At 57.9% G+C, this 57,671-nt stretch carries 55 protein-coding genes and 1 tRNA gene (1 of these 56 running past the window's edge); 44 read left to right on the forward strand and 12 right to left on the reverse strand.

Going from position 1 to position 57,671, the window contains the following annotated elements; all coding sequences use genetic code 11:
• Positions 1-304: hypothetical protein (locus tag HMPREF3164_RS11250; protein ID WP_210398361.1), on the forward strand; the 304-nt coding region annotated here is incomplete at its 5' end.
• 101 nt (positions 305-405) lie between these two features.
• On the opposite strand, the gene HMPREF3164_RS03055 is transcribed toward HMPREF3164_RS11250, so the two are convergent.
• Positions 406-477 (reverse strand) — tRNA-Thr (locus HMPREF3164_RS03055).
• 159 nt (positions 478-636) lie between these two features.
• Between HMPREF3164_RS03055 and HMPREF3164_RS03060 the strand changes: the two genes are divergently transcribed.
• Both HMPREF3164_RS03060 and HMPREF3164_RS03065 read left to right on the forward strand, forming a co-directional pair.
• Positions 637-1,452 carry a DsbA family protein gene (locus HMPREF3164_RS03060; protein WP_070448770.1) on the forward strand — a complete coding sequence of 272 codons (816 nt, stop codon included), beginning with the start codon at positions 637-639 and terminating at the stop codon, positions 1,450-1,452.
• A gap of 9 nt (positions 1,453-1,461) precedes the next feature.
• Positions 1,462-2,307, forward strand: a complete 846-nt coding sequence (locus tag HMPREF3164_RS03065; RefSeq protein WP_070448772.1) for a spermidine synthase — start codon at positions 1,462-1,464, stop codon at positions 2,305-2,307.
• Positions 2,308-2,363: 56 nt separating this feature from the next.
• Here HMPREF3164_RS03065 and HMPREF3164_RS03070 read toward each other — a convergent pair whose 3' ends face one another.
• Positions 2,364-3,401: an EamA family transporter gene (locus tag HMPREF3164_RS03070; protein ID WP_070448774.1), complete on the reverse strand. Its 1,038-nt coding sequence runs from the start codon at positions 3,399-3,401 to the stop codon at positions 2,364-2,366.
• 110 nt (positions 3,402-3,511) lie between these two features.
• Positions 3,512-4,582 (reverse strand): EamA family transporter, encoded by a 1,071-nt coding sequence (locus HMPREF3164_RS03075; protein WP_070448776.1) that lies wholly within the window; start codon positions 4,580-4,582, stop codon positions 3,512-3,514.
• A 439-nt stretch (positions 4,583-5,021) separates the two neighbouring features.
• Between HMPREF3164_RS03075 and HMPREF3164_RS03080 the strand changes: the two genes are divergently transcribed.
• Together HMPREF3164_RS03080 and HMPREF3164_RS03085 are read left to right on the forward strand one after the other, a co-directional pair.
• Entirely contained in the window at positions 5,022-5,909 is an 888-nt protein-coding gene (locus HMPREF3164_RS03080) for a di- and tripeptidase (protein ID WP_070448779.1), read from the forward strand.
• A gap of 260 nt (positions 5,910-6,169) precedes the next feature.
• A complete protein-coding gene (locus tag HMPREF3164_RS03085) occupies positions 6,170-7,912 on the forward strand; it encodes a DUF5635 domain-containing protein (protein ID WP_070448781.1) in 1,743 nt (580 codons plus the stop codon).
• 278 nt (positions 7,913-8,190) lie between these two features.
• Here HMPREF3164_RS03085 and purB read toward each other — a convergent pair whose 3' ends face one another.
• Positions 8,191-9,630 carry an adenylosuccinate lyase gene (gene purB / locus HMPREF3164_RS03090; RefSeq protein ID WP_004005639.1) on the reverse strand — a complete coding sequence of 480 codons (1,440 nt, stop codon included), beginning with the start codon at positions 9,628-9,630 and terminating at the stop codon, positions 8,191-8,193.
• A 424-nt stretch (positions 9,631-10,054) separates the two neighbouring features.
• Between purB and HMPREF3164_RS03095 the strand changes: the two genes are divergently transcribed.
• The 7 genes from HMPREF3164_RS03095 to HMPREF3164_RS11550 all read left to right on the forward strand — a co-directional run bounded on the left by HMPREF3164_RS03095 (position 10,055) and on the right by HMPREF3164_RS11550 (position 18,555).
• Positions 10,055-10,669 (forward strand): hypothetical protein, encoded by a 615-nt coding sequence (locus tag HMPREF3164_RS03095; RefSeq protein ID WP_070448783.1) that lies wholly within the window; start codon positions 10,055-10,057, stop codon positions 10,667-10,669.
• Positions 10,670-10,696: 27 nt separating this feature from the next.
• A complete protein-coding gene (locus HMPREF3164_RS03100; protein ID WP_070448785.1) occupies positions 10,697-12,874 on the forward strand; it encodes a hypothetical protein in 2,178 nt (725 codons plus the stop codon).
• Positions 12,875-12,960: 86 nt separating this feature from the next.
• Positions 12,961-14,094: a histidinol-phosphate transaminase gene (locus HMPREF3164_RS03105; protein WP_210391449.1), complete on the forward strand. Its 1,134-nt coding sequence runs from the start codon at positions 12,961-12,963 to the stop codon at positions 14,092-14,094.
• Positions 14,095-14,391: 297 nt separating this feature from the next.
• Entirely contained in the window at positions 14,392-15,558 is a 1,167-nt protein-coding gene (locus tag HMPREF3164_RS03110) for a thiamine pyrophosphate-dependent enzyme (RefSeq protein ID WP_070448789.1), read from the forward strand.
• Between the two features lie 2 nt (positions 15,559-15,560).
• On the forward strand, positions 15,561-16,556 hold the full coding sequence (locus tag HMPREF3164_RS03115) for an alpha-ketoacid dehydrogenase subunit beta (protein ID WP_070448791.1): 996 nt from the start codon (positions 15,561-15,563) through the stop codon (positions 16,554-16,556).
• A gap of 77 nt (positions 16,557-16,633) precedes the next feature.
• Positions 16,634-18,124, forward strand: a complete 1,491-nt coding sequence (locus tag HMPREF3164_RS03120; RefSeq protein WP_070448793.1) for a dihydrolipoamide acetyltransferase family protein — start codon at positions 16,634-16,636, stop codon at positions 18,122-18,124.
• Between the two features lie 320 nt (positions 18,125-18,444).
• Positions 18,445-18,555 (forward strand): hypothetical protein, encoded by a 111-nt coding sequence (locus HMPREF3164_RS11550; RefSeq protein ID WP_371440312.1) that lies wholly within the window; start codon positions 18,445-18,447, stop codon positions 18,553-18,555.
• A 1,042-nt stretch (positions 18,556-19,597) separates the two neighbouring features.
• Here the strand turns inward: HMPREF3164_RS11550 and HMPREF3164_RS03130 are convergent.
• Together HMPREF3164_RS03130 and HMPREF3164_RS11155 are read right to left on the reverse strand one after the other, a co-directional pair.
• Entirely contained in the window at positions 19,598-20,272 is a 675-nt protein-coding gene (locus HMPREF3164_RS03130) for a sugar O-acetyltransferase (RefSeq protein WP_070448797.1), read from the reverse strand.
• Complete coding sequence (locus tag HMPREF3164_RS11155; protein WP_004005629.1) at positions 20,269-20,421, reverse strand: hypothetical protein; 153 nt, start codon at positions 20,419-20,421, stop codon at positions 20,269-20,271. Before HMPREF3164_RS11155 ends, HMPREF3164_RS03130 begins: the two co-directional genes overlap by 4 nt.
• Before the next feature lie 232 nt (positions 20,422-20,653).
• Here HMPREF3164_RS11155 and HMPREF3164_RS03135 point away from each other — a divergent pair, with 232 nt between their 5' ends.
• Both HMPREF3164_RS03135 and HMPREF3164_RS03140 read left to right on the forward strand, forming a co-directional pair.
• A complete protein-coding gene (locus HMPREF3164_RS03135) occupies positions 20,654-21,442 on the forward strand; it encodes a hypothetical protein (protein WP_070448799.1) in 789 nt (262 codons plus the stop codon).
• A 24-nt stretch (positions 21,443-21,466) separates the two neighbouring features.
• Positions 21,467-22,591, forward strand: a complete 1,125-nt coding sequence (locus HMPREF3164_RS03140; protein WP_070448801.1) for a helix-turn-helix domain-containing protein — start codon at positions 21,467-21,469, stop codon at positions 22,589-22,591.
• A 344-nt stretch (positions 22,592-22,935) separates the two neighbouring features.
• On the opposite strand, the gene HMPREF3164_RS03145 is transcribed toward HMPREF3164_RS03140, so the two are convergent.
• The gene (locus HMPREF3164_RS03145; protein ID WP_070448803.1) at positions 22,936-23,475 is read right to left on the reverse strand and encodes a potassium channel protein; all 540 of its coding nucleotides are present in this window, start codon (positions 23,473-23,475) and stop codon (positions 22,936-22,938) included.
• A 797-nt stretch (positions 23,476-24,272) separates the two neighbouring features.
• Here HMPREF3164_RS03145 and HMPREF3164_RS03150 point away from each other — a divergent pair.
• The 21 genes from HMPREF3164_RS03150 (at position 24,273) to HMPREF3164_RS03250 (ending at position 45,651) form a co-directional block, all read left to right on the forward strand.
• A complete protein-coding gene (locus tag HMPREF3164_RS03150; RefSeq protein WP_070448805.1) occupies positions 24,273-25,400 on the forward strand; it encodes a hypothetical protein in 1,128 nt (375 codons plus the stop codon).
• 222 nt (positions 25,401-25,622) lie between these two features.
• Positions 25,623-27,419, forward strand: a complete 1,797-nt coding sequence (locus HMPREF3164_RS03155; protein ID WP_083297329.1) for a long-chain-fatty-acid--CoA ligase — start codon at positions 25,623-25,625, stop codon at positions 27,417-27,419.
• A gap of 146 nt (positions 27,420-27,565) precedes the next feature.
• Positions 27,566-28,033 carry a lysozyme gene (locus HMPREF3164_RS03160; protein WP_070448807.1) on the forward strand — a complete coding sequence of 156 codons (468 nt, stop codon included), beginning with the start codon at positions 27,566-27,568 and terminating at the stop codon, positions 28,031-28,033.
• 637 nt (positions 28,034-28,670) lie between these two features.
• The gene (locus HMPREF3164_RS03165) at positions 28,671-30,080 is read left to right on the forward strand and encodes an MFS transporter (RefSeq protein WP_070448809.1); all 1,410 of its coding nucleotides are present in this window, start codon (positions 28,671-28,673) and stop codon (positions 30,078-30,080) included.
• A gap of 542 nt (positions 30,081-30,622) precedes the next feature.
• The gene (locus HMPREF3164_RS03170; protein ID WP_070448812.1) at positions 30,623-31,597 is read left to right on the forward strand and encodes an AfsA-related hotdog domain-containing protein; all 975 of its coding nucleotides are present in this window, start codon (positions 30,623-30,625) and stop codon (positions 31,595-31,597) included.
• Between the two features lie 15 nt (positions 31,598-31,612).
• Complete coding sequence (locus tag HMPREF3164_RS03175) at positions 31,613-32,266, forward strand: HAD family hydrolase (protein WP_246822583.1); 654 nt, start codon at positions 31,613-31,615, stop codon at positions 32,264-32,266.
• 39 nt (positions 32,267-32,305) lie between these two features.
• Positions 32,306-32,806, forward strand: a complete 501-nt coding sequence (locus HMPREF3164_RS03180) for an ester cyclase (protein ID WP_070448817.1) — start codon at positions 32,306-32,308, stop codon at positions 32,804-32,806.
• A gap of 124 nt (positions 32,807-32,930) precedes the next feature.
• Positions 32,931-33,695 (forward strand): SDR family oxidoreductase, encoded by a 765-nt coding sequence (locus tag HMPREF3164_RS03185; protein ID WP_048754943.1) that lies wholly within the window; start codon positions 32,931-32,933, stop codon positions 33,693-33,695.
• 114 nt (positions 33,696-33,809) lie between these two features.
• Complete coding sequence (locus HMPREF3164_RS03190; protein WP_004005620.1) at positions 33,810-34,067, forward strand: acyl carrier protein; 258 nt, start codon at positions 33,810-33,812, stop codon at positions 34,065-34,067.
• Entirely contained in the window at positions 34,064-35,305 is a 1,242-nt protein-coding gene (locus HMPREF3164_RS03195) for a beta-ketoacyl-[acyl-carrier-protein] synthase family protein (RefSeq protein ID WP_070448819.1), read from the forward strand. The genes HMPREF3164_RS03190 and HMPREF3164_RS03195 overlap by 4 nt, the downstream gene beginning before the upstream one ends.
• Positions 35,302-36,483 carry an AfsA-related hotdog domain-containing protein gene (locus tag HMPREF3164_RS03200; protein WP_070448821.1) on the forward strand — a complete coding sequence of 394 codons (1,182 nt, stop codon included), beginning with the start codon at positions 35,302-35,304 and terminating at the stop codon, positions 36,481-36,483. Before HMPREF3164_RS03195 ends, HMPREF3164_RS03200 begins: the two co-directional genes overlap by 4 nt.
• 18 nt (positions 36,484-36,501) lie before the next feature.
• Positions 36,502-37,455 (forward strand): 3-oxoacyl-ACP synthase III family protein, encoded by a 954-nt coding sequence (locus HMPREF3164_RS03205; protein WP_070448822.1) that lies wholly within the window; start codon positions 36,502-36,504, stop codon positions 37,453-37,455.
• A gap of 123 nt (positions 37,456-37,578) precedes the next feature.
• Entirely contained in the window at positions 37,579-38,625 is a 1,047-nt protein-coding gene (locus tag HMPREF3164_RS03210) for a thiamine pyrophosphate-dependent enzyme (RefSeq protein WP_070448824.1), read from the forward strand.
• Entirely contained in the window at positions 38,622-39,716 is a 1,095-nt protein-coding gene (locus tag HMPREF3164_RS03215) for an alpha-ketoacid dehydrogenase subunit beta (protein WP_083297330.1), read from the forward strand. The genes HMPREF3164_RS03210 and HMPREF3164_RS03215 overlap by 4 nt, the downstream gene beginning before the upstream one ends.
• The gene (locus HMPREF3164_RS03220; protein ID WP_070448825.1) at positions 39,713-40,378 is read left to right on the forward strand and encodes a biotin/lipoyl-containing protein; all 666 of its coding nucleotides are present in this window, start codon (positions 39,713-39,715) and stop codon (positions 40,376-40,378) included. The genes HMPREF3164_RS03215 and HMPREF3164_RS03220 overlap by 4 nt, the downstream gene beginning before the upstream one ends.
• Positions 40,375-40,824 (forward strand): MaoC/PaaZ C-terminal domain-containing protein, encoded by a 450-nt coding sequence (locus tag HMPREF3164_RS03225; protein WP_070448826.1) that lies wholly within the window; start codon positions 40,375-40,377, stop codon positions 40,822-40,824. Before HMPREF3164_RS03220 ends, HMPREF3164_RS03225 begins: the two co-directional genes overlap by 4 nt.
• The gene (locus HMPREF3164_RS03230; RefSeq protein WP_070448827.1) at positions 40,817-41,626 is read left to right on the forward strand and encodes an enoyl-CoA hydratase/isomerase family protein; all 810 of its coding nucleotides are present in this window, start codon (positions 40,817-40,819) and stop codon (positions 41,624-41,626) included. The genes HMPREF3164_RS03225 and HMPREF3164_RS03230 overlap by 8 nt, the downstream gene beginning before the upstream one ends.
• Before the next feature lie 45 nt (positions 41,627-41,671).
• Positions 41,672-42,463 carry a 4'-phosphopantetheinyl transferase family protein gene (locus tag HMPREF3164_RS03235; RefSeq protein ID WP_141744098.1) on the forward strand — a complete coding sequence of 264 codons (792 nt, stop codon included), beginning with the start codon at positions 41,672-41,674 and terminating at the stop codon, positions 42,461-42,463.
• A gap of 303 nt (positions 42,464-42,766) precedes the next feature.
• Positions 42,767-43,630, forward strand: coding sequence for a MetQ/NlpA family ABC transporter substrate-binding protein (locus tag HMPREF3164_RS03240; protein WP_070448828.1), 864 nt, complete (start codon positions 42,767-42,769; stop codon positions 43,628-43,630).
• A gap of 189 nt (positions 43,631-43,819) precedes the next feature.
• Positions 43,820-44,944, forward strand: coding sequence for a methionine ABC transporter ATP-binding protein (locus tag HMPREF3164_RS03245; RefSeq protein WP_070448829.1), 1,125 nt, complete (start codon positions 43,820-43,822; stop codon positions 44,942-44,944).
• Complete coding sequence (locus HMPREF3164_RS03250) at positions 44,944-45,651, forward strand: methionine ABC transporter permease (RefSeq protein WP_013397874.1); 708 nt, start codon at positions 44,944-44,946, stop codon at positions 45,649-45,651. Before HMPREF3164_RS03245 ends, HMPREF3164_RS03250 begins: the two co-directional genes overlap by 1 nt.
• Positions 45,652-46,048: 397 nt before the next feature.
• Here the strand turns inward: HMPREF3164_RS03250 and HMPREF3164_RS03255 are convergent, their stop codons facing one another.
• The gene (locus HMPREF3164_RS03255) at positions 46,049-46,888 is read right to left on the reverse strand and encodes a DUF1109 domain-containing protein (RefSeq protein WP_070448830.1); all 840 of its coding nucleotides are present in this window, start codon (positions 46,886-46,888) and stop codon (positions 46,049-46,051) included.
• Between the two features lies 1 nt (position 46,889).
• A complete protein-coding gene (locus HMPREF3164_RS03260) occupies positions 46,890-47,648 on the reverse strand; it encodes an HAD family hydrolase (RefSeq protein ID WP_070448831.1) in 759 nt (252 codons plus the stop codon).
• 144 nt (positions 47,649-47,792) lie between these two features.
• On the opposite strand from HMPREF3164_RS03260, the gene HMPREF3164_RS03265 reads away from it, so the two are divergent.
• Positions 47,793-48,098, forward strand: a complete 306-nt coding sequence (locus tag HMPREF3164_RS03265; RefSeq protein WP_037231293.1) for a type II toxin-antitoxin system Phd/YefM family antitoxin — start codon at positions 47,793-47,795, stop codon at positions 48,096-48,098.
• A 3-nt stretch (positions 48,099-48,101) separates the two neighbouring features.
• A complete protein-coding gene (locus tag HMPREF3164_RS03270; RefSeq protein ID WP_070448832.1) occupies positions 48,102-48,521 on the forward strand; it encodes a type II toxin-antitoxin system VapC family toxin in 420 nt (139 codons plus the stop codon).
• A 66-nt stretch (positions 48,522-48,587) separates the two neighbouring features.
• Here HMPREF3164_RS03270 and HMPREF3164_RS11310 read toward each other — a convergent pair whose 3' ends face one another.
• The 3 genes from HMPREF3164_RS11310 to HMPREF3164_RS03280 are packed head-to-tail and all read right to left on the reverse strand — an operon-like array spanning position 48,588 to position 51,063.
• A complete protein-coding gene (locus HMPREF3164_RS11310) occupies positions 48,588-49,076 on the reverse strand; it encodes a hypothetical protein (protein WP_246822584.1) in 489 nt (162 codons plus the stop codon).
• The gene (locus HMPREF3164_RS03275) at positions 49,073-50,017 is read right to left on the reverse strand and encodes an FtsX-like permease family protein (protein ID WP_246822585.1); all 945 of its coding nucleotides are present in this window, start codon (positions 50,015-50,017) and stop codon (positions 49,073-49,075) included. The genes HMPREF3164_RS11310 and HMPREF3164_RS03275 overlap by 4 nt, the downstream gene beginning before the upstream one ends.
• Positions 50,018-50,019: 2 nt before the next feature.
• Entirely contained in the window at positions 50,020-51,063 is a 1,044-nt protein-coding gene (locus tag HMPREF3164_RS03280) for an ABC transporter ATP-binding protein (RefSeq protein WP_246822586.1), read from the reverse strand.
• A gap of 163 nt (positions 51,064-51,226) precedes the next feature.
• On the opposite strand from HMPREF3164_RS03280, the gene HMPREF3164_RS03285 reads away from it, so the two are divergent.
• From HMPREF3164_RS03285 to ptsP, 7 genes are all read left to right on the forward strand, one after another.
• A complete protein-coding gene (locus tag HMPREF3164_RS03285; RefSeq protein ID WP_070448976.1) occupies positions 51,227-52,492 on the forward strand; it encodes a histidine phosphatase family protein in 1,266 nt (421 codons plus the stop codon).
• Positions 52,482-52,943 (forward strand): VanZ family protein, encoded by a 462-nt coding sequence (locus tag HMPREF3164_RS03290; protein WP_246822587.1) that lies wholly within the window; start codon positions 52,482-52,484, stop codon positions 52,941-52,943. Before HMPREF3164_RS03285 ends, HMPREF3164_RS03290 begins: the two co-directional genes overlap by 11 nt.
• 70 nt (positions 52,944-53,013) lie before the next feature.
• Positions 53,014-53,151: a hypothetical protein gene (locus tag HMPREF3164_RS11160; protein WP_168160746.1), complete on the forward strand. Its 138-nt coding sequence runs from the start codon at positions 53,014-53,016 to the stop codon at positions 53,149-53,151.
• A 261-nt stretch (positions 53,152-53,412) separates the two neighbouring features.
• Positions 53,413-54,204, forward strand: coding sequence for a DeoR/GlpR family DNA-binding transcription regulator (locus HMPREF3164_RS03295; RefSeq protein WP_013397862.1), 792 nt, complete (start codon positions 53,413-53,415; stop codon positions 54,202-54,204).
• On the forward strand, positions 54,201-55,151 hold the full coding sequence (locus tag HMPREF3164_RS03300) for a 1-phosphofructokinase family hexose kinase (protein ID WP_070448839.1): 951 nt from the start codon (positions 54,201-54,203) through the stop codon (positions 55,149-55,151). The genes HMPREF3164_RS03295 and HMPREF3164_RS03300 overlap by 4 nt, the downstream gene beginning before the upstream one ends.
• 139 nt (positions 55,152-55,290) lie before the next feature.
• Positions 55,291-57,369 carry a PTS fructose transporter subunit IIABC gene (locus tag HMPREF3164_RS03305; RefSeq protein ID WP_070448841.1) on the forward strand — a complete coding sequence of 693 codons (2,079 nt, stop codon included), beginning with the start codon at positions 55,291-55,293 and terminating at the stop codon, positions 57,367-57,369.
• A gap of 41 nt (positions 57,370-57,410) precedes the next feature.
• Positions 57,411-57,671, forward strand: partial view of a phosphoenolpyruvate--protein phosphotransferase gene (ptsP, locus tag HMPREF3164_RS03310; RefSeq protein WP_070448843.1) — the start only. It continues 1,434 nt past the right edge of the window; the window shows 261 of its 1,695 coding nt (coding positions 1-261); it begins with the start codon at positions 57,411-57,413; its stop codon lies off the right edge, out of view.

Genomic DNA, 57,671 nt, shown 5'->3' on the forward strand with positions numbered 1-57,671 from the left:
TGAGCCGCGCATCCTGCTCAGAGGCAGGATGCGCGGCTCACGTGTTCTCTATACGGTACGGCTTCGTCGTGAGCAGCTAGTTGTACGGAGTCCTGCCGCCGGTAAAGGCATAGGCGCAAATATAGGAGGTCACAACCCCCAACACGATGGGGACGGCAATAATGGTGTCTTCACCGAAGATCCATCGATAAAAGAACCACAGCGCACAGCACGGTATCAGCAGAAGCACGAATACCAACCCAAAACGCTGGGTCTGTTTTTTATGACGCATGATGCCCCTCTCGAAGTGCAAACAAAACGGTAAAACTCTTTCCTTATTGTACGGGTTTTCAAGGGTAATCCGTAGATGGGAAACACAAAACCCGCCGCACTCTGCCCGCTGGCAGAAGACGACGGGTTACGCTGAGCCCCCTGTGGGATTCGAACCCACGACCTTTTCTTTACGAGGGAAATGCTCTACCCCTGAGCTAAGGAGGCACACGATATACGAGCTATATGGCGCGTATACCATCGCCAATATTAGCAGAGATTACAGGGCAGGGCGAATATGACCCATAACTCGAAAGGGGTGCGTTCCCCCGCAAGATATGGGAGGATAAAACGAAGATCTATTATCTTTACGGTAAAGGAACCCTCATGACATCTATGCTCAATCGCCGTACCGCGCTTTCACTCGGGGTACCCGCTCTCGCAGTCGTATTCTCCGCATGCGCGAACGCCACCTCAAATTCCGGGGCAAGCGCATCCGCAAGCGGCAGTTCAAGCTCTAACGCCAGCTCAAGCGGCTCAGCAAACAGCGCTCCCTCGGGCGATGCTTCCGGCAGCGCTAGCGCCGGGGGAGAGACAAGCGCATCCGGTTCGGCTTCGGCCTCGGGTGACTCCGCCAAAATGACCGCCACCAAAGTTGGCGAGCGTGACGAGGTTGGATACCACCTCAACACCCCCAAGCAGGGTGCGCCCACCGTGACCCTGTACACCGACTACCAGTGCCCCTACTGCGCCAAGGCCGAACCCACCTATGAGAAGGTTGCCAAGGACCTTGAGGGCACCATGAATGTGACCGTGCGCAATATGCCGCTGTCCGCCCATAAGAATGCCGTACCCGCCGCGCAGGCCGTGCAGGCGGCAGAACTTCAGGATAAGCACCTGGAGATGGCGAATAAGCTTTTTGAAACTCAGGATTCCTGGAAAGATGTGAGCCGGACTGATCTGGCGGGAGTTCTCCTCAGCTATGCTCAGGAACTCGGGTTGGATGAGGAGAAATTCAAGACTGACCTGGTCGATCCAAAAACCATCGACTTGATCAAGGGCGATTTTGAGTACGGCCAAAAGATCGGCGTGAAGGGCACCCCCCAATTTGTGGTGAACGATAAGCCTCTTGAGAATGTGGATTCTTCGACCTCCGCTGAGGATATGGTCAAAAAATTCAAGAAAGCCGCAGGACTGAACTAGTCTTTCGTGATGGATGAAAGACAGCGAGAGCGTGCCGCGCTGGGCGTTCACCTGAGTGTGAGCGGTCAGCGCGGTCGCATTCTTGAGGACGGATTCAGCGAGCACGGCTATGTGCTTGACATCGGTGGTGCCGAACAATCCCATGTTGATGCTGCTGATGCGACCGTCGTGTTTTACGAGTATCTGCGACGCATCGCCAATGTGCTGGATGTACTCGCACCGCCGCGCGAACCCGTGACGGCTCTTCACCTGGGGGCCGGGGCGCTCACGCTCGCCCGCTATGTGCAGGCCACGCGCCCGGGGTCTTCGCAAGTGGCCGTCGATTATGAGCCACAGCTGATGGGGTTTGTGACCGAGGTGCTGCCGTTGCCCGCAGGTACCCGGTGCGAGTTCGTGGTTGCGGATGCGCGCGCCGTGCTCCCCGAGATTCCCGCGCTTTTCGGCGCTCATGCCGCATCCGACGACGGCGTTTTTCGCGGGATCGACGCTATTATTCTTGATATTTTTACGGGCATGGATGCGCCCGTCCACCTTGCCAACGCCGACTACTACGCCGAGCTGCGTGAGCTTCTGAGCGCTCGCGGGGTACTCGCCGTGAACGTGGGCGATGATGCCGGGCTGCCCTTCTTTCAGGGGCAGGCGCGCGCCCTATTGGACACGTTCGAGCATGTGTGGTGCCTGTGTGATTCTTCCATGCTGAGCGGTGAACACGAGGGGAACCTGGTGCTGATCGCAACCGCACGCGAACTCGACGAAGACACCGCCGATGCGCTGTTCGCGCGGGGACCGCATCCGGCGGAGGCGCTGGGTACCGAAGAACTGCGGGATTTTCTGGGGTACCTGGCCGAGCAATAGCTGCCCACGCTGCCCGTCGCAGAACCGGCCCGGCACGCAGCGTAGTATCCTGTGGCTTACTCCGGCAACGGCAGGGGAGAGGTATGCTCGGGAGGTTCGTTCCTCCGGTAAAAATCCGAAGTTTCGTCCGCAGGCGCCGAACCCCCGGTTGTCTGGGTAATTCCGATACTTGCCGTGATCAGCAGGATAATCGCAACCCAGCGCATCAGACCGGTTTCCTGACCTAACAGCGCCCACCCCGCGAGCGCCGCAATCGCCGGTTCCAGGCTGAGAAGCACGCTGAAGACCTGTTCGGGAAGGTGCCGCAGGGCTGCCAACTCGCTGCTGTACGGTACGACCGATGCCAGCAGGGAGGTTCCGATGATGAAGAGCACCAGTTGGGTATCGTGCGTAACGCTCCAGAGCGCTACGGGGCCGGGGAAAAGCAGGGCCCCGGGGACCACACAGATGGCTCCCACGGACATTGCTACGGCGAGTCCGCTTGCACCGGGCACGAGTTCGCCGACTGAGGCGCTTGAGCGAATGTAGAGTGCCCAGAATGCGCCCGCGATCAGGGCGTATAGTACGCCCAGCAGGTCCGTTTCCTGCCCGTGTACCGCCTCGAAACCGAGTACCGCCATGCCTGCTGCCGCGCAGAATACCCACACCAGGTCGCGTTTACGCCGCGTGAGGATAGAGGCCAGCACGAGCGGACCGGTAAACTCGACCGCCACCGCCAGCCCGAGCGGGATGCGAGCCAGCGCATTGTAGAAGAAGCCATTCATGAGCCCGAGCGTGACACCAAAAATGAGCATGGCACGCCACTGGCGGGAAGACCAGCCTAAGAATCCGTCGGATGTTTTTGCGGGTACTGCCATATATGCGGTTTGTGTACCTGCCCGATGCGCCCGCCAGCGCCCGGCAATCCAGACCGCCGCTCCTACCGTGATCGCGGCGAGAAGCAGGCGCAGCATCGTGACGAGCCACGGACCAAAAAGCGGAAAAAGGTGCACCGCGAAAGCCGCGCCGAATTGCAGAGAAAGGCATGAGATGATCACAAAGATGATGCCGACGCTGGGGCGCTTGCGGCGACTATGAGGGGTGAGGCTGGTCAAGAAACCTCCTAGATCACAACGACAACAGGCGGCGGTACCACGTGAGAATAATGGTACCGCTACCTGCATATTGTTGTAACCTAGGGCATACCCCAAATGTGAAGTATATTCTACGTTTGGGAGGAGCCTTCTGGCCGGGTTTCTTTAGCTTGCCGATCGAGCTTGATCTGCTCGGTGGTGGGCAGGGTAATCACCCCGGTCTTCTGCACAAGGTCGGCACCGATGCTGTCAACCGCGCCAGGCAGGAAATGCGTAATTGTCTCCGCTGTACCTTCCTCAAGGGCCCGGCGTTCCACCCGAGCGTGCGATATCGTAATCCCGATACTTGCCGTAATCAGCATCGCAATTGCAATCCAGCGCACCGCATCGGTGGGTTCTTGCAGAATAATAACGCCCACCAGCGCCGCCGCGGCAGGTTCCAGCGAAAGCACCACGCTGTATACATTCGAGGGGAGCATGCGAAGCGCCGAAATCTCGCCCAGTGCGGGAAGCGCGGATGCCAGAAGTCCCATCGCAAAACCAAGCGCCAGTAAGGCGGGGTCGGTGATAACTTTCCCTAAATGATTGCCTGTGATGAAGAAGGGGAACGGGATAACTAAGAGTGTGGAGACAAGATTGCCCATCACCATACCGCCCATCCCCGGAATTGTGGCACCCACACGCTCCGTCGCCAGAATATAGGCGGCACGAGAAGCGGCGGTTAGAATAGCGAAAAATATACCTATCAGTGCGAAATCTTCGGGCTTTGACTGCGACTCTGCCGTCAAAATAGCCATACCGGTAAAGGAAAGGAGAATCCAGATCAGGTCGAGTTTTCTTCGCGAAAGAACCGTTGCCAACACGAGCGGACCCATAAACTCGATAGCCACCGCGATCGCCAATGGAACCTGCTGAATTGCCACATAGAAGAAGGCGTTTGCACCGAAAAGGGCAACCCCCAAGACGATCACAGCAAGCCACTGCGGGCGCGTCCATTGACGAACTTGTGGGCGGAAAAAGAGATACAGCAGAAGCGATGAGGTGATCATGCGCAGCGCCACCACACCCCACGCGCCCAGATCGCCCATCATCGTCTTAGCGAGCGCAGAACCGAACTGTGCCGAAATGATGGCGCCGATAGCATACGCCATACCGAGGCCCTGAGTCGCCAGTGGCGAGCGCGCCGAAGCAGGAGCAGACATATAGGTTCCTTACTATGTGAAGGCCGGTGTTAGTGCCATTGCTGAACACCGCAGAAGACGCGTCGGAGCGCCTGAGTGAACGAGTGTGTTGTGTAACCTAGCTCAATTCTAAGCCCTCGGGGCGAAAAGCCGAACTAAAACGTCATACCGTGAAATTTACTCCATCATAAAATCTGCCGAAGGTAAACAACAGAAAGAACTGTGCCGCATTGAGATACCAGCTCTGGGCTTGGGCTTATATACCGTACCGAAGGGTTGGTGGGCAATATCGATGTCATGCATAGTGTGCACAGGTAGAGCAGGGGAAAGTAGTGCTTGACGCACTAAAATCCAGGTCAGGATGTGTTATGAATGCGGCGGAATACTCGCTGGGCGGAATAAGCGCCGTTTCTGCAGGATGCGGTACCTACTTTGAGTCAAAACGTGCTTTACTGGCATTATGCTAAACCCGAAAAAGTCCCTTTTTGACGATAACGGCAATCCCCGCCCGGCACTTACCAAAACGCTTGATACCGTTCTGCGCGTTCAGCGCCCCTTGGCGCTGTCGATGGTGAAAAGTTTGCGGTCGGGGCATCCGGATGAAACCCCCGAAAAGATTCTGCGGCGCCTTGAACGCAACTATCTGCGTGACGTGACCGCAATCGGTGGGGTAACGGGCGCATCCGCCTTCGTGCCCGGAATCGGAACTGTGACCTCGATGAGCCTTTCGGCGCTCGCGGTCGGCGGGTACCTGGAGAGGACCGCGCTATTCGCGCAGGCGGTGGCTGAGCTACACGGCGTGCACGTGGAAAACCCCGAGGTTGCACGTTCGATGGTGATGGCGATTATGCTTGGTGAGGAAGGCTCACAGCTGATGAACACCGTGCTGCTGCAGACCGGGAAGGCGAGCGGCGTTTCCAATCGGTGGGGCATGCTGCTGGGCGGTAAGTCGGCGGGCAAGACTTTTAGTGTGGAACGCACGATTCGCAATATGTTTATCAAGCGTTTCTTGACCCGCCAGAGCGGAGCCCTGCTGGGGCGTGCCCTGCCGTTCGGCGTGGGTGCGGTGGTCGGCGGTGGCGCAAACTTGGCGCTGGGGCGTGACGTGGTTAAGAGCGCCCGTAATGCGTTTGGTGATGCTCCCGCGTTTTTCCCAGCTGAGCTGATGCTTACTCCGCGCGCCCCCAAGTTTACGTCTGACGAGCAGAAAAACTCTCACGGACCCAAGGTTACGCGAGCACTGACCAGTAAGTTCAAGCGCACCAAGGCCGATACGAAGAACCACGATGCGCACGCTCACGGGCTGCAAAATCCTGGCGCGCAGCATCGCAAGACGATGGAGAACTAGAAGAAACTAGCCCCTTGCCCCTGCCTGCCGGTATTTCGCGGGTAAGAGCGCCCGTTTTGCCGCGGTTTCCACGAGACGTACACGGGATGTTGTTAGATTAGCAGCATGCTAATCTAACAGTTTTCCGTCAAAGTGCGAAAAGTTGTTAGATTAAAGCATCCTTAATCTAACAACTTTTTGTGTTTTTAGGTAGACTTGGTGGTGACGTTGGTCAAGAAGAACACTTCAACCGCCCTGAAACCTACTGTTGTGGAGACGGCATGATACTTTCAGAACGCAGGCGAGACCTTGAAAAACAGGTCGCCGAAATCCTTGCTTCGTATCGAGACGGGCAGCTTCACGCGAATCGAGAGAGCGCATCCATAGATTTCAAAGAGGAAGCAGGACGCCGAGGCGCTGGTGGTATTCTTCTGCCTGGCGAAACACGTAACGCTGAAGCAGCATCAAAACTTGCAGATGAAGTCGCGTGCTTTGCCAATACACCCGGCGGAGGCGCCCTGATCCTAGGCGTTGAAGACAGTCATGGAACGGTACTGGGCACCGAGCTTGATACTGAATGGCTGCGCCAGCGTATTGATGAGGCGGTACAGGTCGCCCCCGATATTGTGGAACACCACCTTGGCGGAGCCCAGGGTCTGCGCGTGCTGGTTCTCTACGTACCCCAGGCCAAAGAGCCTGTGTATGATACCGGTAATAAGCTGCGGTGGCGCGTTGGGGATCACTGCAAGCCTATTGACCGCTCCCTTTGGTGGGAACACCGTGAAAATATGCGGGAATACGACGAAATGGCTCAAAGCACCCGCTACACGGTTGAAGATATTCCACGCTCCACCATGAACTATGTGCGCGCCCTGCTCGGAGCCGATACAGCCCTCACGGACCGCGAGGTCTTGCAGCGTTTGGGCGCGCTGCGTTCCGATGGAAAGCTCTCGCAAGCCGCCGCGCTCACCCTGTGCCCCGCATCCCGAACCCTACTTGAACTCACTATCTTCGACGTTCCCGCCGGGTCAATCCTCAATACTGTGCGACCCGACGCTGACCTGCCGCTGCTGGAACAAATACGGCAGATCGAGCAGGCTCTGCAAAACGTAAATACACAAATTACGCTTCCCACCGGGTTTGCGCACCGCGCAGTCCGGCAGGTTCCCGAAAACGCTGTGCGCGAGGCTATTCTCAACGGCATTATTCACCGCGACTGGAACAGCTCTGAACCTACCGATATCCGCTGGATTACACTCGATAATACCCTCGTGGTGCGAAGCCCAGGCGGATTTTACGGTGGAGTTACTGCGGATAATGTGCTCAGCAATCGTTCTGCACGATACCCCGCGCTCGCCGACCTATTCCGTGCCCTGACCCTTGTGGAGAAACAGGGAGTGGGGGTTGATCGGATGTACCAGTCCATGATGGTTCTTGGGCATCTGCCCCCTATCTTCGCGGAAGTGGCGGGTCCGCATATTGAATGCACGCTCGTGGGAGGAACACCAGTACTGCCTGTACTAGAGGTCGTATCAGCGATTGTTCCTACCGCACGTCAGAAAGACGTGGGAATCGCTATTATTCTCAGCTATTTGATACAGCACCCTTTTATCACATTGAAAACTTTGGCCGAACGGCTGCAATCTTCTGAAGAATCAGCGGCGCTCACGCTGCGGGCTGCCGAACAGACCGTTATTGAGGGTGTTCCGCTGGTAGCCCGTCTTAAAGAGCAACAGGTGTGGGTTCTGGGTGAAGGTGCGCTTAATCTTGCTCAGAATGCTCGGGGCGAGAACGACCACTATGTGCTGCCCTATCTGTCACGATCCGCGCAGGCTATGCACGATGTGATTCGGGCGTGGTGCGACCTCACCGGTGCAATCACAACGGGAGATTTGATGGAGCTGACGCATATAGCCCGCGGTACCGCCAAAAGGGCTTTAGACGCTCTAGTCGATGAAGGTACTCTAAGGCAGGAAGGACAGGGTCGTTCCACAAGGTACGTTATGGTTCATCAGGGGCGGTAATCTGCTGAATTTCTGTAGGTGGAGTAGTTGATGTTAGATTAGCGGGGTGCTAATCTAACAGTTTTCCGTCAAAGTGCGAAAAGTTGTTAGATTAGAGCATCCTTAATCTAACAACTTTTTGTGTTGAGGTGGAAAACTGGCGAATAATGGGTGTTCTATAGCCCCTGTCAGAACCATAAAAAGGCTCTTTATTCACATAAAGCATTGGAAAAACCGCTTTATGTGAATAAAGAGCCTTTTTTAGGACGTAGAGAGTGGGCGATAAGGATTGAAGGAGTTTAGCCCTGCGCATCCTTCGCGTGATCCACCAGCTGCGCGGCGATGCCGTTGTACGTATGCGGGGTCAAGTTCGACAGCCGCTCCTGCGCCTCGGCCGACAGGCCCAAAGTGCCCACAAATTCTTTGAGGCGCACCGCATCCACCCGATGACCGCGCGTCAGCTCCTTCAGACGCTCATAGGGGTTCTCCATGCCGGGGGTGCCCGCGATTGCCTCCGCGCGCATAACCATTTGAATGGCCTCCGCCAGAACCTCCCAATTGGACTCCAGATCGGCGGCAATAACGTCGGCGGCAATATCGAGGCGCTGCAGACCCTTAATCACATTGGAAATCGCCAGCACCGAATGCCCAAATGCCACGCCAATATTGCGCTGCGCCGAAGAATCGGTCAAATCACGCTGCCAACGCGAAGTCACCAGCGTGGATGCCAGCGAATCGAAGATCGCATTGGAGAGTTCAAGATTAGCTTCCGCATTCTCGAAGCGGATCGGGTTCACCTTATGCGGCATCGTCGACGAGCCCGTAGCACCAGCCACCGGAATCTGGCGGAAGAAGCCAATCGAAATATAGCTCCACACATCGGTGCACAGATTATGCAGCACACGGTTGAAATGCGCCACATCAGAGTACAGCTCCGCCTGCCAGTCATGCGATTCGATCTGTGTGGTCAGCGGGTTCCAGCTAAGCCCCAGATGCTCCACGAAACCCCGCGAAATAGCCTGCCAGTCAGCCCCCGGAACCGAGGCGTAATGCGCCGCATAGGTGCCCGTCGCGCCGTTAATCTTGCCCAAAAATTCGGTGGCGGCAACATGGGAAATCTGGCGTTTCAAACGGTACGCCAGCACAGCCATTTCCTTGCCCAGCGTGGTGGGTGTTGCGGGTTGGCCGTGCGTGCGAGAGAGCATCGGAACATCCCTGCCGGTCTCTGCGAGATCCAGCAAAACCTGCACCAGATCGCGGGCGGCGGGAAGCCATACATTCTCGACCGCGTCCTTAATACCCAGGGCATAGGAGAGGTTATTGATGTCTTCGGAGGTGCACCCAAAATGCACGAGCGGCACCAGATGCCCCAGCCCCAGCGCTTCAAGGCGGCGACCGATATAGTACTCGACGGCCTTCACATCGTGAACAGTGACCGCCTCAATCTCGGCGAGTTCGGTGACGGAATCGGCGTTGAACTCGGTCACGATAGCGCGTAAACCGGACTTCTGCTCATCGGTGAGCGGCGTGAGCCCGGGAAGAACGGCATGCTCGCACAGGTATATGAACCATTCGACTTCTACGTGAATGCGGTCGCGGTTCAGCGCGGCTTCGGAGAGGTAGTTCGTTAACGGCGCGGTCACAGGGGCGTAACGCCCATCGAGAGGACCGAGCGCAAGATTACTGGTGCCCAGGTCGATTCTTCCCGAGGGCAGGAGCGTGTTTTCAGGGTGAGACATACCTCTATCTTCGCACGTTTTGGCGTAAAAGGTCAGATTGGGTGTCTTCTATGGCGGCTGGGGCGCCGTGTCTGTCTTGAGCACAGCGTCTCGGGAATTTTGGGTGTCTTCCTGTGATTCGACTAAGGCGTTATTTATGGGATGCGCGCTCTGCCACGCTTGTGCGGGCCCATGTCATATTCGGTCATGCGAGTGCGCGCATCCAACGAAATCGAAAGAAATAGCCTGTGGATAATCAGCGAAAGTGTCCCACTACGGCAGGTTATCCACAGGGCAACGAGAGAGCGGGTATTAACCTGTGCCGAGCCTTCTAGGGTGAAGGTAAACAGGTACAGCATCGGTCACGCGCACGGGTACTCAGGCGTACCCGTGCGGCCGCACACCGGGAGCCGCCCGCCGTACACAAAGAGCTAACGAGGAAGACATGACAGCCATCGCACCCGCACCAACGCCCCAGCCGCATACCGGCGATATTCCCCCGGGCGCGCATCCGCCCACGTCCGCAGATATTCTGCGTGCCGCCGGTGACATGGGGATCGGTACCAGCGCCGCAACCAGTTTTGCGGCGTCTTTGCAAGGACTAGCGGGGCAGGCGCGCAGTAAGGGTCAGGAACTCGCCGCCAGCTTAGAACAGCATGCTGCGAGTATTCAGACGATGCTTCACAAAGCCCACGGTATGCGTGCCGAACACTGGAAATCCTCGGCCGGGAGAGCCTATCGAAACGCATTAGAACAGCACGAAAAAAGCCTGACCGAAACTCACCAGCAGGTACAGCACGCAGCCGAGGATGCCCGCCGCGCTGGCGAAGAAGTTGCCGCAGCCTTGGAATCCCAAGCAAACACTATTTTGGGTGCCGCCGCCGGATTAGACGGAATGCTCAAAGGCCTGCTGAACACCACCGCCGATACCCTCGACAACCTGAACCCCTCAGACATCATCAAATCCTCCGGTGCGCTAAACGCTCAGCATGCTTTGGATCAGTTACTCAATTATTCGCAGGTTCCCACCGGGCTCTTGCAGAGCTCGGGCATTCACTAATCGCTAGATAACAGGGAAGGACTCACGATGAACACTCCGGGACAACAAATAGCAGCCGGTGGGGACGATAAAACCATTAGCGTTCTGCTGGAAGAGCTACCGCAGCTCGCACAGAATGTACACCAGCTAGGCGGCGACTGCGGGTCATTACCCCTGCCGCTGGGCGGTATCGCGGCGCAGCTTATGCTTTTTCTCGGCACCAACGAGCACGGGCGGCAAGCCTCGGTCATGACCACCTCTGCCGCGGCGACGTTGGGGGAACGAGCCGTTAAGCTAGAGGCAACCGCCAGCGCAATAGACACCTGCTCGAAGGGCTACCATCAGGCAGAAGAAGCCGCGAAGGGACTGTTCAACCGCATCGGGCTCACTCAGGACGGGAAGATGCCTAACGGCATGTCGCAGGAAGAGTGGATGCGCAACGCGATCATGCATCCGCAAGGCGCCTTCAACGACATGTGGTCCTGGGAAAAGTACGAGCTTGGATATAGCGCCGCAGAGAGCATTTTCGGGTGGGGTATGCGCAGCGGCAACCCCTATATTATGGGCTTTTCCGCACTGACGGCGATTACCCTCTTCGGGGCGACCGCCTACCAGGATATGCGCGCCAACCCGGAGATGGCGCGCAGACGTATAGCTCGAAAACTCGAAAAAATGGGTATTCCCCGTGAGATAGCCGAACGAATTGCGAATGGGAAAATGCCGTGGCTCGGGAAGAAAGAACAGGACAACAAGAACCGCGGTGAACTCAAGAACTGGCATCGTGATAAGGCAGAACCGACGGATAAAATGCCCCGCACCCGCGCCGAGATCGCCCAGAATATGGAGCGCGTGAGCAAGGGAGACCTCTCGAAAAAATACGAAGGCGAAGATAAAGACGGACACGGTTATTCGGGGATTGAGGTACAGGTATACCGAGACCCCCAAACCGGGCGCAAAATTGTATACGCCTATATCCCGGGGACGGACTTTTCCAATAAACCTGGCGAACCCGACGGTATCCAAGGCACCCTGCAAATAGGCGCCGATACTCCGAACGCTTCTATACAAGACAGCCATATCATGATGCGTGCCCTAGACCGTGCGCTAAGAGACCAAGGCGTAACCTCAGCCGATGATGTGATTCTCGTAGGACATTCCCAAGGTGCGGCTATCGCCTATAACGCCGCCAATAACAACGAATTTGCCTCACGCTACCACGTGAGCGATGTATACACTTTCGGCGGCCCCGTACAAGCTTTACCAGACCGAGGAAATAAGACCTTCCGCGTGCATCAAACCAAAGACAAAGGCGATCCTATCCCCGCAATCATCAGCGGTCAGACGTGGAAGGAACGCCCAGGTGACTCGACCGTGATTACTGATCGCAGAAGTTTTCGCCAGGGCGGAGATCCTAAACCACATGAAATGACTCACGATATGAGGTTTTATCGTGAATCATTAGAACGGAATACTAATGCGCAGAAACCTATGGCGGCTATCCCTCAAGGTAACTACACCTACGAAGGCGGAAATGTCTATAACGCTACCTCTGAGGGAGGACCTTCGTTATGGGAGAGCGGAGCCGCAACATTATCAAATGAGCGTGGTGTAAATCCTCAAGTAGCTGGAAATATGGGGATTGACTTGGCTCAAGATAAGGCACGGTCATGGACACCCGATTTTTTGAAACCCAGTATGGATGCGCTTGATCCACGAAAGCCCGTCGATTACACGGACCCGAAGATTTCGGGACTGCCCGCACCGGTGCAGAACCCCGGTACCGCAGATACCCAACACTCACCTGCAGCATGGCATGCTCCCGAGTCGCTGGAGAACATATCGGGGCCGAAACCCATGCCGTACAGCCATCAAGGGGAAGGGATCATACCTTCCGGGGCGGGCTCCCACGCCGAACCGTATTATGCGCCGCGCCTGCTGGATGACCTGCACCTGCCCAAGCTTGACATACCTCACGGCACGGGCGGAGGTGAAAACCTGTTGCCGAACCTTGACCTGAAAACACAGGAAGGATACCTGCCGCCGCTGGGGGAGCACCTGCTGGGCAACCCCACCGAGGCACCGCACCTGCACATACCGCAGAATCAGCTGCAGCCCGATGGTGAGACCGTAACCCCTGCCGATACCGGCAGCCGTATGCCGACCAACACCCCAGATCCTAAGATGCGCACCTCACACGACCCCAGGCTCCTGGGCGCACCGGCATAAACGCAACCGCGCCCGATCGGCAGAAACCCGCGTGACCTAGCGCAAAAATCCGGGGCGGGGAGGAGAGCGAGCACTATACTGTGGATATGAGTGAATCACACCAACCGCAGACATCACCGATTCCCCCGCGCCATATTTTTGCGAACCTTCCGGCCTATGTAGCAGGAAAACCCGCGCCGCAGGTTGCCGGGCTAACCCAGTACAAACTATCTTCCAACGAGAACCCTCTCGGACCCGTACCCAAGGTCGCCGAAATTCTCAGTACCTTCGATGCGGTACACCGCTACCCAGACCCGCTCTCAACGAAGCTGCGTGAAGCGCTCGCCAAGCGGTTCGACCTGGATGCTGAGAACATCGTGACCGGCGCCGGAAGCCTGGGTGCACTCAACCAGATTCTCAAAGCGTTTGCCGGAGTCGATGCCGACGGCGTGCAGGACGAAGTCATATACGCCTGGCGTTCCTTTGAGGCATACCCCATTCTGGTGGGGCTGCTGGGCGCAAAAAGCGTGCAGATTCCAAACCTGCCCAACGGTGCCCACGATCTGCAGGGAATGCTCGATGCGATCACCGACCGCACCCGCGTGATCTTGGTGTGCACCCCTAACAACCCCACCGGGCCCGCCGTCACCGAAAAACAAATCCGCGAGTTCCTAGCGCAGGTGCCGCCTCATATTGTGGTGGTGCTCGACGAAGCATATTTCGAGTTCTGCACGGTATCACCCGTACCCGACGGGGAAGATGCACCGCTGGACGGTCTGCGCCTGTACCGTGAATACCCGAACGTGATCGTGCTCAGAACCTTCTCAAAAGCACAGGGACTTGCGGGGCTTCGCGTGGGGTACTCGGTATCGCATCCGCAGCTGACCCAGTATTTGCGGGTGAGCGCCACAACCTTCGCCGTCACCGCCGTGGCAGAGGCCGCCGCCGTCGCCTCCATAGAACATGAAGATCAGGTGATGGAACGTGTACAACACCTGGTGACTGAGCGTGAGCGCGTGGCCGCCCGGCTGCACGAGCTGGGGTACAACATTCCGCAAACCTACGCCAACTTCGTGTGGCTTCCTCTGGGAGAACACACCGCAGAATTTACCGAACTGGCGCGCGCTAACGCCCTAGCGGTGCGCGCTTTCGACTCCGAGGGCGTGCGGGTGAGCATCGGCGAAGATGAGGCAAATGACCGCTTCATCAGCATCTGCGAGCAGTTCCCGCACAGAGTCTAAACTCCCTCAACTCGCGGGGTTGAGCTATGTCGCCGAGGGCTCGGGAAGAGACCGTGTGGACTCTCGGCGACAACACTTAGAATGCTCCTCGCTCACGTAAGTATTCCGCGAACCAACATGCACACAGAAACGGTGCATTACGCCAGAAGGAAAGCATAGAAAACCGCACAATAAACCTTCACTTCGTTCTTAAGCGAGTAAAATAAGAGGAAATATGCCCAAGCCTTCCGCCCCGCGTGCCGAAACTCTCTGCGTGCGCTCGGCGTGAAGGACAGCTCGTATCTGCGTGGAGGATTGATGCACGAGAACGAAAAATATCCGGGAGTACCCGAACGCATCCAGCTGATGGATGAGAACGGCAAGGTACACGAGAACCCCACCTTCAGCTCTTATGTGCAGGACGTAGACGCAGAACAGCTTCGCGAGGCCTACCGCCTGATGTACATCACCCGCCGCATCGACGACGAAGGAACGGCACTTCAGAGGCAAGGGCAAATGGCTCTGTGGGTGCCCAGCCGCGGGCAAGAAGCGGCACAGGTCGGCTCCGCACTGGCATTCGCCCCCAACGACTATATTTTTCCCTCCTACCGTGAACACGCGGTCGCCTTTGCCCGCGGCGTAGATTTCCGCGAACTCATCACGGTTTTCCGCGGTTCACACACCCACGGGTGGGACCCTAAAAAACATAACTTCCACGTCTACACCAAAGTGCTTGCCGCACAGATTCCGCACGCAGTCGGCTACGCCATGGGACTGAACTTTGATGCCGATATTGCGGCGGAAACCGGGCAGCTGCAGACAGGCCAAGGGCAGGCTACCAACCCCGATAACGACACCGTGAAACCCGCCGTCGGCGTCTACTTTGGCGACGGTTCCTCCACCGAAGGCGAAGCTCACGAGGCCATGGCCTTTGCCGCATCCTACGATGCCCCCGTACTCTTCTTCGTGCAAAACAACCGCTGGGCTATTTCGGTACCCTTCGACGTGCAGTCGCGTGTGCCCATCTCAACCCGCGCCCAAGGCTACGGCTTTGAAGGACTGCGCGTTGACGGCAACGATGCGCTCGGCACCCTCGCCGTCACCCGCTACGCGCTTGATAAAATCCGCCGCGGCGAAGGCCCCGTGCTGATCGAGGCGGAAACATACCGCCTGGGCCCGCATACCACCGCCGATGACCCCACCAAATACCGTGACGACGAAGAACTCCAGCAGCGTCTGAACGCAGACCCGCTGATTCGCCTGGAAAAATATCTGCGCGAGAACGGGCACGCAGATGATGCCTTCTTCGAAAAACTCGCCGAAGAAGCACAAGAACTTGCCAACGGGGTGCGCGAGGCGGCGATTGCCTCCGAACCCTATGAATTCGACCGGTTCTTCGACCGCGCCTACGCCGAAGAACACCTTCAGGTAGAAGAAGAACGCGAGTTCTACCGCAACTACGTCGCAGGTTTCGAGGAGGACTAAGAATGAGCGAGCAGAATGCACAGGTTGAGCGCCTGACCCTGGCGAAAGCGATCACTCGCGGCCTCGACGACGCAATGGCAGATAACCGCAAAGTCGTGCTGATCGGCGAAGATATCGGCAAACTCGGCGGCGTATACCGCGTAACCGAAGGGCTTCTGGCGAAGCACGGGCAGAAGCGCGTGATGGATTCTCCCCTCGGAGAGGCCGGTATTGTGGGCACTTCTATCGGCATGGCGATGCGCGGCTATCGGCCCGTAGCCGAGATTCAGTTCGACGGGTTCGTCTTCCCCGCCTACAACCAGATCACCACACAACTCGCCAAAATCCACAACCGCAGCGACAAAAAATATATTGTTCCTGTTACGATACGTATTCCCTACGGCGGCGTGATCGGGGCGGTCGAGCATCACTCGGAATCGCCCGAGGCGCTGTTCGCGCACACCGCCGGGCTGCGCATCGTAACACCGTCCTCACCGCATGACGCCTACTGGATGACCCGCAAATCCATTGAATGCGACGACCCGGTGATTATTTTCGAACCCAAACGCCGCTACTGGCTCAAGGGCGAGGTGAACTTTGCAGACACCGACTTTGACCCGTTCCAGGCGCAGGTGGTGCGCGAAGGCACAGACGCGACCATCGTGGCATACGGCCCGCTGGTGCCGGTAGCGCTTGCCGCCGCAGAGGCCGCCGTCGAAGACGGACGCTCGATCGAAGTCATTGACCTGCGGTCGATCTCCCCGATGGATGTACCCACCGTCGCCGCATCCGTGGTGAAGACCGGGCGCCTGATTGTTGCCCACGAAGCGCCGACCTTCGGGGGCATGGGCGGCGAACTCGCCGCCGCGATCACTGAGCGCTGCTTCTACAGCCTGCAGGCCCCGGTGCTGCGCGTGGGCGGCTACTATATGCCGTACCCGGTACCACGCACGGAGGACGAATACGTGCCCGATATTGACCGTATTCTTGAAGCCGTCGATCGCTCATTTGAATACTAAACCGTATATTCCATATTCCTTATATAACCCGCGAAGAATATTCCCGATAGGCTATATTCCCTAGCGAAAGGCATAAAATGTCCCAGATTTTTAATCTCCCAGATGTGGGTGAGGGTCTTACCGAGGCTGAGATCCTCACCTGGAAAGTCAGTGTTGGCAGCGAGGTCAGCATCAACGATGTTCTCGTCGAAATCGAGACCGCCAAATCCGTTGTGGAACTGCCCTCGCCCTACACCGGCACCGTGGAGAAGATTCTGGTGAGCGAGGGCGAGACGATCGAAGTTGGGACACCCATTATCGCGATCTCCGGCAGTGCCGCATCCACCGCAGACGAACCGCAGGATGCGCCCACCGCATCTGCCGATGAGGGCGAGAGCGGTAACCAGGCACTCGTGGGTTCGGGACCCAAGGCCGATTCGGTGAAGCGCCGTGCCCGCAAGCGCCCCGCATCCGCAAGGGCCCAGAACGCCGCGCCGCAGGCCCAGGTTTCGCCCGCTCAGGAGATGCCGGTGGCGCATACCCCCTCGTCACCCGAGCCGCGCAATCAGGGTCTTTTCAGCGAGCTTGCCGAGCGCGCCTCCAAATTCGTAGAGAACAGCCCGTTCAATACGGTGGTGCAGCGTTTCCAGGGCGGGGCTGAGGTATCCGTCGTAACCGCACAGCCGACGCAGGAGCCGGTGCCGCATCGTCCGTCGCTGGCGGCGCCGCCCGTGCGTTTGGCAGCAAAAGAGCTGGGCGTCGATCTGGCAAACGTGACCGCCACCGGCTCGCGCGGGCAGGTGACGAAACAAGACCTGTTGAACTATGTGGCGCATCTTAACGATGTGCAGGAGTCCACGAGCCAGCGTTTCTGGCAGTCCCCGTCCGCACAGGGCGACCGCATGCAGCACATTCCGGTGCGCGGGGTGCGCAAGGCAACCGCGAAGGCTATGGTTTCTTCGGCGTTTAGCGCCCCGCACGTGTCGATTTTCGTGGACGTCGATGCCTCGCGCACCATGGAATTTATCAAGCGTTTGAAGAAGTCCCGCCACTTCGAGGGTGTGAAGGTAACTCCGCTGCTGGTGCTTGCCGCCGCCGTGATATGGGCGGCCGAACGGAACCCCCAGGTGAACGCTACGTGGACGGACAGCGAGATTCAGATCAAGCGCTTTATGAACTTGGGCATTGCGGCGGCGACCCCGCGCGGGCTGATGGTGCCGAATATCAAGGATGCGCAAGAGCTCTCTCTGCGCGAGCTCGCGATCGCCTTGAATAACCTGACGACTCGCGCCCGTGAGGGGAAGACCCAGCCCGCCGAGATGGCAAACGGAACCCTGACGATTACGAATATCGGTTCGCTTGGCATCGATACGGGCACCCCGATTATCAACCCCGGCGAGGTGGCGATCGTTGCCTTCGGCACGATTAAGCAAAAGCCCTGGGTGGTTGATGGTGAGGTTATTCCGCGCTGGGTCACCACACTGGGCGGTTCTTTCGATCATCGCGTGGTAGACGGCGACCTCTCGGCGCGTTTCATGGCGGATGTTGCCGCAATTCTCGAAGAACCCGCCATGCTTCTGGATATGTAGCGCTTACAAGTGCAGTAACGCTCAAGGGCGCCGAAGGAGACACGAATCCTTCGGCGCCCTGGTGTATTTTTTGGGTCTTGAAACCACACATATTCTGTTTCTGGAATATTCCCGAGTTGGCATATAGCCATATCGTGCACACAAAAATGGGGGCAGGGTTCTCATGTCGTCACGAAACCCTGCCCCAATCACTATATTCCCTATGGGTTATATGCCTGAAACGTTATAACTCCTGGTCCACATAGTTTTGTGCGTAGCGCTCCACACGACGGTGATAGATGCCGCCCATCAGGCCGCCCAGAACTGAGGCGATGAAGGTGATGCAGAGAACCAACGCAACCGAAAGAATAGCGCTTGCCGTACCGTGCTGCATATACCACTGCACGGAAAGGTTTGCGGAGCCTCCCTGGAAAACCTGGGGCGTGAAATAGGTGAGCAGACTTGCCGCAAACATGATCATGACCTGCCACAGCCACACCGAAATGCCCTGCTTTGCGCTGGAGAACCGCGCCATGCGACCAGCCACATACCCGCCGATGCAGTACGCCACCAGGTACGCGGCACCGGTTCCGATACCCTGCCAGAGAGCGAGCGCATCGTTCCCCGAGAATAACCCGCGCACAATAGGAGCCATGGAATCGTAGGGGGCTCCGTGATTAGCCTCGACCACGGTTGCCGTAACCCAGAGCAAAAACTGCAAAACACCCATTGCGGCGAACCAACCCATCAGCCCGGGAATAACCTGAAGTCGCCCATAGCGTGCTTTCTGAAGCTCGAACGCAGTTGCCGCCGTGAGAATGGGGGCGTGCTCGTCGGTATCCTCACCGTCTTCTATGAAGTAATTTTGCGCGGGGGAAGGAGCAGACACAGCCACAATGGCATCACTATCGCCGCCTTCCCTAGGCGTCGTTGGATGCTCGGGGAGCGGGGGAAGCGCCTCCGTACTGTAAGTAACCATGCTGCTAGGCACGGCGGGGCGTAACTGATCCACGGAGTCGCTACTACTGGTAGACTCGTCGGAATCCTCTAGCCAGCCGAAGGAAGAATCGCCGTCGCGTGAACGATCCTTGGCGGTACCCGCATCAGTCTTCATCTGCGCATTGGCGGATGAAGAGCTTTCCTCAAGATATTTCTGCTGGTCGGCGGCAGAGAGAGGACGGGTTTTCTCTTCGGCTATATCATCGACCGGTACATCCTTGGGGGAGAGCACAACGGTCGGGTCGTCGCTTTCAAAAGCGGCGTCCCATGCGTCATGAGAGCTCTCCCGAAGCTCACTCTGGTTCGTTTTATCCTTCGCGTGCGCGGTATTTTCTTCAGCAGGGGTATTGCGATGGGGACCTGAGGTATTCTTTGGGGTAGATGTCATGGTCTCCTCCATATCGGTGGTTGGCATCTGAGAATTTTTATCTATATATGCTCATAAAAACCGTAGCGCTTGTGGCGCTCAGTTTAAGGGTCGGAAGTTGAGCGATATTAAAAGTTATCAGCTTTAAGGCGCGCATAAAATTCCTGCGCCTGCGTTATTTCCTGTTCACTGTATTGGTGCGGATGTGCCGGTCGCTGCTGCGGGTCAATCGTGCGGATAATGCGCGCCGGATTACCGGCGACGATCGTGTTCTCGGGAACGTCTTTCGTGACCACAGACCCCGCCCCGATCACCGCGTTTTCGCCGATCGTGACGCCTCCAAGAATAATGGCTCCGCCGCCTATCCACACGTTATTGCCTACCGTGATCGGCAGGGCGCCCTCCCAAAAATTGATGCGATCCTGAACATTAATCGGGTGGGTGGGGGTGAGGAACTGGCAGCCGGGACCGACGAACACATAGTCGCCGATGGTAATGGGGGCTACGTCTAGGAACGTGGTGTTGAAATTGAAGAAACAATACTTGCCGATATGGGTATTGACCCCAAAATCGAAAGCAACCGGCGGGCGCATCTGGGTATGCTCACCCAGGCTGCCCAAGTAGTCGCGGAGCACATGCATGCCGTGGGCGTGCTCGCCGCGCGCATAGTACTGCTCGAAAAACTTGACCGCTTGGTAGATGGAATCGCCGACTTGCTTATTCTCTTCGGTAAAGCGGTAGGCTTTGCCCGCCGTCATACGTTCAAAAGCCTCGCTGAGGTTCTGGCGGTTGGGCTTGCTCATGAGTGAGTCCCTCCCATCCAGAAGTACATGATGAGGATAATTGCTAAGCCGATGAGAATCACGATGCCGCCCAGGATAGCGAAGCGTTTCGAGATTTCTCGGAGCAGCTTTTTAAACTGCTCATCGGTAATGTCATGCCTGTTGCTCATACACCTAGTATCTCAGAAAGGTCCCACCGGATGCAGGCTGCAGGCTTACTGCATAGTTCTCGCAAGAGGGGCGTTATTCCGGGTTAGATACTACTTCCGGACTTCTATCTATAGGATGTGGGCATTGTATTAAGGATTCAGTACGAACGAACCTTCATGTAAATTATATGCTAGAGTTTAGGTATTATGTAAATTTTTGCGCATAAAAATAATGAAAGGGTAAATCATATCTATGAAAGACCTCGATTTTTCGAATCAAGGTGCCACCATTGAGAAGCTTCAAGAACTTGGAGTTCTAGATCGCCTTGAAGCTATGTTTCGTATCCTGAGGGTAGCTGCCGATCGTAACGAGTTCATCCCCTACACTAGGAACACGACTAAAGGCTCTTTTCACTATGACCTTGTTCGTTCCGTCATGTCGCGTGTGACGCTCACCGGAGAATACCAGCTTGATGACGGTGTAGAGCCTCATACCGAGATAGATACACTCATGGAGGGTCTTCCGCCTGAAGCTCGTAATTTTCTCCCGCTTGAACCGACTCACGGCATCTACACGTGGAATACGTTTAAAAATGTTCCATATTGGGAAGTAGATGATTTCTGCTCTCTCATCGTTCAGAGTGCGAACCGATTTGAAGGTGGTGTTCAAGGTGTCCGCTGGGAGCGAAGCACCAAGCAGACCATAGTCGCAGAGACGCAACATTATGTAGGGGAAGATGCCCTATTCTCCCCTGAAGACTTTGACCTGGATGGTTTCGAAGCCTCTGTACCTATGCACCTGCCAGCGCTCGTGGTCGCATATAATATCTCTCCAGAGGGAGAGTTGCTAGAGGGTGTGATTGGGGTACCTACTCCGGCTCGCAACACGTCTGACACTCCGTGGCTCTGGACATACGACATCCTGGCTCGCCTCGACCGCAAAGTACAGGTTGCACCTACGGCTACTCAAACCAGCCCCGTGCCTCAAGAGCAGATTCCAGATATCGAGCTTCAGCTCAAGCGCGAGGCCACTCATGAGTAATACAATAACCACGCAGAAAGAACTATGTCTTCCTTCAATGCCATCTTTGACAAGAACCGGCTGGTCCTAGCACGTCAGCTTGCAGGAATCCGGAAGAACGAAATCGCAGCAAAGGCGGGCGTGAGCGCTTCTGCTATCACCACCTGGGAATCCGGTGCTCGGAAACCCACGACGGAGAATATTGAAGCGCTCGCAGATGCTTTTTCGCTTCCGCCTTCTTTTTTTGAGGTGAACGCAGAGTATCAGCACACAAAATCCCAAGACGTTGAAACTATTAATGGTCTTGTTGCCAGTAGCGCACCGCATTTTCGGTCGCTTCGGGCAACTACGCAGCTTCAGCGCGACCAGGCAGAAGCCTATACGCACCTTGTGCATGATGTGGCAGGGGCACTTTCACGGCATATAGATTTCCCCGAACGGCAGATACCGGATTTGCCTGCTGATCCTGAGGTGAAGAACAGCCCTATCCCTGAGCTTGCCGCGCAGCAGGTTCGTGCTGATTGGGGTCTTGGAACCGGTCCGATTCGCCATGTTATCCGTGAGCTTGAGAAACACGGTGCGGCGGTTGTATTCGCCCCTCAGCAGAGCGACGCCGTTGATGCTTATTCTGTGGATACCGGCTTCCTACCTATCGTTGTACTTCATCCCTTGAAGAACGACTATTACCGTCAGCGCTTTGATGCCGCGCATGAGTTGGGGCATCTGATTATGCATGCAGATGCGGAGCCCGGCAATAAAACTATTGAAGCGCAGGCGCACGAGTTTGCGGCTGAGTTCCTGATGCCCGCTGATTCTCTTCGGGAGGAGCTGCCTACTCGGATGACTGGTGCCGGTTGGATGAAGCTCAAGGAACTGAAAGAATATTGGGGCGTTAGCATGCAGGCCTTGCTCTACCGTGCCAAGTCGCTGGGGCGCCTGTCTGATACGTCGTACCGTAACGCAATGATCACGGTATCTAAGAATAAGTGGAGGGTGAAAGAACCTGGTGCTATTTCAACGCTGGAACAGCCTTCACTCTTTCCGCGGGCCCTTGAAATGGTTACTGAGAACGGAATTATCCCTGAGCTTTTGCGCGAGAGTTCACAGGTGCCGCCGGAGTATTTCGAGGTGATTACGTCCCGAGTGCCTTATACTCAGAGGATTCTATAGCCACATAAAACGAAAAGGGCTGGGTGCACACTGTCAGATGTGCATCCAGTCCTTTTGCTGTCTAGTAAGTCCTTATGTCGTGTGCGAGATGCCGCAAGCGGGAGCGTTTTCTTCAGTCGGGAGCATTTAAAATGCTCCCGACTGAAGAAAACGCTCCCGGATTGTGTAGGTAACTGGGGTGAGAGGCGGCGTGGAATTCAGAACGTTAGTCGAAGAGGGCATATCTTGAAAACAGGGATTATCGTTCAGGTAAATAAATACCTTAAGAACTTTTTGGATACTTTCAAGCAACCTTGGGGGTTACCTACTAAATAGCGGCTTTACCGCAGGGAACTGGCTAGGCGCTAGAACTGAACTGTGCTCTGACGGCGGCGAGAAAACACACGCACGAGCACGATGATAAAGACAATGCAGAGCGTAAAGTCGATGAGGGTGACAGCCTGTCCGAGCCAGTAAGCAACTATATATACAGCGTTTGCCCCTTCGAGATAATGACCGATAGCGTCCGACCGATACAGAAGCCTCAAGAAGATAAGCATGAAGAGGTCAAGCCCATGATGCAGCGCACCCACGATATTGGCTCCGAGGATAAACCCTAAATGCCGTGACCGCAGATAAAATACTGCCGCGGTGATCTGCAGAGCCCAGTAGAGGACGGTAACGAGGATAGGTGAGGATGTATATACCGGGAAATAATTGAGAGAACTCGGATAAAAGATGGCAAGAAAAGTCTGAGCCATGAGCGCAAGCGTTATACCTGCTAATCCCAAACGCATACCGTAGAGTTTCCGGAGAGGAAGAGCCGGGCGTGCGGTGCCCGCTGCTGAGCTCTGCGAGCTCGAATTCTGGTGCGTGGGATTATTGCCGAAAGACTTCTCACTCATATTTTCCACCGTAACATTGCGATGTGTGCTGATGCATGTGGTGTACGTCGTTGTATATCGAGACGCTTCTGGAATACGTGGTGGTAGGAGAGGGGGGGGAGTTAGACCGGAATGTCATTCGATAGAGGGCAGAGGAGAAATATGAGAAAGTTCGTGCGCAGCGAGGGGACGGTGCAGGGAGTTTCTTTACTATTCGTATGCGAACCTGGTAACGGCCCATTATGCTGTGAAGTGTAGAGATGGAAAGTATAAGAAAACAGCGTATATGATTCGTACAAAAAGGGACTGTTGGATGGAACTATGACGATGGAGTCATGCTCTGAGGACGAAAAGGTAAAATTCCATCGGGGACATATATGCTCATATTGCGGAAGCTCGGAAAGAATAACTTTTGATTATGTGATTCCACGAGCTCGCAGCGGGTAGGACTCTGGCAACAATATAGTAGCGGCATACCGTACATGTAATAGCTCAAAAAGGGATAAAGACCTGCTGGTTTGGTGCATTCAGCGGCATGAATTCCCGCATTTAATGGTGCTTCGGAGGTATCTCAAAATTGCTGTGCGGATATGCGGCGATGCTGAAGTTATGGACTGTTTCTTGGTGACCCCAGATTTGGAGGCATTCCGGTATCTTTTGACGATATCCTGACTATATTCCCTGTCCCACCGGATTTGAGACTGTAAAATGTTTTGATTTAAATATGGTGTTTATGGATCTGTTAGGTTATGGTTGCAACTATATGGCGTTTAAGCTATTCTCAATACATGGTTTAAATTTACAGATAAGGAGAATTTATGAAATGGTGGGACTGGAGTGATCCCGCATTTACCTTTGCTTTTATTACCATCGTTATGGCTTTTCTCTCCTTCCTCGCTACTGTAGCTATCCCTATTGGTTTATGGAAACTTGGTAAGAAAGGGAGTGAAGACACTCAGAAATTTCTTAGTAATCTTGAAGAGCTTGTACGGAGTCAACGCTTAAGTTACATCATAGATCGCCTTAAAAAATCCCGAGACTCTCAAGAAGTTACTCAATTGGATGAGGAAGTTGAAGATTGGCCAAAAGAGGCTGACAAGGAAGTTCTCGTCCGTTTATATTGGAGTAATCCCGTTGCTCCTTTACCTAAGGATTTAAGTGATCTCTCGGAGGGGCACGTAGATTGCATTATGGATAGCTTGCTGGAACGGTGCAGGATTCGGGGAAACTGTAGTGAACATGAATTAGAGTCCTTTATTAAAAGACTGCAGCAGACAGATCTTGATGTGTCTTATGATAGATTTGCTAAAGTGTATACAGACCCTGAGTCTGCACTTCGTCTCGATAATAGAGAAGGACTTCAATTCTATCGCGAGCTTGTGAGGAGTATTCCTGAGCTGTCTAGTTATCTAATAGGTTATGCTGGTCCGTTGGTTCTAAAGGATTTCCAATACGGTGGCTTTAATGCCAATATCTTGACGGGTGTTCTTTTGGGAAGCGTGGAGAATATTGCAAATAACAATATGAAGAGTGACTCTCCGAAAGGATATAAATACACTCTCTTGAGTTCTTTGGCTAATGGAATGTATGGTGGTGGCCTATTCTATGGTTTAGGAAATTGGGATAACTTTCGATATCCAGATACTATTATAAAACTTGCTGCATTGATAGTAGAGACTCTGGGGAGTGTTTCGAAAACTTCTTCACAGGATGAGCAACATCTTATAATGCGTTCTATTCAGAGATTACCCTCTATAGTAGGTAAAATTCCTCAGCAAGCATTAAAGAATGGCCTTTCCTCAACACCTGAATGGGGGCTATATAATGAGCGTGTTCATCGTGGCGTTGAAGCACTAAAGAATAATCAACCTGCCCTGTGGAAACAATATGGTCAAGCTATAGAGACAGAACTGGATAAAATAGGGACTTCTTGGCGTAATCCTTAAATCCCTTTCTATGCTTAAGGCTTGTATGACACGTGTAACTGAGTGGTCTTCGGGAGCTTATAAGATTTCCTTGCCGAGCCCCTGATACCGCGAGCAGATAGGATTTCGACGAGCAGATAGCGGATTGTTATCTGCTCGTCGAAATCCTATCTGCTCGCGAAATGGATGCGTGAAGCGCGTCGCGGGTTGAGCGAAACAGGTCTCAACAGGCACAATCGAAGCATGACTGACCCGCAATATCACGACTCGCATCCGCACGATGCCCAAGCCCCCGCGCAGGAATCTCAAAGACCCGCACCCGCTCAAACTACGCCTGATACCGCCTCCGGGCAGAACCCGCTGGCGCATCGCCCCTGGCTCAAAAATTATTCACCCGGCGTCGCCGTAGACGTTCACCTGCCCGAAACCTCGCTGAGCCACCTGATTGACGATGCTGTCCGCGAGGTTCCCCACAAGGTCGCCCTCGAATTCTTCGGCGCAACCACCACCTATGCTGAACTCGGCAGTCAGATCGACCGCGCCGCCGAAGGGCTGCGCCTGGCCGGGGTGCAGGCGGGGGATCGGGTCGCCCTGATTCTGCCCAACTGCCCGCAGCATATTATTGCCTTCTACGCGATTCTGCGCTTGGGCGCGATCGTCGTGGAACACAACCCCCTCTACACCGGCGCCGAACTGCGGCACATGTTCGAGGACCACGGCGCGAAGGCCGCCATCGTGTGGGATAAAATTTCCGGGCATATTACGGGCCTGCCCGCAGACATCAGGCCGACACATATTTACGCCGTGAACCTTATTAAAGCGATGCCAGCCCTCACCCGCGCGGCACTCAAACTGCCGGTCAAAAAGGCACGCAGTTCACGAGAAAAACTTGAAGGAGCCGCCCCCGGAACCACAAGCTGGACGCAGCTGCTCAAGAGTCCGCCGATCGACCCCGACTTTAAACGGCCCACCGCTCACGACGTAGCGCTCTTGCAGTACACCTCCGGCACCACCGGACTGCCCAAGGGCGTGATGCTCACCCACCGCAACCTCGAATCGAACGGGCGCATGGGCGAAGCCTGGATTCAGCCCGGCGACGACGAAAGTATTTACTCGGTGCTGCCGCTCTTCCACGCCTACGGCATGACCCTGGGCGTAACGATCGCGGCACTGTGCCGCGCCCGGCTGGTGCTCTTCCCAACCGTCGATATGGGCCTGATTACTAAGGCGATGAAGAAGACCCGCCCCACGATTCTGCCCGCAGTACCGCCGGTATATCGCCGCCTGATGGACGTCGCCAAAGAGCAGGGCATCTCGCTGCAGGGTGTTCGCTATGCGGTTTCGGGCGCCATGAACCTGCCGCCCGAGCTGGTGGCAGAGTGGGAGGACGCATCCGGCGGGTACATGGTTGAGGGGTACGGGCTGACCGAGTGCGCGCCGCTCGTCTCATGCAATCCGCTCAACGATACGCGCCGTGCCGGGTCAATCGGTATCCCCTTCCCCTCGACCGATATTCGTGTGGTAGACCCCGAAACTCTTCAGGATGTGCCGCTCGGCGAAGAGGGCGAGCTGTGGGTTCACGGCCCACAGTGTTTCGCCGGGTACTGGAAACGCGAAGAAGACACGCAGAAAACCATTACGGCTGACGGCTGGCTGCGCACCGGCGATATTGTGTGCCTGGACGAAGACTACTTCATCCAGATCGTGGATCGTATTAAGGAAGTTATCATTACCGGCGGGTTCAACGTCTCGCCCACCGAAGTGGAAACGGCTCTGAAACAGCACGATTCCGTGGCGGACGCGGCGGTTGTGGGCATCCCGCAGGACAGTGGGGGAGAGATGGTGGTCGCCGCCGTGATTCCCGCCGAAGGGCACGCGGTTGATGAACATGCGCTGCGCGAGCACTGCTATGCGCGCGTGACCCGCTATAAGGTGCCGCGCAAGATTGTGGCGGTGGACGATCTGCCCCGGTCGATGCTCGGCAAGATTCTGCGCCGTAAGGTACGTGAACAGTTAATCGCCAGCGGGGAGCTTGACTAAAAACACACTCTGGCACAACTGCGAGTTCGAGCGTCAAGGCAGAAGACTGTCTGTCATACCTCTTGTATGACTCTGAATCCTTAGTTACGGTGGGGACCGGAACCTCTTAATGAAATCGTAATTATTCTTCAGAGGAGTTGATACCAATGCATCAGATATCACCTGAAGGAATCGCCTTCGTGAAAGAGAAGGAAGGGTTCAGGAGCGATGCCTACTATGACGTGGCGGGTGTTCTCACGATTGGTTACGGGCATTCGACCCGTGCGCCCAGTATTGAGCAATACCCCATCCATGAGGGGCAGCATATCACCGAAGAAGAAGGGGAGGAGATCCTTCGCGCAGATTTGAAGCCTACCGAAGCCGTTGTGAATTCTGCTGTTACTCGTGAAATTACTCAGGGCCAATACGATGCGCTCGTGTCATTCACCTTCAACCTGGGCGCGGGTACCTTTAAGTCGAGTGACGTTCTCGAACTCACGAACCAGGGAAATTATCAGGCTGCCGCAGATGCTCTGCTGCAATATTCGCACGCTGGCGGAAATTTCATCCCGGGGCTGTATAAGCGCAGGGAGCAGGAGCGGGCTATGTATGTTTCTTCGCTTCCCCAAGGATAAGAATCAGTGCGGCGCGACGTCAGGGTTGGTTACCATGACGGGTTCTTGGGGGAGAAGCTCTAAAGCTTCCGAATCGGTGAAGGCTCTGAATAGCTACTCAGTGACTGGGGGTGCGTGAGCTGGTCTGACAGATACGCTCTATGAGACTACGAGGTTCCAGAAACACTCACTATGGGTCCATAGATTCTAGCGAGGGAGGAACAGACTTCGGTCTGTTTCTCCCTCGCTTCGTGGTGCATAGCAGACGGACACACCGAAAATTTTGGGGCGTAACGCATCCCACACAATGGGCTCTCATCGTGTGCTCGCCTTCGCTGCAGACAGCGATCGGACCGTGATGACCGGGACGGGATTATGCTATACGCTCAACACAACGTGATAGGTTTATGCGATAATTGCCGGGGAATTTTGATGAAAGTATTTACAAGGAAAATATAAAAACTAAACCTTCATTCTCTCAATTCTTTTAATAATTTACAGCGACACTAAATTTATTTCTCGGGCGGCAATAAATATATGTGAATAATTGATGCGTAAATAGAGAAAATAAACAATTGACAGACCAAACTTGAACTGTATACTTGAAACATCACTGTTACATATATCTATGTCTTCCAACCACTTCAAGGACTAAAAAATGAGTGTGACCACACCCCACCCCAAGCGCTGGGCTATCCTCGGGTTTATGTGCCTAGCGCTGGTTGTGACCGGGCTGGACTCGCTCATTGTCGCGGTCGCTATACCGTCTATGGAGACTGGACTACAGGCAACGGGCGAACAATTGCAATGGGTTGTTGCAGCCTATTCACTTGCATTTGCCGCACCACTACTTTTCTTTGGCGGTCTTGCCGACAGAATCGGACATAAACTAAGTTTTCTAGCCGGTATGTTTATTTTGCTGCTTGGTTCAATACTTGCGGCTTTCTCTATTAATGCAGAAGTACTTATTTTTTCACGAGTAATTATGGGTCTCGGATCAGCATTTATTATGCCTTCGACCCTAGCACTTATTCGTGATATTTTTCCAGACCATGAACGTGCTAAAGCTCTCGGAATTTGGGTGGGAATGTCCTCGCTGGGTATTCCGCTCGGTCCCATTGTGGGCGGATTGCTGCTCAAAAGTTTTTCGTGGGGATCCATTTTCCTGATCAACGTGCCTATTATTGCCGTGGCATTCTTAGCATGCCTGATGCTCGCCCCGGAATCCTCAAAAAAACACTCTTCCCGCCTGGACTTCTTCGGGCTGATCCTCTCGATTTTCGGGCCCGCCCTGCTGGTGTACGGCATTATCGCCGCCCCGGAAGCAGGCTGGACCTCAAGCATGACGCTGACCCTGCTGATTGCGGGTGTGGTGCTGAGCCTCATCTTCATCGTGTGGGAGCGCCGCAGCGCATCGCCCATGCTCAGCCATGAGGTCTTCCGTAACCGCCGGTTCGGCGGGCCGCTGCTGACGATCTCTTCGGTATTTTTTGGGGTCTTCGGCGGGCTGTTCATCATGACTCAGCATTTGCAGTTCGTTCTAGGGCTTGACCCTTTTACATCCGGTCTGCATATGCTCGCCATGTGTTCGGCGGTTCTCGTGGCACCGATCTCGCCCAAACTCGTCGAAAAGTTTGGGCTGGGTCCCGTCTCAGCTACCGGCCCTCTCATGGTCGCCCTCGGCATGGTGCTTCTGGCTATCAGCCCCTCGCCCAAGAGCGGGCAGGTTGTGGTAGCGCTCTTCACGTTCGGTCTGGGTGTGGGTTTTGGCGCCCCGGCCTCCGTGAACTCGATCATGGAATCGACCCCCAAGAAACAAACCGGCGCGGGCTCGGCGGTTGCCGATGTTGCTATGCAGCTCGGCGGCGCCCTGGGTATCGCGCTGATGGGAAGTATCGGAATCGCCACCGCAACGGCACAATCGCCCCGAGGCGTAGCCGCTGCGTGCTGGGTAGGTGCGGCAGTCGGGCTTTTGGGTGCTGTTACCGTCTTCACCGTGCTTCCCAAAACTGGCGCACCCGCCGTTGAACGAGCGGTCGCGCCAGAACCCGCAGCTAAGTTGCCCTAGGCCAGCTGCACATATTTTTCAACCAACCACAGACAACCATCAGAACCTAACTCAAACTTCCGAAACGTTCCGATGGTATCTCCTACCCACACGGTAGGGATGAAAAAGGAATGAACGCTATGAACACCGACGAAATCAGCAGAATTCATAACAGACGCCAGATAACGCACGATACGGTGCGCTGCCTGAGCACTCGAAGCCTTCCGACATTCAGATCCTCGCTGACCCAACCTCACGGGCAGCGGCGTACTCCCAGGTATACGCCGGGATAGACAAGCCGCTGCGCTTTCGGTCTTTCGCAACCCGCATCCATCGTGAATCCGCAGGAATATCAAGGGATCATCACACCTTCACACCAGAGTGACCATACTTATGTCTTTTTGATATTGAGAATCTTCACCATATTGCCCGTATCCAGCGGCAGGGCATAACAACACCGATAACGCACACCCAAGGAGCTTACTTACCCGCACGCAGTAAGCCCCGCGGGACCCCATAACCACGTGCAACATACACCAACCACAGCCAAAGGAGGAGGGCATATGACCCTCATATACGAGTCGGCACCAGAGCTCGACGAAACTATCACGATAGACCCGGATATAGAAGATCTGCACTATGACCGTACCGTCGATCGCCATAAGGTACACCGTGCGGCGGTTTCCGAAGTTTTCCTCACAGATATTCGCCAGCAAACCGCGCAGCATGTGCTCGTGGCGGCGCAGCTGCCCTCATCGCACAGCTTCTTCCACGACAGCATCTACAACGATGCCAAAGGAACCCCCGATGCGCTCCTGCTGCTCGAAATTGCGCGGCAGGCGACGATTGCCAGCGCCCACGAAGTCGGTGTAGACGCCGGAAACACCCTGATTTCCAATGAGTTTGGGCTCACGATTTATCCGCATGAAATCGCCGCGCTAAACCCCGAAGACACCAACCTGCTGATTCGTAACTACTTCGACTGGACCTCCATTCGGCGCGGCGCCCCGCGCTCCGGTCGGTGCTACCAGCAGCTCATCATGGGCAACCGGATGATCGCCGAGCACTTCAGCGGCGGGCGCATTCTCACCAAAAACCAATTGCAGGCGCTGCGCAGCGAATACCGCGGCACCCCGCCGCCCACGACCGCGAACCTGCACGAGCTGACCTTCACAGACGTGCAGGATCCCATCGCCCCCGAGCGTGTGGGCAGGCGCAACCCCCTCAACGTGGTGATCTCGCAGCTGAACACCACCGAAACCCTGACGGCGCAGGTGACCCCGAACGTGGCGAATAAGGCGCTTTTCGACCATGCCTACGACCATATCACCATGCAAATTTTGACCGAGGCGGCACGGCAGCTCTACCTGGCAACCCGCCCGGATAGCGAGCAGGCCCCCGAAATTTCCTCAATACGCGGGAACTTCCTGGCATTCGCAGAACTCGATTCACCCGTGCAGATCCGTGCAACGGCACCCGGGGAATTCGTGGTTGAACAAGATAACCGGCAGATCGCGGATTTCGCGCTCAAAAGCTAGATGACAAGGACCTTTATGTCGCCCGAATACAACACCACGAAATATGTGTGGACGGATTTCGGCGGAGTACTCACCCCGCCGGTTAGCCACACGATGCGCGTCTTCTGCCAGAAATACGGGCTCACCGAGTCCCAGCTGCGCGCGGGATTTGAGGCGGTCGCCCGCAACCACAACCTCACCGACCCGTTGGAACTCGTCGATACGCCCCTGATGAGCGAAAAAGAGTGGCTGAGCGAAATTTCCGAGCAGGTCGGCGGGGCATTTCAGCTCGACACCCTCGCCGACGACTGGTTCCGCGACCGCGAGCCCAACGCATCCTGGGTGGCGTACCTGCACGAGATCAAGGCGCACGGTGTGAAGGTAGGGCTGATCTCAAATATGGTGCCCACCTGGGATAACCACTGGCGCGCCATGCTCAACGAACCCGGTCTTTTCGACGATATTGTGCTGTCCTTCGAGGTTGGATACCGCAAACCGCAGCGCGGTATCTACGACTACGCCGCAGAACTTGCCGGGGTGAACCCGGCGCAGTGCATCCTCATTGACGACCTTGCGCGTAACTGCGAAGGCGCCCGTGCAGCCGGGTGGGATGCCATCGAATTCACCACAACCGAAGAGTGCGTGAAACAGCTGCACCCCCTGCTCTCACCGGCAGAGGAAACAGTTTAAACCCCGTGACCGGAAGGTCACCCAACGAAAGGAAAACCCATGGGCAAGTGGGGAAATATTATCGAAGACATGATGGCGCAGATGCCCGAAGACCTGCGCACCGTCGCCCTCGGCGTGGCTGAGATTTTCACGAACATGGATATCGAAACCGCCCGCAAGTACATTCACCCCGACTTCGTCGATCATGAGGCGAGCGAAGGCGTTGGCGGCGGCCCCGAAGGGTACCTGGCAACCGCGAAATACATGAACCAGGCGTTCTCCGATGCCTCGTGGAAGCCCCAGAAGATCGTGGCAAGCGCGGACGGTCAGCACTACACCATGGTGATCAAGTTCAGCGGCGTTCATACCGGCGAGTTCATGGGTATTCCCGCCACCGGCAAGCCCTTCGAGATTCACCACCTGCACCTATTCCGCGTTGAAGACGGCAAGGCAATCGAGCACTGGGGCGGGCGCGATGAGCTCGGCCTGCTGCGTCAGATCGGTGTTCTCAACTCCGAGCACCCCACCCCCGCAGACGCCGGGCAGGCCGCCTTCGCCTAAAACACGGGCGAAAAACACATTCACGCATCCCACGTAACGCTATTGAGCACCGCGCGGCGAACTACCACGGCACGCGATACGCCGTGAACCCGCCGCAGCATAAGAACCAAACCTAAGGAGTCAGATGACACACCAGAAGCGCCCAGGATGCGCCCTCGTCACCGGAGCGTCAGGAGATATTGGCGCACAAATCGCGCTCAGACTGGCGCAGGACGGATGGAATATAGCCGTCGGCTACGCCACCGGAATCGAACGCGCCGAAGAGGTTGCCGGGCGCATCCGCGAGTGCGGTGTGTCAGCGATGCCCATCAAAATTGACGTCACCAGCACCACCTCAGTTGATGACGCCTTTGATGCACTCGAAGACTCGTTAGGGCAGGTCACCGTGCTAGTCAATAACGCCGGAATTCGTTCCGACGGGCTGGTTGCGGGGCTCAGCGACGACGAATGGGATGCGGCGATTTCGACAAACTTAAGCTCGGTTTTTCGTACCTCTCGGCGGGCGTTGGGGCCGATGATTCGCGCACGTTTTGGGCGAATCATTAATATTTCCTCGATTCTCGCCGGGAGGACAATCGCCGGAACCGGCAGCTATTCCGCCGCGAAAAGCGGAATTTTGGGAATAACCCGCGCGATGGCTATCGAGGTGGCGCGACGCGGGGTGACCGTGAACGCGGTATGCCCCGGACTCGTTGAAACCTCCATGACCGAAGAGGTTGAAACCTTCACCCAGTCGGTGCAGCGCGCCGTGCCGATGGCTCGACCCGCGCAGGCACGCGATATTGCCGAGTGCGTGGCGTTCCTCGCCAGCGACCGCGCCGACTACATTACCGGGCAGAGCATTGCAGTAGATGGCGGGCTGAGCGCTCAGGCGTTTTCGCTGAACTAGGTTCGCGCTCGCCCCGAGTAACCCCGCCGTTTGCCGGATGAGTTCACGGGTACCCGCCGTGAACACAAGATAACCAACCACAGAAAACACCAGATAATCCATGAGGAGAGAACCATGACTGAGACCCCCGTTAACACCGCATCCCTGGAAGAGTTCGTGACCCAGCAGGTGATCGACATGGGCGTGCCCGCCAGCACCGTCAAGCTCGACGCCAAAATCGATTCGATGGGGCTCGACTCCCTAGACGTTGTTGAGCTCACCCAGGCGGTCAAGAAGCAGCTGATGATTCCCGTCAAGCCCAAGGATTTTGAAAACGCCGCCACCCTGCAGGATGCCGTAGATATTATTCGTGAAAAGGCACAGGAGAAGTGAGTACGAGAGTAGTCATCACGGGAATCGGTGCCGTCACCCCGCTGGGTGTTGGCGCCGAGACGCTGCATGAGCGTGCCGTGGCGGGCCTGAGCGGGCTGAACGACGAAAACGAGAACGGGCTGGGCGGCAAAGTTGGGCGATGCCTCGACTTTGACGTGAAGAACCCGCTCAGTCGCCGCGAGATGCGCCGCATGGACCGATACACCCAGCTTGCCGTGGCGGCGGCCGATGAGGCTATCGCGCAGGCGGGCTGGGGCGGCGGGCTGCCGTGCGATGCGCGGCGCATCACCTGCTATATCGGCACCGCTATCGGCGGGCTGGACACCCTAGAAACGCAGCATTTGGTGATGCACACCGAGGGCGCCGAAGAAGTCTCGCCGCTGACCGTGCCCATGATGATGGCGAACGCCGCGCCCGCGCATATTTCCATGCGCCACGGGCTGCACGGCGAAACAACCGCAATCGTCACGGCGTGCTCCTCGGGGGCGCAGGCGATTATCGCCGGTGTGCGCAGTATTCTGCTGGGCGAGGCGGATGCAGCCGTCGTAGGCGGCGCAGAGGCGGGAACCACCCGGTTCACCCGCGCTATCTTCAACGCCGCCGGGGCGATCTCGCCCGACGGGAACTCGACCCCCTTCGATGAGGAGCGCAACGGCTTCAACCTGGGGGAGGGCGCCGGTATTCTCGTGCTCGAATCAGCCGAGAACGCCCGCGCCCGGGGCGCCGAGGTACTGGGCGAAATCGCAGGGTACGGGCTCTCCTCAGACGCTCACCACATTACGGCACCGAACCCGGACGGCAAGTATGCGGCCTATGCCCTCAACCGTGCGCTTGAAACCGCGGGGGCAACCCCCGAGCAGGTGTCGTATGTGAACGCCCACGGCACCGGAACCGAGCTGAACGATACGACCGAAGTGAACGTGCTGCGGCAGGTGTTCGGCACGGCTCTTGAGGACATCCCGGTTTCCTCCACGAAATCGGCGATCGGGCACCTCTTCGGCGCTGCGGGCGCCGTCGAGACCATCGCCACGCTTCAGGCGCTTCGGCACGGGCAGGCACCGCCCACCCTGGGGCTGAAAAACCTGGATAAGCGGCTGGGGCGGGTGCGCATCAGCGGCGAACCACAGGATTTAGCACCCGGCACGTTCAGCGCGGCCGACGGTACGCCTAAAAGGCTGGGGCTCTCAAACTCCCTGGGCTTCGGCGGGCACAACGTGACCCTGGCGATACGCGCATGAGTACCCGGCAGCCTCCCGAGGATGCGCCGCTGGCGGCGGGACGTGCATCCGCAGACCCGCGATACGCGGCGTTTCTCGGATGCGCCTACCACCCTGCCCCCGGCACGGCACCCGATGCGGACCTCACGCAAGCGGAAAAACCCGCCGCCGAAGCCCCGGCGAACGACGGGGAATACCGCGTGTTCCTGCGGTACGATACGCGCATCGCCCCCGATGTGAGCGGGCCGGTCAAACTGAGCGTGACCGATGTGGAATACCTGCAAGACCTGCACCGCCAGGGGATCGAGGCGCTCGGGCGTGAGGCGCTCGGCGTGAAATCCGCCGACCATTTCGTGCTTCGCGGTGCCGGGCTCACCTTCACCCCGCATGTTCTGGGCGGCGACGTTCGCGGCTCCGACACAACCGGCGCAAAAGAGCCGATCGAGCTGAGCCTGCATGTTCCCGTGAGCACCATCCGCCGCAGGCGCGGGCAGCCGTGCTATGCGATCAGCGGGGCGATCACCCTCTGGGCGGGCGATACCTGCCTGGCCGAAAGCGACGGCGCGGCGCTTTTCCTCACCGCCGATACCTTCGAGGAACTGCGCGGTGAATTCGGGAACACCGCAGAAATCCAGGCTGCGACTGTCGCCGGTGGTGCATCCGCCGAACCCTCGAAGGCGGTGCGTGTGTGGGGAACGCCGTACGGGTACGTGCAGGCTGCCCCCGCGCACCTGTGCGGGGTGAGCGACGCATCCCAGGTTTTGATCGGAGACGTGCGCCATGACAATACAGCTCACGGTACCGAAACCGCTCAGGAACAGGCGGAAGAGCCGTGCGAGAAAACCTCGGAACGGCCCCCTCAGAACCCACCGGGAACCCCCGCACTAGCCCAATGCCGCATCGTGCCCACAGCACCGCCACGGCATTTCGACCGCCCGCTGGACCACTATCCGGGGCTCATGATGGCAAGCGCAGCCCGGCAGTTCGCGGTGGCGGCGCTCGCGCATCGTACTGGGGCAGACCCCGCGAACCTGCGTGTGGCGGAAGAAACCCACGAGTTTTTCGAGTTCGTGGAGCTCACCGAGATTCCAACCCTCAACCTGCTGTGGTGCGAGAAACACCGCGATACCTATCAGACAGAGATCACCGTGAATCAGGGCGGCGCCGTTAAGGCACGCAGCCGATTCACCTTTATGTAGAAATTCAAGAAAGGCACCATGAGTGTGACAATTTCGGGCGTTGGCGCCGCCGTGCCCAATGACCCCATTCCAAACAGCGAATTCGCTGCGCTCGGCGTGGACGACGAATGGATTGCCAGTCGCACCGGAGTGCGTCAGCGCCACCACCTGCGCCAGGAGCAGACCCTCGCCGAGCTGGCGCTTGAAGCGAGCGAGAAGGCACTTGCGGATGCCGGTATAAGCGCCGAAGAAATCGACTTTGTGCTTGCCGCAACCACAACCGCTGACCAGGTTTCGCCGGGACTCGCGCCCGTCATCGCCGCAGGTTTAGGCGCCCCGCAGGTGGGCGCGGTCGATTTGAACGCCGCATGTTCTGGGTTCCTGTACGCCCTCGACTACGCCGCCTCAAAAATCGAGCAGGGCAGTATCGACCGGGCGCTCGTCATTGGTGCCGATGCGATGTCACGCCTGACCAACCCTGAGGATGCGGGCACGGCGGTACTCTTCGCCGACGGTGCCGGTGCCGCTATCGTGCAGGCGGCCCCCGAGGTGAGCGAGGACGAATACCCCTATATGTGTTCGTTCGGTTCCGACGGCAGCCAGGCGCAGGCGCTGTATATTTCTGACTCCACGCAGCAGGTGGTGATGGACGGCGCCGAGGTCTATATGGCGGCGGTGGATGCGATGTCCGAGGAAATCACCTACGTACTCGACTCGTGCGGTATCGACCCGGAGAGGATCGACCAGCTGGTCTGCCACCAGGCCAACGGAAGGATTATGGCGGCGGTCGCACGGCGGCTGCGCTGGGATTCCTCCAAAGTGCTCTCATATATCGACCGGTACGGGAACACCTCTGCCGCCTCCATCCCGATTACCCTAGCCGTCGGGCAGCAGGAGGGGCACGTGAAACCGGGAGACTTGCTGGCGCTGACCGCCTTTGGGGCGGGATTCACCTGGGGCGCGGGCGTGATCGGGTTCAAAACCACCGCCTAGGCGTTGGCGGTCAGGGCGCATCCCGGTTGCGTGCAGCCAGAATCCGCCACCGTATTTCACTCTTATGCCACCCACACCCTCATAAAAAGAGCTTTATGAGGGGACCGACAGATAGGCGTTAACATGCCCAACACACTACAATCCCCGCCGCAGCAGGTGCAGAACGGCGTGAGCGATGACCTGCTCATCACCGCCCACGCCGCCATGCTCGCGGGCAGGCACTTCAATCAGCAGGCGAGCAACCTCGCCAAACAGGGATATATGGGGGCGTACCCCTCATCCCTGGGGCAGGAGGCGTGCCAGGTTGCCGCCGCCCTCGCCTTAGAACCCTCCGACTGGCTTTTCCCCACCTACCGCGATTCGGTCGCCGTCATGAGCCGGGGTATCGACCTTGCCGAAGTTCTCTCGCCCTTCCACGGATCCTCGCACTGCGGGTACGTCCCCACGAAAACGCATACCGCCCCGGAGGCAACCCCGCTCGCCACGCATACCGCCCACGCGGTCGGGCTGGCGATGGCGGCAAAGTTTGCCGGTGATTCCACGGTAGCTCTCGCGATGTGCGGCGACGGTTCCACAAGCGAAGGCGACTTTCATGAGGCGCTTAACCTCGCCGCCGTCTTCGAGGCACCCGTCGTCTTCCTCGTGCAGAATAACGGGTACGCTATCTCAACCCCCGTATCCCGGCAGATGCGCGCGGCAAGTATCGCCGCGAAGGGTGAAGGGTACGGCATGCCCGCCTACCGGGTTGACGGCAATGATTTTGAGCAGGTGTATCCCCGGCTGCACGAAGCCGTGGAGCGTGCCCGTGCCGGTGGCGGTCCCACCCTGATTGAGGCGATGACCTACCGCATGGGGCCGCATACGACCTCCGACAACCCCGATCGGTACCGCAGCCGTGAAGAAGTTGAGCAGTGGCGCGGGCGTGACCCGCTCACCCGCATTCAGCATCAGATGTACCAGCGCCTGCCGAACGCGAAGACCCATATCGAAAACGCAATTCTGGCCGCAGAAAAGATCGCCTCAGAGGCCCGCACCAGCATGATGCAGCTGCAGATGCCCGACCCGCAGGATCTTTTCGCCCATGTGTATGCGAACCCGCCAGCAACTCTGAGCGCCGTCGCCGAAGAGTACGCACAACAGCACGCCGCGCAGAATGGAGAAAACGCATGAGCCAGCAGGCAGCAGATACTCAGGTACGCGGCGCGAAGACCGCATCCGACACCGCACCTCAGGCGCCGGAATCGGCCCAATCCCGCTCGGATGCGGTGCAGCGAACCTCAATGGTGGGCGCCCTCAACCTGGCCTTGGGCCACGAAATGCAGCATAACGACCGCGTGGTGATGTTCGGCGTGGACGTAGGCACCCTCGGCGGTGTTTTCCGTGTGACCGACGGGCTGACCGAACGGTTCGGTGAGGAACGCTGCTTCGACACCCCCATCTCTGAGGCGGGAATTATGGGGGCCGCGATCGGCATGGCAATGTACGGGTTCCGCCCCGTGATCGAAATGCAGTTTGACGCCTTCGGGTACCCCGCCTTTGAACAGATGGTGAGCAACCTGGCGAAAATGCGCAACCGCACGCGCGGCGACCTCTCCATGCCCGTGGTGGTGCGCATGCCCTACGGCGGTGGGGTGGGTGCCGTGGAGCATCACAGCGACAGCTCGGAGGGGTACGCTGCGCATACTCCCGGGCTGCACGTGTACACCCCCTCCAACCCTTCGGATGCCTACCATATGCTGCGCCAGGCGATTCGCAGCGACGACCCGGTGATTTTCTACGAACCCAAGCGTCTGTACTGGGAAGAGGGTGACCTTGATACCTCGGCGAACCCTCTGCCGATTGGGCAGGCACGAATTTGCCGCCCCGGCGAGGACGTAACCCTCATCAGCTACGGGCCGACGGTACCGATGGCGCTTGCCGCCGCCGAAACCGCCGCCGAATACGGGTACAGCGTTGAAGTGATCGATTTGCGCACCCTCACCCCGTTCGACGAACACACCGTATGCGAAAGCGTGATGCGCACCGGCCGCGCCGTCATGGTGCACGAGGCCCCGCAGACCGGCGGATTTGGTGCCGAGGTGGTGGCGCGCATTACCTCACGCTGTTTCGACTACTTAGAACGCCCCGTAGAGCGCGTGACCGGGCTGGACGTGCCCTATCCGCCGCCCGGGCTGGAACACCTGTATTTGCCGAATGAAGAGAAGATTCTGGGCGCTATCGCAACCCTCTACGCTGAGAATGACGAGGAGAAACAGGCATGACTGATACACCGCACGCTTCATCCGCCCCAAGCCCCGAACCCTTACCGCCCGAGGGTTCCGACGCTTCCGGCTACCCCTTCACCTTTTACCTGCCGGATTTGGGGGAGGGGCTTCGCTCGGGCGAGATTATCGAGTGGCTCATCAGCGAAGGGCAGCAGGTTGAGCTGGATCAGGTGCTCGTGGTGGTTGAAACCGCCAAATCCACGGTCGAAATCCCCTCACCGGTTGAAGGTGTCGTGGTGCGTCTGCTCGAACCGGTCGGTCAGGTTGTCGATGTGGATGCGCCCCTCATCGAGCTGCGCACCCCCACCCCGCAGGCCCAGGCGCCCACGGCTGGTGCAGACGCCCCCGCGAAGGATTCAGCCGGTTCCGTCGCAGCTAAGCTCCCCGCCAAACCCGGCGCGGGAGAGAGCAAACACCTGGTGGGCAGGGGCAAAATGCCCATCAAACCCGGCGGCACCGGTACCGCGCTGCCGCCAAAATCCGCCAAAACTCAAGGCGGCAAGGCTCGTTCGGGTGCCAAAGTTTCGCCCGCCGTGCGCAGGCTCGCCCGCTCCCTCGGAATCGATCTGAAAACCGTCACCGGAACCGGCGCAGGCGGCGCTATCACCCCCGAAGACGTACAAACCGCCGCCGATCACGCCGCCGGAGGCGCATCATGACCGCGGAACGCACCGCCGATCTGAGCGCGCGCATCGGCGAACCCCTGGGCGAAACCCCCTGGATGCGCATCAGTCAGCAGAACATAAACCGCTTTGGCGAGCTCACCGGCGACACCCAGTGGATTCACACAGACCCGTACCGCGCGGCGCACACCCCCTTCGGCGGCACCATCGTGCACGGGGCGTATCTGCTGAGTCTCGCCATCACCTTCGCCGGGCAGCTGCTCCCCGCAGAGGGCACCTCCATGCTCGTGAACGCCGGGGTGAGTGCCGCCAGGTTCCGCAGCGCCGTGCCGGTGGACTCGCAGGTATGCGGCAGCGCATCAATCGTGAGCGCTGAAGATTTTGGGGATGCCACTCTCGCCGAAATTCGTGTTTCCGTGCATGTTAAAGGCCAGAGCAAACCCGCCACAACAGCCACAGTTCGGATGGTACTTCATGACTAACAACACCGCAGATAACCCCGCCGTACTCCTCGAACGCCGCGGCAGCATCGCGTATGTGACCCTGAATCAGCCCGAAAACCGCAACACCCTCAGCCGCCACCTGGCGACCGAGCTGCGCGAGGTGCTCAACCGGCTACACGAGGACGGCACACTCAAAGCTGCCGTGCTCACCGGAGCCGGGCAGGACTTCAGCCTAGGCGGCAGCTACGACGACTTCGCCGAAGGCATGTCGCGCGAAAAAGAAGAATCCTTAGCGTACAGCCGCGAGCTCGCGCGCCTGCTCGAAGACATTATTCTAGGGATTGTTGCCGCGCCCATCCCCTTTATCGCCGCCATCAACGGGCAGGCGGCGGGCGCGGGCATGTCCCTGGCGCTCGCATGCGATCTGCGTGTTGCCGAACCGCGCACCAAACTCAATATTGCCTACGGCATGATTGGGGCATCCACGGACGGCGGGATGAGCTGGTTCTTACCGCGTTACGCCGGGTTCAGCGCCGCTACCGAGCTGTTATATACCCAGCCTGTTCTGCGTGCCGCGCGTGCGCAGGAGCTTTCGCTGGTGCATCGGGTGTCGGAGCCGGGTGAGTTGAACGTATGCGCCGAACAGCTCGCGGAGCAGATTGCCGGTTCGGCCTCTCATACGGTGCGCGCCGCTAAGTCTATGCTGGCCGCGCGCTATGTTGTGGAGCTTGAGGAACATATGCACGCCGAGCATGAATTCTTCGCCCGCGGTGTGCTCACCGAGGATTTCCGCAATGCGGTGCACGCCATGCAGCGGGGCGAAATTCCGTCCTTTGATTAGACACAATACCTTAGCGGATGCGGCGGTAATGGTACGGTGAACCGCGTGAATGCAGCGTTTGACGATATGAAGGGCACCGACAACACGGGCGGCACCGAAAATTCGCGGGGGCTTGAGCATATGAGCACCGTCGAGAACGCGGGTGAATCGCTGATGCGAAGCCTGCTTCCGCCGGATATATGCGTGGCAGAGACCACCGGCGATTTCGGGCACCTTCGTGATGCTGAACGGGAGTATTTCGCCAGTGCCGTGCCCAAGCGCGTGCGCGAGGCGACTACGGCGCGTTCCTGCGCCCGGCTAGCGCTCAAGCGGCTGTACCTGCGGGAGCCTGAGCTCACCGAACCGCCGACCGCGCCCGTGTTCGTGCCGCGCGCCGATGGCTCGCCCGCCTGGCCTGCCGGGGTTGTGGGGAGCATGACCCACTGCGCCGGGTATCGTGCGGCGGCGGTTGGCTCGGCACACCGCTATGCGGGCATCGGGATCGATGTTGAACCCGCGATACCGCTCTCTGCCGCCGTGCACGAGCTTATTGTGCGCGACGAAGAAAAGCGGTTTGCCTTTGGGGCCCACTCGAAGGTGCTTTTTTCTGCAAAAGAGGCGGCGCTCAAAACCTGGTACCCCCTGGGTTTTCGCGGTTTTGACGTGAGCGATATTTCCGTAGCCTGCGACGTCGAATCTGGGGCGGGTCGCGGGGGAGAGGATGCGCGCGGCACCTTCACGGCGAGCATCCCGACTATGCCGGATGCTCCGGTTCTGCCCGGCGGCTGGGCTATCGGGGGCGAGTTTGTGGCGACTGCCGCATCCCTGTCGGCATCAAACCTACCCGCGAGCAGGTAGGATTTTGCCGACAAGGTAGGATTTTCCTACCTGCTCGTACCAAAAACCACCTGCTCGCCGGGCCGGAAGGGGAGCCTGAGAACCCGCCCGAGTCCTGGCGCACACCCTGCATGTTCCGAAATGTTAAGAAATATGACGAGGGTGACGGAGTGTGTCACGGTGGGGTCAAATAACTACCACCCACAGCCGGGGGCATGCTCTAATGGGTAAACACCCCCGGAAACCCGGGAACCACCCGCACAGGAGTTAGACCGTGCACGTGGTGGCGCATCGTAAACCCAAACAACAGAAAGTTTCATAGCCGTGAAAAAATTTGTTGCTGCACTGGCAGTTGTACCTCTCGTCTTCAGCCTCGCCGCCTGCGGTTCCTCCTCGAACGGTAACGGTAACAACAAGAAGGTCACCATCGGCGTGGTCGGCACCGAGAAAGCTAACGACGTGCTCAAGGAAGAAGCCGCCAAGCAGGGTATCGACATCGAATACCAGGAATTTACCGACTACAACCAGCCCAACCCCTCCGTGGAATCGGGCGATACCGACCTGAACCGCTTCCAGCACATCGCATACCTGGCGAGCTACAACGTGAACTCGGGTAAAGACCTGCAGATCGTCGGTTCAACCAATATTTACCCTATGGCGCTCTTCTCACAGAAGCACAAGAAGGTAGACGAAATTCCCCAGGACGGTACCATTGCCGTCCCGAACGACCCCGTGAACGAGGCACGCGCCATTCTGCTGCTGAAGGCTCAGAACCTGGTAACCCTCAAGTCTGACGTACACAGCCCCACCCACGACGATATTGACACCGAGAAGTCCAAGGTCAAGGTTACCCCCGTGGATGCATCGCAGACCGTGGTCTCCTTGGACTCCGTGGACGCCTCCGTCATCAATAACACCTTCTTGGCGGATGCGGGACTGAATCCCTCGGACGCCCTCGCGCAGGATGACCCCAACAACCCCGACGCCCGCCGCTACGTGAACCTGTTCGTGACGCAGAAGGATAAGGTAGACGACGAAACCTACAAGAAGGTCGTCGAAATCTTCCACACCCAGCCCGTGCAGGATGCCGTGAAGGAAGACTCCAAGAACACTGCGGTTGAGGTGAACCTCTCCCAGGACGAACTGAAGCAGGCGCTGCAGAAAGAAGAATCGGCGCTTCGCAAGTAAAACAGACACGTGCATGAGTGCACACGGTAAATGCGGTAACCCGGAATTTCCCTGAGAACCAGGCGAAAACCGGCTTACCGCCTTTGCCGTTCCTGGGGTGAATACATGCGGATGCGCGCCGCCGAGCACGAGCACATCCGGCGTATTCCGCCCCAGCCCTAAAACACACGAGAGCAAAGAGAGCGTACAGTGAGCGAACAGGCAGCCCCGTGGGCGAAGAACCCAGAGCCCGGCGCCACCACACCGAAGGGCACCAATACCCTCATTAGCCCCGGCGCAGCGGATACCGGCGCCGAGCCCATGGTCACGATCGATAACGTCTCCAAAATTTTCGGCAAGGGCAAGAAAGAAGTCGCCGCCGTCAAAAACGTTTCCCTCACCGTTAAGAAGGGCGAGATCTTCGCGATTATCGGCTACTCGGGCGCAGGTAAATCTACCCTGGTGCGCCTGATCAACGGGTTGGAGAGCACCACCAGCGGCACCCTGACCGTGGACGGCTTCGAGATTTCCGGTAAACGTGACCTTGAGCTGCAAAAAGTCCGTACCAATATCGGCATGATCTTCCAGCAGTTCAACCTCATGAACTCGCGCACCGTAGCCCAAAACGTGGAGTTCCCGCTCAAGGTCGCCGGGTGGAGCAAAGGAGAACGCACCAAACGCGTGCAGGAGATGCTCGAATTCGTGGGCTTGGCAGACCGCGCGAAATACTATCCGAGCCAGCTTTCCGGCGGGCAGAAACAGCGTGTGGGTATTGCCCGTGCGCTCGCTACGAAGCCTTCCCTGCTGTTGGCGGATGAGGCAACCAGTGCCCTTGACCCGGAAACCACGCATGAAGTGCTTGAGCTGCTCAAAGAGGTCAATCGTGAGCTTGGGATTACGGTCATCGTGATTACCCACGAAATGGATGTTGTTTCCTCGATCGCCGATCGTGTGGCGGTCATGGAAGAAGGCTGCGTGGTCGAAACCGGAAGCGTGTACGAGGTTTTCTCGAATCCGCAGACCGAGGTTGCGCAACGATTCGTGGCGACCACCGTCAAGCAGAGCCCCACCGGCGATGCGGCTGCCGCGCTGCGCAAGAACCACAAGGGCTACCTGGTGAACGTCGAGATCGTGGAAGGCAACCAGGAACTCGGCAAAATCCTGGCGTACCTGGGCTCGCGGAACGTGCGCTTCAATATTGTGCACGGCGGCATTGAGACCTTGCAGGGGAAAGCCTACGGAACCCTCACCCTCGAACTTCTTGGCGATGTGACGAGTATTGATGCCGCGGTTGCCGAGCTGAAGACCGTAACCCGCGTACAGGAGGTGCGCTAATGTCTGCACTTGTGACTACTCTGCCGTTAGCGGCATCAACCCGGTCGGTGAATTGGGATACCTTCATTCCCGATAAGCTGGTTCCCGCCATCTTCGATACCCTGTACATGGTCTCTGTAACGATGGTGATTGCCGGTCTTCTCGGTCTGATCATGGGTGCCTTGCTGTACACCACGCGCACCGGAAATATCTTCCAGAACCGGTTTGCTTACACGGTGCTGAACGTTCTGGTGAATATCGTGCGGCCTATCCCGTTCATTATTCTGATCGCGGCTTTAGGACCGCTCACCAGCGCGGTAGTACAGACCCGTCTAGGCATAAACGCGGCGATCTTCGCAATGACCTTCGGCGCATCCTTCGCTATTGCGCGCATTGTGGAGCAGAACATGGTCTCGATCGACCCTGGCGTGATTGAGGCTGCCCGCGCGATGGGTGCTTCCAAGCTGCGGATTCTCTTCACCGTGATGATCCCCGAATCGCTCGGACCGCTGATCCTGGGCTACACCTTCATCGTGATCGGCGTGGTCGATATGTCGGCCATGGCCGGGTACGTGGGCGGCGGCGGCCTGGGTAAGGTCGCTATCGTTGACGGCTACCAGAGGTTCCAGGATCAGATCACCTGGGCTGTGGTTGCGGTCATTATCGTGCTGGTGCAGCTGGTGCAGCTCATCGGCAATATGCTGGCGAAGAAGGCTCTGCGCCGGTAGGATTCGCCGGATTAGGCACACTCAAGGGGTTTCCCATGAAGCAATCGCTCTTCGTGGGAAACCCCTTGAGTTATGTTTGGGCTTGTGAATGAATAGTGCAGCCCGAGCCTGGTTCCTATTTGTGTTTCTCGCGTGTGCCGGGTGAGCGGGTTTTTCTCGAAAATGCCACAGAGGTAACGGGGAACTGTCGGCCCGTGGAATGTTGTTGGCGCAGCCCGCATCATCCCATGCGAGTTGCGAGTTTTGCGTCGTGAGCGTCAGCGAACGCGCAATGTTTGAGTTGGAGCATGGTGGTGATGCGGGCACTCACTTTGCCCATATCGCGGTAAAAGGACACCCACTGGTTGAGGCAGCGCTGCGGGAGCCCGGCTTGCCTCGTGCGGCTGCTTGGTATCCGCTACGACGAGGAATCGTCTTTATGACGCGGGTTGAGCATCCCCGGACGGTACCGCGGAATCTGCGGTGTATCGCCGGATGTGCCCTTCTGCTGGGCGTAGTCGGTGGGGCGCAGCACCCGTTCGTCGTCGTCCTGCTGCGTGTATTCGCCGAGCGCCATCATGCCGTATATGAGCGCCGCGAAAATCAGCAGGGTCGTGCCGATCTCGCCCCACATGACGATGTGATTGCGCCTAAGCGTATCGTCCACATGCGCGTAAATAATCGGCACCACCGAGAAACACCCCAGAATGGATGCGGTTCCCGCCGCCGCAAGCACATGCGGCAGTATCCACCAGCGGCTTCGTTCGCCGCGTTTGAGCGCGCTCTCCCCGGGCAGGCGCAGCCAGGCGAAGAGGCGACGGCGCACCGCGACCCAGCCGAAGATGCCTGCTCCGAAGGCGAGAGCACCGGGGAGTGAAAGGTACAGGGCACCTGAGAGCATGCCCGAGAGCGTGAGGGTTACCCCGACCGCCACGGCAATCAGGCTGAGGGCGTTCACCAGGCGGCGGCGCGCCCGCACCTTCAGGTGGTCGATGAGTTCGGGGGGAACCGCATCCGGGTCAGGTTTTTCTTCCCAGAACGGGCGGTAGTATTCGAGCTCTTCGGCGCTCATGTTTTCAAAGCGCAGACCGTAGCGCCCCTGCCCACTCTGATACTGCCCGCGTGGGGTTTGTTCATGCTGATTCGGGTGAGCCTGTTCAGCCCGATTTCGTTCCGAGCCCTGCCCCAGCGAGTTCTCGGGTTGGTCGCCAAAATTCTGCTCGTTGCGGGCATCTTTACCCGAGTTCTGAGGTGTCATTTTAGCTCTCCATCATCAGGGTTGTGGATGCTTTCACCGCCGAATCCTCCAGCCGTGCCACCCAGTCGCGCGCCGTGCGCCAAAGCTGCGGGTCGGTAAACGTGTCGAAGTGCCCAAACCCGCGCGGTGCCCCCGCAAAGTCACCGTGGGGCACGTAAATAAGAACCTTAGTTCCGGCGTCTCGTGCCGCCTGCGCGCCCGCCGGTGAGTCTTCGATCGTGAGCGCATCCGGCCCGGCGAAGCCTAGGCGACGTGCCGCCTCCCGGTAGATATCGGGTGCGGGTTTGCCGTGGGGAACGTCGTCGCAGCTGACCCAGGTGCGCACGAGCGGGGCGTACCCGTAGGTGTGCATTTTGGTGTCGAGAATGCCTGCCGTGGAGTTGGATGCGACGGCCACGGGCATATGCTCGCCCAGGTAGCTGAGGAATTCTTGGGCACCGGGTACGAGGTCCACACCGGCGTTGATAATATCTGCTTCGATGCGCGCAAGTTCAGTGAGCGTATTGTGCTGATGCTGGGCGTATTCCTGGGTGTTGTTAGGGTCGCCGGTATATGAGAGACGGGCGAGCGTTTCTGCAACCTGATGCGCAGAAAGCCCGGTTAACTGCTCTTCGAGGTCGTCGCTGAAGGGGATGTTCCAGCGGTTGAAGAGTTCGCGCTGCACGCGGTTCCAGGCGGTCTCGGAATCGAGAAGAACCCCGTCGCAGTCGAAGATTGCGCAGCGGGGGAACCAGGATGCGGGCACGGTGTGTTCAAACATGTCTCCATCTTCTCACACCCGCTCTCCTATTACTCCTATTCCGCGAGCAGGTAGGAAAATCCTATCTTTTCGGCAAAATCCTACCTGCTCGCGGTATTCTGAAATATAGTAACATTACTACAATTGGATTTTGGGGAGAAAACTATGACGACTACAGTATCAGCACGCGAATTTAATCAGAATGCCAGTGCCGCTCTGCGCCTTGCCGCGGAAGAACCCGTCTTTATTACCAAACGCGGCACACCGACCAACGTTATTTTGAGTATTGAAGACTATCAACGACTGGCCCAACCGCAACCTCGGCGTTCCTTGGCGGATGCGCTTTCTACCATGTCGGCAGAGGCGGGCGAGATTGATTTTGATATTGACCGCGAACCGAGCATCCCAAATCCTCACCGTGAGGTAGACTTCGCAGAAGACGGCGACTTTTTCGGCAGCGAGGAGAACTAATCCGTGTACCTTGCCGATACAAATGTGATCTCCGAACTGCGTAAATACCGCTCGGGCAGAATGCATCCTTTGGTGCGCCGTTGGGTGGAACACGTAGACGTGAACGACGTGTATATCAGTGTGATTAGCATGATGGAGATTCGCGCAGGAATCCTGCGGCATGCCCGTAAAGATGCGGCTCAGGCTCAGATTCTGCAGCAATGGTTTTCTCATGAGCTTGCGCCGGAGTTTGCGGGGCGCATCCTGCCGGTTTCTTTAGAGGTTGCTCTCACCTGCGCTGAACTCCACGTGCCGCATAAGAAATCAGAATACGATGCGCTGATCGGTGCCACTGCCCGAGAACACCACCTGATGTTGGTGACTCGTAACGTTGCAGATTTTCAGGGCATGGACCTCGATATTCTCAACCCGTTCGAGTTTTAGTCTTAACGCTTAGTGTATGCCGCGAGCAGGTAGGAAAATCCTACCTGCTCGCGGGAAAAGAAAACGCTACACTGCCGAGACCGGTTTGCGGCTGACCTGTTCCATGACGGGCCCGGTTGCCGCCAACGCTGCGAATACCAGCCCCAGCCCCATCGCGATCGAGCCGAATACCAGTGCTGCGGTGTACAGCAGCCCCGTCTCGGTGAGCGCCGAACCAAGCAGCAGCACGAATAGCGGCAGTGCCACCACCGCAGACATACAGCTCACCAGCAGCAGTGGGCCAAACACTACGATGCGCCTCGAACGCTTCAAAACCGCAGCTTCGGTACCCATCATCCGCAGAGAAGAATACAATGAACTGCGCTCATAGATAGCGGCGGACTGGTTTAGCAGCGCCGAAAGCGCCACCAGCAGGTAGGAGAGGAACAGCACCAGCACCAGACCCTGCAATATATCCCCAATAAGATAGGACTCCGCCGAGCCTTCTTCCACACCCGGCGCGGAATTGACCATGCCCAGAATCGGCCCCACGAAAGCGGCAATAAACGTGGTCATGGCAACCCCGGAGACCTGCCGCCAGGCGGCGCGCGGCGATTCCAAAATGGAGCGATATGCCAGCAGGGTTGCGGGGGTGCGGGCGGTGCGAACCCGAATGCGGGCGTACAGCCCACCACGAACCCGCCGATCAGGTCTACGGCGAGCATCGTGAGCAGGATCGGCAGCCCAAACATGATGGTGATTACCAGTACCAGCACGAACCCGTTCGAGTCCATCGAATCGGCGGCGAGATTCATAATGACCTGGGAAGCAATCGCCCCGACAAAGCCCATCACCAGAAGTACACAGCCCAGAATGAGGGCGCGTTTACCGAGAGACGGCTTATCCGACCGGGTGCGTACCCCCAGCGGGCTGATGGCCACCTTCGAGAGCCCAAAGAGCGAACTGGTTGCGGCGATGATCAGGCTCACAAACCCGCAGACCAGTACGATGGGCAGGGGCAGCAGCATATTTTCGGGGCCCAGCGGGATGTTCTGGAAGCGCAGCATCCCGAAGGGCAGCACCAGAATCAGGTACACGATAAACCCGAGCACGAACCCAACCGCAGCGTAGATCACGGAATCGAGCATGGTGTAGAGGGTAAGCCGCCGGGTGGAGGCACCCAGCAGCCGCAGGGTTGTCAGGCGGTCGTCGCGGCGGCGTGCGCTGAGCCGTGCCGCGGATGCGCCGAGCGTGAAGAGCGGGGTGAGAAGCAGGAACCCGCTAATCCAGGCGAGCATCAGGTATAGCGGCTGCATCGTGTGCGCCGTGTTTTTGGTGCCGGGTCCCGACTCGACCGAGGTGGCCGTGCTGGCGTCCCCGCCCAGCCACAGGTAGAAGGCGTGAATACCTCCGGCGATCAGCAGAAAGAGCGCCGCAGATGCGGCAAACGCGAGCACCGGAAGGATCGCCTGGGATGTGGGCAGGGTGCGGCGCGCGAGAAGTTTGAAGGTCTGCATTCTTAGGCGCCTTTCCCCAGGAGGCCGCGCATCGAGAAAAGACGCCGGGCGGGTTTATACGGCGCTGGTGCATGGTTGCGTGAGGCCGCGGTGTGCGCCGTGCCCGGAGCATGCGGAGCATGGGCGGGGGAGTAGTGAACGTTCGCGGGCGGCTGCGTTTGTGCGGAAACCCGGTTGTACGTTTGACGCGGGTTCCCCGGCTGGAAGACGCCCGGCTGCGCGGAAGGAGCGGGTGCCGCATCCTGAGGCGGTACCGGCTGGCTCGGCGGCGCAGGAACCCGATACTGTACCGAATCCCCACTCTGCTGACCGGACGTGGTGGGACTCTGCCGGTTATCCTGCACAATCTGCCCGTCGTGCAGGTGGATTGTGCGGGAGCATTGCGCCGCAACCTGCGGGTCGTGGGTGACGATCACGAGGGTTTTACCCTGCTGCGGAACGAGTGTGAGCAGAAGATCCATGACCTCTTGGGCGGTCACGCTATCGAGCGCGCCGGTGGGTTCATCCGCAAAGGTAATCGGCGCACCGGTAATCTGTGAACGCGCAATCGCCACGCGCTGTGCCTGCCCGCCGGAAAGTTCGCCGATGCGTTTCTCGCACATGTCGCCTAGCCCCAGCCGGGCGAGCAGGTTTGCGGATGCGCCGCGTGCTTGATCGCGCGACATCCCGGAGATCATGGCGGCGAGCGAGACGTTTTCTTCTGCGGTGAGCTCGGGGATGAGAAGCCCCTGCTGAAAGATGAATCCGAAGGAGTTTGCGCGCAGGCTTGTGCGCTGTTTTTCGCTTAAGGCGCCGAGTTCAACGCGCCCGCCCGGTATCTCGGGTCCGCCGCCGAGCACCTGAATGGTGCCCGAGTCTATGCGAATAATGCCGGAGAGCGCGTGCAGAAGCGTGGTTTTTCCGGAACCGGAGGGTCCCATGACGGCCACGGATTCGCCGGGATAAATATCGAGCGAAATATCGCGCAGTACTGTGTGCTGTCCGTAGGATTTGGTAAGGTTGCGCACCGAGATAACGGGTGCGTATGAGGTGTAAGAAGTATTCATAGCATCCATTTTTCCAAGGGTGACGGGGCGTTTTTATCCGTCTACGGAGTGAAAAAATACGGCGATAATGCCGGGTTTTTCGCGGGTTTTCATCCCTAAGGATGAGTGGGGCGTGTTCTGGGATACGGCTCTAAATCGTGAGGATGATGCCATACTTAAGACCATGACTGACGCACAGACCCACCATGAACACGCTGAAACGCCCGGTAAGATTTTTCTGCTTCGGCACGGGCAGACCGACTGGAATATAAATCACCGGTTTCAGGGTAGAACCGATATTCCACTGAACGATACGGGGCGTGAACAGATTCGGGGTGCCGTGCCGCAGCTGCGTGAGATGGCTCAGCGCGGCGTGCAGATTGACGGTGTGGTTTCGTCCCCGCTTGAGCGCGCGGCGGAGAGCGGGCAGATTGTTGCCCAGGCACTAGGGGTGCCGTATCTGGGTGCATACGCGGGGCTAGAAGAACGTTCATTCGGTGATTTGGAGGGTGAGGCTGCAACCCCTGAGCTGGTGGCGGCATCCCGCACGGATGGGCATAAATACGGGGTTGAGGAGCGCGAGGCCCTGGTGAGCCGCGCCCTGACCGCCCTGAACCGGGTGCGCCGCGAGCATGAGGGCAAGAACATTGTGGTGGCTACTCACGGCATGCTGATTGCGGTGACGATGACCGTGCATCTGGAAGGCCGCGAGCATGAGGGCTACGAGACGATCGACGGCATGTTCCCTATTCCTCCAAATGCTTCGCTCACCGAGCTTCCTATCGACTATCTTGACGATGCGATTGATACTCACGTGCTGGTTAGCCGCCAGCCTAAGCTGCACGCCGAACCTTTCCCTAAGAATCTGGCGGGCGGTTCGCTCACGCTGATTCGCCACGGACAGACCGAGTGGAATAAGAACCAGCTCATGCAGGGTATTAGCGATATTCCGCTGAACGACACCGGTCGCGCACAGGCACGTGAAACCGGGGAGAAGCTGCGCAGCCTAGGTTTGAGTTATGACCGTGTGATTTCTTCACCGCTGTCGCGGGCGTATGAAACCGCGCAGCTGGTGGGTGAGGATTTCGGGCTGCCGGTCAGTGAAACCTACCCTGACTTGGTGGAACGTAATTATGGTGCCGCCGAGGGTGTGAATATTCCCGTTCCCGAGCGGCGCGCCCCTGACCGCTACTATCCGCAGGTAGAGACCGAACGCGATGTGTATGTGCGTGCCGTGCGTGTTCTGCGTGAGATTGTGCGCCAGTATCCTGGGGAGCGCATCATTGCGGTGAGCCACGGGAGCCTGATTCGCCGCGCTATTTCGGCGGCGCAGGGGTACGAGCATACGCAGACTGTGCCGAACGCTGAGCCTTTAGAGGTCGATCTTAAAGGGCTTTTTGCCTTTGATGAGAGCACGGTGTTCGATGAGCGGGGTCGTCTTGTCTGGTAGATCTGGCAGAGTGTTCCGGGTAATCGGATGGGCGCTTTTTGCCCTATATTGCGCCGTCGTTGCAACGATCGTGTTTGCCCCGCAGCATGTGGACGATAACGAGGCGGGCTCTCGTCTGGCTTCGCTTCTCGATGCCGGCCACGCCCAGGGTTGGCTTCCCGGGTTTATCACCTATGCGAGCATCGAACAACTCTCGAATGTCATCATGTTTGCCCCCGGTGGGTTTCTGCTCATGCTGTTGCTGTTCTGTCGCACCCGCCCGTGGCGAAGGGTAGGGGTAATCACTCTGGGCGCGGTGGCGGTCAGTGCCGGAATCGAGCTCGTTCAAACGGCGATGCCCGAACGCACCGGCGACCCTCTAGACGTGCTCATGAACGGGACGGGTGCGTTTATTGGTTCCCTGACCGCCTGGGGTGTGCATGGTCTCTGGATGCGCTGGGTTAAGAGGTAGTTCACGGATATGGATGCTTACACTCGCTCGACAAGGCACCTAGTCACCACGCCTTCGCTTCGCTCCGGCGATGGCGACAGCCCTAGGCGCTCGCTGGAAGCCCGCGCATCCTGAACGCGCCACGCACTCGAAAACCTTTGTGGTTCAAGGCAGATCAAAACTACTCGCGCCCAAACTTTCAAAATCCGCGCATCCGGTGTGGGTTTAGATGCGTTGTGGGGTGAACAGTGTGTGTCTGTTGTGGATTATTTGACCTTAAGTGTGGTTTCTAGGGTAAATTCACAAAAAATCGATGATTTATCCGTGGGTTATCTTGACGCACCCACATAAACCCACATAAAATCAAGGGCAAGACTGTTGTCTTGAGTGGTGATACGCATTCGCCGTTCCGCCATGATACACAGACCTAAGAATTCGCGTGGAACGGTTCGTTCGCTCCACACCCATACCTTGAAAGTGATGTGCGCATATGTTTGCTGAAGAACGTCGTGCCGAAATTGCGAAGCTGGTATCTTCTGCACGCCGCGTTAACGGTGCTGATCTCGCTCGACGCTATGACGTCACCATGGAGACTGTGCGACGAGACCTTGCCGCCCTCGAAGAAGCGGGTAAGCTGCGCCGCGTGCATGGCGGTGCCGTTACCGTTGAGCAGTCTACCTCCCTAGAGTCCTCTATTGCCTCACGTCAGGGCATGAATACTCCCGAGAAGCGCCGCATCGCCGCGAAGGCTTATGAGTATCTGCGTGATTCTGATGTGGGTTCAATTGTTCTTGACGCCGGCTCGACCATTGAGATCTTGGCGGACTACATTGGGTCAGAAAACTTTAGCCTCAAGACCGGCAGCGACCGCATCATTATTACCCATGCCCTGCACATTGCGGTCAAACTCGCTGAGGCAGAGGGGGTCACCCTCGAACTTGTGGGCGGTCAGCTGCGCAAGATGACCTGGGCCGCGATTGGTGCTCGTGCCGCCGAATATTTCGCTACGGTACGCCCCGACATCGCGTTTCTTGGTGCCAACGGCATAGACGCCGAATTTGGTGTTTCCACCCCCGGCATGAATGAGGCCATCGTGAAGACCGCGATCTGCAAGTCGGCGCGGCGCGTGGTGCTTCTGTGCGATTCGGCGAAGTTCGGGCAGGAATCACTCGTGCGCTTTGCTGACTTCGAGAATATCGATACCATGATCACCGACCGCGCCCCCGATGGTGCGCTTGCTCAGGCTCTTGAAGCCGCTCATGTGGAGGTACTCATCGCATGATTCTGACTCTCACCGCTAACCCTAGTTTGGATCGCACGATCGAACTGGGCTCGCCTCTAGCACACGGCGCCGTTCAGCGTGCGGTAGGCGCGGTTCAAGACCCCGGCGGTAAAGGGGTCAATATTTCGCGTGCCTTACATACTTCTCAGATGCCTACTGTTGCGGTGGTTCCGGGAGAGGCTACCGACCCCGTGCTGACCGCCCTTGCGGCGAGCGGCGTGCAGTTTGCGAATCTGCCCACGGGTGAGCCCATCCGCTCGAATATCACCGTGGTTGATCCGGACGGCACGACCACTAAACTTAATGCCCCCGGCACCGAGTTCACCCCTAAGCTACGCGACGCCCTGGATGCGCTCGTGATCGCCCAATCAGAAAACGCAGATTGGGTGGTACTCGCCGGTTCGCTGCCTGGCGGACTGGATGCAACGTATTATGCCGAGCTGTGTGCGAAGCTGCGCGCCAGCGGATATGAAGGCAAGATCGCCGTCGATACCTCTGAGGCGCCGTTGATCGCTACCGTTGCGGGGCAGATAAAGCCTACGTTGATTAAGCCGAATTCTGAGGAGTTGGCACAGCTGACCGGCGCCGAGAATTGGGAAGAGCTGGAGTCGAGCCCCGAGCTGACTGCACGTACCGCGCGAACCTTGGTGAATGACGGCATTCCCTATGTGCTGGCAACCCTTGGCGGGTCCGGCGCGGTTCTCGTGACCGCCGAAGGTGCCTGGCATGCACAGCATGAACCCGTGAAGGTGCGCAGCACGGTGGGCGCCGGGGATTCGTCGCTCTCCGGTTTCCTCTTTGCTTATGAGCGGGGAGAGTCGTCGCAGCAATGCCTCGTGCAGGCGGTTGCGCATGGCTCGGCGGCAGCATCCTTACCCGGAACACAAATGCCTTCGGCAGCCATGACAACCCCCGAGAAAGTAACCCTAAAACAGCTTTCCATTTAGCTTATATTCCATATCAGGCATATAGCATATAGCCTGGTCAACCACTAAAAACAACATATTTACGGACACTTGAGTGCGTACTGAAAACGCCCGCATAGGCATCATGGCGCACCGCATCATACGCCCCGAGGAGGGTATTATGTCTGAGCTCATCACCCCAGAGCTGGTGCTCCTAGACCAGAATCTGGGAGAGACTAAATTCGACGTCATCAGCAAGCTCGCGCACGCCGTCGTCAATGCCTCACGTGCCACCGACTACGATCAGCTGTACACCGCTGCTGAAGCCCGCGAGTCCAAGACCGACACCGGCATCCCCGGCGGTATCGCCATCCCTCACTGCCGAAGCGCGGCGGTCACCGAACCCACCCTCGCGATGGCACGCCCCAACCCCGGCGTGAGCTTCGGCGCGAAAGACGGTCCTGCCGATCTGATCTTCTTCATCGCCGCCCCCGATGGTGCCGACCAGGAACACCTGAAACTGCTTTCCACGCTGGCACGTTCGCTCATGAAGAAGAGCTTCACCGCCTCCCTGCGTGAGGCACAAACCCCCGAAGAAATCGTAGACCTCGTGAACGATGCGCTCGGCACCGGCGCCCCGAAGAAGGCTCCCGCCTCCGCCGACTCGGCAGCATCCGATGCGCAAAAGGCGGGTGCAGGCGCATCCGCTCAAGCTGCAGCGGCACAGACCGACTCCGCAGAAGCGACCGCACCCGAGAAGCCGGCCACCAAGAAAATCGTGGCGGTCACCGCATGCCCCACCGGCATCGCGCACACCTATATGGCGGCGGATGCCCTCAAATACGCAGCGGAAGACCTCGGCTACGACTTCAAGGTTGAGACTCAGGGGTCCTCGGGGAACGAAACCCTCACCCAAGCCGATATTGATGAAGCCGACGCCGTCATTTTCGCGGTCTCCGTGAACGTGCGCGACCGCAGCCGCTTCGCCGGTAAGCCCTATGTGGAAGCCCCCGTGAAGCGCGGCATTGACGAACCGCAAGCCATGATTGAGGAGGCCCTAGCCGAAGCGGAAAACCCCAACGGCAAGCGCGTGAGCGCCGCCGCATCCAGCGGAGAAGACACCTCCTCGGCTGCCGAAGGCTCGTGGGGTTCGCGCATCTACAAAGCCGTGATGACCGGTGTTTCGTACATGATCCCGTTCGTCGCCGCCGGCGGCATTATCGTGGCTCTGGGCTTCATTCTCGAAGCAATCACCATGCCGAACCTGGGCGATGTCGATACCGAAAAGATCCTCGCCAACGCCACAATCTACAACCTGGGAGACACCCACTGGACCCTCTACCTGGGCGCGGTTCTGCAGACCATCGGTAAGTTCGGTCTTGATCTGATGGTTCCCGCGCTCGCCGCCTTTATCGCCTACGGGTTGGCGCAGCGCCCCGGTATTGCGCCCGGCTTTATCGCCGGTTCCGTCGCGGTTGCCGTAAAGGCTGGCTTCCTCGGCGGTATCGTCGGCGGTCTGCTCGCCGGTCTGATCGCCTACGGTTTAGGCACCCTCAAATTGCCGCGCTGGCTTGGCTCGATGATGCCCGTGGTCATTACCCCGCTCATTACCTCACTCGTTGCGGGCGGCATCATGTACTTGCTGTTGGGCGCGCCGCTGGCGTGGGTTCTCGAATCCCTGCAGAACTGGCTGACCTCCATGTCTGGCGCATCCGCTCTTGTTCTCGGCCTGATTCTGGGTGCCATGATGGCGTCCGATCTGGGTGGTCCCATCAACAAGGCGGCTTACCTGTTCGCAACCGCCGGGCTTTCTTCGGGTGCCGATGTGAACAAGGAAATCATGGCAGCCGTTATTATCTCCGGCATGGTTCCGCCGCTGGCTATGGCGCTTGCCACCACCCTGCGCCCCAAGCTCTTCACCGAGCCCGAGCGTGAGAACGGCAAGGCCGCGTGGCTGCTGGGCGCATCCTTCATCTCTGAGGGCGCTATTCCGTTCGCTTCGGCAGACCCGGCGCGCGTGATCCCGTCCTCCATCGTAGGTGGCGCGATTGCCGGTGCTATTTCGATGAATGCGCATGTGGCATCCCCGGCACCGCACGGCGGTATCTGGATTATTGGTTTGAGCAACAATATTCCGATGTTCCTGCTCGCCGTTGTCGCCGGTACCGTCGTATCCGCTATCACCTATGTGCTGCTGAAGTCGATTGGCGCGAAGTCGCGGCAGACTGCGACCGAGACCCCAGCGAAGACCGCCGCATAAGCGTTACACTGTAGAGAACCCAACACGAAGGATATATCTTCATGACTACATATAAAGGCGTCGGTGTTTATGCCGGACGCGTTATTGGTCCCGTGCTACAGATGCCCGAGCCTATTCAAGAGCCTAAAGCCGGTCTACGCCTAGACGGTGAAAGCCCCGAAGAGGCCGGTCAACGTATTCAAGATGCGTCGGTTCGCGTGAAAGAGGACCTGCTCGCACGCGCCGAAAACGCGGGTCGTGACGGCAAGGCCGTGCTCAAATCGACCTCGCAGATGGCGACCGACCGCGCCCTGATTAAGAGC

This window comes from Rothia sp. HMSC08A08, from assembly GCF_001808385.1.
GTDB classification, from domain to species: Bacteria; Actinomycetota; Actinomycetes; order Actinomycetales; family Micrococcaceae; genus Rothia; species Rothia dentocariosa.

Coding starts and splice junctions, on each gene's coding strand:
- HMPREF3164_RS03060 (WP_070448770.1), top strand. CDS start 637: ATGACATCTATGCTCAATCGCCGTACCGCGCTTTCACTCGGGGTACCC.
- HMPREF3164_RS03065 (WP_070448772.1), top strand. CDS start 1,462: ATGGATGAAAGACAGCGAGAGCGTGCCGCGCTGGGCGTTCACCTGAGT.
- HMPREF3164_RS03075 (WP_070448776.1), bottom strand. CDS start 4,582: ATGTCTGCTCCTGCTTCGGCGCGCTCGCCACTGGCGACTCAGGGCCTC.
- HMPREF3164_RS03080 (WP_070448779.1), top strand. CDS start 5,022: ATGCTAAACCCGAAAAAGTCCCTTTTTGACGATAACGGCAATCCCCGC.
- HMPREF3164_RS03085 (WP_070448781.1), top strand. CDS start 6,170: ATGATACTTTCAGAACGCAGGCGAGACCTTGAAAAACAGGTCGCCGAA.
- purB (WP_004005639.1), bottom strand. CDS start 9,630: ATGTCTCACCCTGAAAACACGCTCCTGCCCTCGGGAAGAATCGACCTG.
- HMPREF3164_RS03095 (WP_070448783.1), top strand. CDS start 10,055: ATGACAGCCATCGCACCCGCACCAACGCCCCAGCCGCATACCGGCGAT.
- HMPREF3164_RS03100 (WP_070448785.1), top strand. CDS start 10,697: ATGAACACTCCGGGACAACAAATAGCAGCCGGTGGGGACGATAAAACC.
- HMPREF3164_RS03105 (WP_210391449.1), top strand. CDS start 12,961: ATGAGTGAATCACACCAACCGCAGACATCACCGATTCCCCCGCGCCAT.
- HMPREF3164_RS03110 (WP_070448789.1), top strand. CDS start 14,392: ATGCACGAGAACGAAAAATATCCGGGAGTACCCGAACGCATCCAGCTG.
- HMPREF3164_RS03115 (WP_070448791.1), top strand. CDS start 15,561: ATGAGCGAGCAGAATGCACAGGTTGAGCGCCTGACCCTGGCGAAAGCG.
- HMPREF3164_RS03120 (WP_070448793.1), top strand. CDS start 16,634: ATGTCCCAGATTTTTAATCTCCCAGATGTGGGTGAGGGTCTTACCGAG.
- HMPREF3164_RS11550 (WP_371440312.1), top strand. CDS start 18,445: ATGCAGAGAACCAACGCAACCGAAAGAATAGCGCTTGCCGTACCGTGC.
- HMPREF3164_RS03130 (WP_070448797.1), bottom strand. CDS start 20,272: ATGAGCAAGCCCAACCGCCAGAACCTCAGCGAGGCTTTTGAACGTATG.
- HMPREF3164_RS11155 (WP_004005629.1), bottom strand. CDS start 20,421: ATGAGCAACAGGCATGACATTACCGATGAGCAGTTTAAAAAGCTGCTC.
- HMPREF3164_RS03135 (WP_070448799.1), top strand. CDS start 20,654: ATGAAAGACCTCGATTTTTCGAATCAAGGTGCCACCATTGAGAAGCTT.
- HMPREF3164_RS03140 (WP_070448801.1), top strand. CDS start 21,467: ATGTCTTCCTTCAATGCCATCTTTGACAAGAACCGGCTGGTCCTAGCA.
- HMPREF3164_RS03145 (WP_070448803.1), bottom strand. CDS start 23,475: ATGAGTGAGAAGTCTTTCGGCAATAATCCCACGCACCAGAATTCGAGC.
- HMPREF3164_RS03150 (WP_070448805.1), top strand. CDS start 24,273: ATGAAATGGTGGGACTGGAGTGATCCCGCATTTACCTTTGCTTTTATT.
- HMPREF3164_RS03155 (WP_083297329.1), top strand. CDS start 25,623: ATGACTGACCCGCAATATCACGACTCGCATCCGCACGATGCCCAAGCC.
- HMPREF3164_RS03160 (WP_070448807.1), top strand. CDS start 27,566: ATGCATCAGATATCACCTGAAGGAATCGCCTTCGTGAAAGAGAAGGAA.
- HMPREF3164_RS03165 (WP_070448809.1), top strand. CDS start 28,671: ATGAGTGTGACCACACCCCACCCCAAGCGCTGGGCTATCCTCGGGTTT.
- HMPREF3164_RS03170 (WP_070448812.1), top strand. CDS start 30,623: ATGACCCTCATATACGAGTCGGCACCAGAGCTCGACGAAACTATCACG.
- HMPREF3164_RS03175 (WP_246822583.1), top strand. CDS start 31,613: ATGTCGCCCGAATACAACACCACGAAATATGTGTGGACGGATTTCGGC.
- HMPREF3164_RS03180 (WP_070448817.1), top strand. CDS start 32,306: ATGGGCAAGTGGGGAAATATTATCGAAGACATGATGGCGCAGATGCCC.
- HMPREF3164_RS03185 (WP_048754943.1), top strand. CDS start 32,931: ATGACACACCAGAAGCGCCCAGGATGCGCCCTCGTCACCGGAGCGTCA.
- HMPREF3164_RS03190 (WP_004005620.1), top strand. CDS start 33,810: ATGACTGAGACCCCCGTTAACACCGCATCCCTGGAAGAGTTCGTGACC.
- HMPREF3164_RS03200 (WP_070448821.1), top strand. CDS start 35,302: ATGAGTACCCGGCAGCCTCCCGAGGATGCGCCGCTGGCGGCGGGACGT.
- HMPREF3164_RS03205 (WP_070448822.1), top strand. CDS start 36,502: ATGAGTGTGACAATTTCGGGCGTTGGCGCCGCCGTGCCCAATGACCCC.
- HMPREF3164_RS03210 (WP_070448824.1), top strand. CDS start 37,579: ATGCCCAACACACTACAATCCCCGCCGCAGCAGGTGCAGAACGGCGTG.
- HMPREF3164_RS03215 (WP_083297330.1), top strand. CDS start 38,622: ATGAGCCAGCAGGCAGCAGATACTCAGGTACGCGGCGCGAAGACCGCA.
- HMPREF3164_RS03220 (WP_070448825.1), top strand. CDS start 39,713: ATGACTGATACACCGCACGCTTCATCCGCCCCAAGCCCCGAACCCTTA.
- HMPREF3164_RS03225 (WP_070448826.1), top strand. CDS start 40,375: ATGACCGCGGAACGCACCGCCGATCTGAGCGCGCGCATCGGCGAACCC.
- HMPREF3164_RS03230 (WP_070448827.1), top strand. CDS start 40,817: ATGACTAACAACACCGCAGATAACCCCGCCGTACTCCTCGAACGCCGC.
- HMPREF3164_RS03250 (WP_013397874.1), top strand. CDS start 44,944: ATGTCTGCACTTGTGACTACTCTGCCGTTAGCGGCATCAACCCGGTCG.
- HMPREF3164_RS03255 (WP_070448830.1), bottom strand. CDS start 46,888: ATGACACCTCAGAACTCGGGTAAAGATGCCCGCAACGAGCAGAATTTT.
- HMPREF3164_RS03260 (WP_070448831.1), bottom strand. CDS start 47,648: ATGTTTGAACACACCGTGCCCGCATCCTGGTTCCCCCGCTGCGCAATC.
- HMPREF3164_RS03265 (WP_037231293.1), top strand. CDS start 47,793: ATGACGACTACAGTATCAGCACGCGAATTTAATCAGAATGCCAGTGCC.
- HMPREF3164_RS11310 (WP_246822584.1), bottom strand. CDS start 49,076: ATGACCACGTTTATTGCCGCTTTCGTGGGGCCGATTCTGGGCATGGTC.
- HMPREF3164_RS03275 (WP_246822585.1), bottom strand. CDS start 50,017: ATGCAGACCTTCAAACTTCTCGCGCGCCGCACCCTGCCCACATCCCAG.
- HMPREF3164_RS03280 (WP_246822586.1), bottom strand. CDS start 51,063: ATGAATACTTCTTACACCTCATACGCACCCGTTATCTCGGTGCGCAAC.
- HMPREF3164_RS03285 (WP_070448976.1), top strand. CDS start 51,227: ATGACTGACGCACAGACCCACCATGAACACGCTGAAACGCCCGGTAAG.
- HMPREF3164_RS11160 (WP_168160746.1), top strand. CDS start 53,014: ATGGCGACAGCCCTAGGCGCTCGCTGGAAGCCCGCGCATCCTGAACGC.
- HMPREF3164_RS03295 (WP_013397862.1), top strand. CDS start 53,413: ATGTTTGCTGAAGAACGTCGTGCCGAAATTGCGAAGCTGGTATCTTCT.
- HMPREF3164_RS03300 (WP_070448839.1), top strand. CDS start 54,201: ATGATTCTGACTCTCACCGCTAACCCTAGTTTGGATCGCACGATCGAA.
- HMPREF3164_RS03305 (WP_070448841.1), top strand. CDS start 55,291: ATGTCTGAGCTCATCACCCCAGAGCTGGTGCTCCTAGACCAGAATCTG.